Annotated in this window: 50 protein-coding genes and 1 pseudogene (1 of these 51 running past the window's edge); 31 read left to right on the top strand and 20 right to left on the bottom strand. The window is 63.3% G+C overall.

Annotated elements, in window-relative coordinates:
- The 4 genes and pseudogenes from BGI01S_RS13750 to BGI01S_RS13735 form a co-directional block, all read right to left on the bottom strand.
- A protein-coding gene (locus BGI01S_RS13750) for an alkaline phosphatase D family protein (protein ID WP_052400468.1) crosses the window boundary here: on the bottom strand, positions 1 to 472 show its beginning. Its footprint begins 1325 nt before the window's first position; only the first 472 of its 1797 coding nucleotides appear in the window; the start codon lies at positions 470 to 472; its stop codon lies beyond the left edge, outside the window.
- Between the two features lie 207 nt (positions 473 to 679).
- Entirely contained in the window at positions 680 to 2248 is a 1569-nt protein-coding gene (locus BGI01S_RS13745; RefSeq protein ID WP_042326315.1) for a tetratricopeptide repeat protein, read from the bottom strand.
- A gap of 191 nt (positions 2249 to 2439) precedes the next feature.
- A pseudogene (locus tag BGI01S_RS13740) lies at positions 2440 to 2646 on the bottom strand (ABC transporter substrate-binding protein); the annotation flags it as partial.
- A 92-nt stretch (positions 2647 to 2738) separates the two neighbouring features.
- Entirely contained in the window at positions 2739 to 3686 is a 948-nt protein-coding gene (locus BGI01S_RS13735) for a TauD/TfdA dioxygenase family protein (RefSeq protein WP_042326313.1), read from the bottom strand.
- 283 nt (positions 3687 to 3969) lie between these two features.
- Here BGI01S_RS13735 and BGI01S_RS13730 point away from each other — a divergent pair, with 283 nt between their 5' ends.
- The 6 genes from BGI01S_RS13730 to BGI01S_RS13705 all read left to right on the top strand — a co-directional run bounded on the left by BGI01S_RS13730 (position 3970) and on the right by BGI01S_RS13705 (position 10146).
- Positions 3970 to 5418: a SidA/IucD/PvdA family monooxygenase gene (locus BGI01S_RS13730; RefSeq protein WP_042326312.1), complete on the top strand. Its 1449-nt coding sequence runs from the start codon at positions 3970 to 3972 to the stop codon at positions 5416 to 5418.
- A 47-nt stretch (positions 5419 to 5465) separates the two neighbouring features.
- The gene (locus BGI01S_RS13725; RefSeq protein WP_042326311.1) at positions 5466 to 6536 is read left to right on the top strand and encodes an ABC transporter permease; all 1071 of its coding nucleotides are present in this window, start codon (positions 5466 to 5468) and stop codon (positions 6534 to 6536) included.
- A complete protein-coding gene (locus BGI01S_RS13720) occupies positions 6530 to 7360 on the top strand; it encodes an ABC transporter ATP-binding protein (protein ID WP_042326310.1) in 831 nt (276 codons plus the stop codon). Before BGI01S_RS13725 ends, BGI01S_RS13720 begins: the two co-directional genes overlap by 7 nt.
- Positions 7361 to 7400: 40 nt before the next feature.
- Positions 7401 to 8444: an ABC transporter substrate-binding protein gene (locus tag BGI01S_RS13715; RefSeq protein ID WP_042326309.1), complete on the top strand. Its 1044-nt coding sequence runs from the start codon at positions 7401 to 7403 to the stop codon at positions 8442 to 8444.
- Positions 8445 to 8537: 93 nt separating this feature from the next.
- The gene (locus tag BGI01S_RS13710; RefSeq protein WP_042326308.1) at positions 8538 to 9755 is read left to right on the top strand and encodes an acyl-CoA dehydrogenase family protein; all 1218 of its coding nucleotides are present in this window, start codon (positions 8538 to 8540) and stop codon (positions 9753 to 9755) included.
- Positions 9756 to 9798: 43 nt separating this feature from the next.
- Entirely contained in the window at positions 9799 to 10146 is a 348-nt protein-coding gene (locus BGI01S_RS13705) for a DUF3088 domain-containing protein (protein ID WP_042326307.1), read from the top strand.
- 53 nt (positions 10147 to 10199) lie between these two features.
- Here BGI01S_RS13705 and BGI01S_RS13700 read toward each other — a convergent pair whose 3' ends face one another.
- Positions 10200 to 11429, bottom strand: coding sequence for a porin (locus BGI01S_RS13700; RefSeq protein WP_042326305.1), 1230 nt, complete (start codon positions 11427 to 11429; stop codon positions 10200 to 10202).
- Between the two features lie 298 nt (positions 11430 to 11727).
- On the opposite strand from BGI01S_RS13700, the gene BGI01S_RS13695 reads away from it, so the two are divergent.
- The 5 genes from BGI01S_RS13695 (at position 11728) to BGI01S_RS13675 (ending at position 18914) form a co-directional block, all read left to right on the top strand.
- Entirely contained in the window at positions 11728 to 13362 is a 1635-nt protein-coding gene (locus BGI01S_RS13695) for an ABC transporter substrate-binding protein (RefSeq protein WP_084585364.1), read from the top strand.
- 198 nt (positions 13363 to 13560) lie between these two features.
- Positions 13561 to 15165: an ABC transporter substrate-binding protein gene (locus BGI01S_RS13690; protein WP_042326304.1), complete on the top strand. Its 1605-nt coding sequence runs from the start codon at positions 13561 to 13563 to the stop codon at positions 15163 to 15165.
- Positions 15166 to 15178: 13 nt separating this feature from the next.
- Positions 15179 to 16159, top strand: coding sequence for an ABC transporter permease (locus BGI01S_RS13685; RefSeq protein ID WP_042326301.1), 981 nt, complete (start codon positions 15179 to 15181; stop codon positions 16157 to 16159).
- A gap of 41 nt (positions 16160 to 16200) precedes the next feature.
- Positions 16201 to 17175, top strand: coding sequence for an ABC transporter permease (locus tag BGI01S_RS13680; protein ID WP_042326299.1), 975 nt, complete (start codon positions 16201 to 16203; stop codon positions 17173 to 17175).
- Between the two features lie 2 nt (positions 17176 to 17177).
- The gene (locus BGI01S_RS13675; RefSeq protein WP_042326297.1) at positions 17178 to 18914 is read left to right on the top strand and encodes an ABC transporter ATP-binding protein; all 1737 of its coding nucleotides are present in this window, start codon (positions 17178 to 17180) and stop codon (positions 18912 to 18914) included.
- A gap of 123 nt (positions 18915 to 19037) precedes the next feature.
- Here BGI01S_RS13675 and BGI01S_RS13670 read toward each other — a convergent pair whose 3' ends face one another.
- The 7 genes from BGI01S_RS13670 to BGI01S_RS13640 form a co-directional block, all read right to left on the bottom strand.
- The gene (locus tag BGI01S_RS13670; RefSeq protein ID WP_042326296.1) at positions 19038 to 19889 is read right to left on the bottom strand and encodes a MetQ/NlpA family ABC transporter substrate-binding protein; all 852 of its coding nucleotides are present in this window, start codon (positions 19887 to 19889) and stop codon (positions 19038 to 19040) included.
- 38 nt (positions 19890 to 19927) lie between these two features.
- Positions 19928 to 20977, bottom strand: a complete 1050-nt coding sequence (locus tag BGI01S_RS13665; protein WP_042326295.1) for an aldo/keto reductase — start codon at positions 20975 to 20977, stop codon at positions 19928 to 19930.
- A 46-nt stretch (positions 20978 to 21023) separates the two neighbouring features.
- Entirely contained in the window at positions 21024 to 22643 is a 1620-nt protein-coding gene (locus BGI01S_RS13660) for an ABC transporter substrate-binding protein (RefSeq protein WP_042326294.1), read from the bottom strand.
- Positions 22644 to 22682: 39 nt separating this feature from the next.
- Positions 22683 to 23744, bottom strand: a complete 1062-nt coding sequence (locus BGI01S_RS13655) for an ABC transporter substrate-binding protein (RefSeq protein ID WP_042326795.1) — start codon at positions 23742 to 23744, stop codon at positions 22683 to 22685.
- An 88-nt stretch (positions 23745 to 23832) separates the two neighbouring features.
- Positions 23833 to 25071 carry an LLM class flavin-dependent oxidoreductase gene (locus tag BGI01S_RS13650; RefSeq protein WP_157004169.1) on the bottom strand — a complete coding sequence of 413 codons (1239 nt, stop codon included), beginning with the start codon at positions 25069 to 25071 and terminating at the stop codon, positions 23833 to 23835.
- A gap of 222 nt (positions 25072 to 25293) precedes the next feature.
- Positions 25294 to 26247, bottom strand: coding sequence for an aliphatic sulfonate ABC transporter substrate-binding protein (locus BGI01S_RS13645; RefSeq protein ID WP_042326292.1), 954 nt, complete (start codon positions 26245 to 26247; stop codon positions 25294 to 25296).
- Between the two features lie 119 nt (positions 26248 to 26366).
- A complete protein-coding gene (locus BGI01S_RS13640; protein WP_042326291.1) occupies positions 26367 to 27605 on the bottom strand; it encodes an SfnB family sulfur acquisition oxidoreductase in 1239 nt (412 codons plus the stop codon).
- Between the two features lie 327 nt (positions 27606 to 27932).
- Here BGI01S_RS13640 and BGI01S_RS13635 point away from each other — a divergent pair, with 327 nt between their 5' ends.
- The 7 genes from BGI01S_RS13635 to BGI01S_RS13605 all read left to right on the top strand — a co-directional run bounded on the left by BGI01S_RS13635 (position 27933) and on the right by BGI01S_RS13605 (position 35318).
- Positions 27933 to 29270 carry an LLM class flavin-dependent oxidoreductase gene (locus tag BGI01S_RS13635; protein WP_042326289.1) on the top strand — a complete coding sequence of 446 codons (1338 nt, stop codon included), beginning with the start codon at positions 27933 to 27935 and terminating at the stop codon, positions 29268 to 29270.
- 167 nt (positions 29271 to 29437) lie between these two features.
- The gene (soxC, locus tag BGI01S_RS13630; protein ID WP_084585363.1) at positions 29438 to 30733 is read left to right on the top strand and encodes a sulfite dehydrogenase; all 1296 of its coding nucleotides are present in this window, start codon (positions 29438 to 29440) and stop codon (positions 30731 to 30733) included.
- Entirely contained in the window at positions 30726 to 31313 is a 588-nt protein-coding gene (locus BGI01S_RS13625; RefSeq protein WP_062857794.1) for a c-type cytochrome, read from the top strand. The genes soxC and BGI01S_RS13625 overlap by 8 nt, the downstream gene beginning before the upstream one ends.
- Positions 31314 to 31522: 209 nt before the next feature.
- Positions 31523 to 32437 carry a TauD/TfdA dioxygenase family protein gene (locus tag BGI01S_RS13620; protein WP_042326287.1) on the top strand — a complete coding sequence of 305 codons (915 nt, stop codon included), beginning with the start codon at positions 31523 to 31525 and terminating at the stop codon, positions 32435 to 32437.
- A 52-nt stretch (positions 32438 to 32489) separates the two neighbouring features.
- Positions 32490 to 33542: an ABC transporter substrate-binding protein gene (locus BGI01S_RS13615; RefSeq protein WP_042326284.1), complete on the top strand. Its 1053-nt coding sequence runs from the start codon at positions 32490 to 32492 to the stop codon at positions 33540 to 33542.
- Between the two features lie 70 nt (positions 33543 to 33612).
- Positions 33613 to 34443, top strand: a complete 831-nt coding sequence (locus BGI01S_RS13610) for an ABC transporter ATP-binding protein (protein WP_042326283.1) — start codon at positions 33613 to 33615, stop codon at positions 34441 to 34443.
- A complete protein-coding gene (locus tag BGI01S_RS13605) occupies positions 34440 to 35318 on the top strand; it encodes an ABC transporter permease (protein ID WP_042326280.1) in 879 nt (292 codons plus the stop codon). Before BGI01S_RS13610 ends, BGI01S_RS13605 begins: the two co-directional genes overlap by 4 nt.
- A 29-nt stretch (positions 35319 to 35347) precedes the next feature.
- Here the strand turns inward: BGI01S_RS13605 and BGI01S_RS13600 are convergent, their stop codons facing one another.
- The gene (locus tag BGI01S_RS13600) at positions 35348 to 35848 is read right to left on the bottom strand and encodes an MgtC/SapB family protein (RefSeq protein WP_042326278.1); all 501 of its coding nucleotides are present in this window, start codon (positions 35846 to 35848) and stop codon (positions 35348 to 35350) included.
- A gap of 117 nt (positions 35849 to 35965) precedes the next feature.
- Between BGI01S_RS13600 and BGI01S_RS13595 the strand changes: the two genes are divergently transcribed.
- Genes BGI01S_RS13595 through BGI01S_RS13585 form a run of 3 tightly spaced genes read left to right on the top strand, consistent with a single transcriptional unit; the run spans position 35966 to position 40394 of the window.
- Complete coding sequence (locus tag BGI01S_RS13595) at positions 35966 to 37972, top strand: OmpA family protein (RefSeq protein WP_084585362.1); 2007 nt, start codon at positions 35966 to 35968, stop codon at positions 37970 to 37972.
- Between the two features lie 19 nt (positions 37973 to 37991).
- Positions 37992 to 39530, top strand: a complete 1539-nt coding sequence (locus BGI01S_RS13590) for a hypothetical protein (RefSeq protein WP_042326274.1) — start codon at positions 37992 to 37994, stop codon at positions 39528 to 39530.
- 9 nt (positions 39531 to 39539) lie between these two features.
- Entirely contained in the window at positions 39540 to 40394 is an 855-nt protein-coding gene (locus BGI01S_RS13585) for a hypothetical protein (RefSeq protein WP_042326272.1), read from the top strand.
- A gap of 73 nt (positions 40395 to 40467) precedes the next feature.
- On the opposite strand, the gene BGI01S_RS13580 is transcribed toward BGI01S_RS13585, so the two are convergent.
- From BGI01S_RS13580 to BGI01S_RS13570, 3 genes are all read right to left on the bottom strand, one after another.
- Positions 40468 to 41781 (bottom strand): SUMF1/EgtB/PvdO family nonheme iron enzyme, encoded by a 1314-nt coding sequence (locus BGI01S_RS13580; protein WP_042326271.1) that lies wholly within the window; start codon positions 41779 to 41781, stop codon positions 40468 to 40470.
- Between the two features lie 119 nt (positions 41782 to 41900).
- A complete protein-coding gene (gene fnr, locus BGI01S_RS13575) occupies positions 41901 to 42695 on the bottom strand; it encodes a fumarate/nitrate reduction transcriptional regulator Fnr (RefSeq protein WP_157004168.1) in 795 nt (264 codons plus the stop codon).
- A gap of 245 nt (positions 42696 to 42940) precedes the next feature.
- Positions 42941 to 43408 (bottom strand): universal stress protein, encoded by a 468-nt coding sequence (locus BGI01S_RS13570; protein WP_042326267.1) that lies wholly within the window; start codon positions 43406 to 43408, stop codon positions 42941 to 42943.
- An 82-nt stretch (positions 43409 to 43490) separates the two neighbouring features.
- On the opposite strand from BGI01S_RS13570, the gene BGI01S_RS30175 reads away from it, so the two are divergent.
- Positions 43491 to 43643, top strand: a complete 153-nt coding sequence (locus BGI01S_RS30175; RefSeq protein WP_157004167.1) for a hypothetical protein — start codon at positions 43491 to 43493, stop codon at positions 43641 to 43643.
- Between the two features lie 51 nt (positions 43644 to 43694).
- On the top strand, positions 43695 to 44384 hold the full coding sequence (locus BGI01S_RS13565) for a FadR/GntR family transcriptional regulator (protein WP_042326266.1): 690 nt from the start codon (positions 43695 to 43697) through the stop codon (positions 44382 to 44384).
- Between the two features lie 108 nt (positions 44385 to 44492).
- On the opposite strand, the gene BGI01S_RS13560 is transcribed toward BGI01S_RS13565, so the two are convergent.
- Positions 44493 to 45086, bottom strand: coding sequence for an acyl-homoserine-lactone synthase (locus BGI01S_RS13560; RefSeq protein ID WP_042326264.1), 594 nt, complete (start codon positions 45084 to 45086; stop codon positions 44493 to 44495).
- Between the two features lie 151 nt (positions 45087 to 45237).
- Between BGI01S_RS13560 and BGI01S_RS13555 the strand changes: the two genes are divergently transcribed.
- A complete protein-coding gene (locus BGI01S_RS13555; protein WP_042326261.1) occupies positions 45238 to 45555 on the top strand; it encodes a helix-turn-helix domain-containing protein in 318 nt (105 codons plus the stop codon).
- Here BGI01S_RS13555 and BGI01S_RS13550 read toward each other — a convergent pair.
- On the bottom strand, positions 45539 to 46243 hold the full coding sequence (locus tag BGI01S_RS13550; RefSeq protein WP_042326260.1) for a helix-turn-helix transcriptional regulator: 705 nt from the start codon (positions 46241 to 46243) through the stop codon (positions 45539 to 45541). The two genes, BGI01S_RS13555 and BGI01S_RS13550, sit on opposite strands and share 17 nt — an antisense overlap.
- A gap of 643 nt (positions 46244 to 46886) precedes the next feature.
- Here BGI01S_RS13550 and BGI01S_RS13545 point away from each other — a divergent pair.
- The 6 genes from BGI01S_RS13545 (at position 46887) to araD (ending at position 54191) form a co-directional block, all read left to right on the top strand.
- Entirely contained in the window at positions 46887 to 47825 is a 939-nt protein-coding gene (locus BGI01S_RS13545) for an SMP-30/gluconolactonase/LRE family protein (RefSeq protein ID WP_042326258.1), read from the top strand.
- A 406-nt stretch (positions 47826 to 48231) separates the two neighbouring features.
- Positions 48232 to 49401: an extracellular solute-binding protein gene (locus BGI01S_RS13540; RefSeq protein WP_042326257.1), complete on the top strand. Its 1170-nt coding sequence runs from the start codon at positions 48232 to 48234 to the stop codon at positions 49399 to 49401.
- Positions 49402 to 49512: 111 nt separating this feature from the next.
- Positions 49513 to 50592: an ABC transporter ATP-binding protein gene (locus BGI01S_RS13535; protein ID WP_042326255.1), complete on the top strand. Its 1080-nt coding sequence runs from the start codon at positions 49513 to 49515 to the stop codon at positions 50590 to 50592.
- Positions 50589 to 51479, top strand: a complete 891-nt coding sequence (locus tag BGI01S_RS13530; RefSeq protein WP_042326253.1) for an ABC transporter permease — start codon at positions 50589 to 50591, stop codon at positions 51477 to 51479. Before BGI01S_RS13535 ends, BGI01S_RS13530 begins: the two co-directional genes overlap by 4 nt.
- Positions 51479 to 52408, top strand: a complete 930-nt coding sequence (locus BGI01S_RS13525; protein ID WP_042326252.1) for an ABC transporter permease — start codon at positions 51479 to 51481, stop codon at positions 52406 to 52408. Before BGI01S_RS13530 ends, BGI01S_RS13525 begins: the two co-directional genes overlap by 1 nt.
- 31 nt (positions 52409 to 52439) lie before the next feature.
- Positions 52440 to 54191, top strand: coding sequence for an L-arabinonate dehydratase (gene araD, locus BGI01S_RS13520; RefSeq protein WP_042326789.1), 1752 nt, complete (start codon positions 52440 to 52442; stop codon positions 54189 to 54191).
- A 189-nt stretch (positions 54192 to 54380) separates the two neighbouring features.
- On the opposite strand, the gene BGI01S_RS13515 is transcribed toward araD, so the two are convergent.
- Positions 54381 to 54986 carry a short chain dehydrogenase gene (locus tag BGI01S_RS13515; protein ID WP_042326250.1) on the bottom strand — a complete coding sequence of 202 codons (606 nt, stop codon included), beginning with the start codon at positions 54984 to 54986 and terminating at the stop codon, positions 54381 to 54383.
- A gap of 223 nt (positions 54987 to 55209) precedes the next feature.
- Entirely contained in the window at positions 55210 to 55662 is a 453-nt protein-coding gene (locus BGI01S_RS13510; RefSeq protein WP_042326248.1) for a DUF3005 domain-containing protein, read from the bottom strand.
- Between the two features lie 325 nt (positions 55663 to 55987).
- Between BGI01S_RS13510 and BGI01S_RS13505 the strand changes: the two genes are divergently transcribed.
- Positions 55988 to 56221 (top strand): hypothetical protein, encoded by a 234-nt coding sequence (locus tag BGI01S_RS13505; protein WP_042326247.1) that lies wholly within the window; start codon positions 55988 to 55990, stop codon positions 56219 to 56221.
- Positions 56222 to 56335 lie beyond the last annotated feature (114 nt).

Raw genomic sequence — 56335 nt, 5'->3', positions numbered from 1 at the left:
GATGCTCGTCCCAGTTGAGCTCATGGGCTTTGAGCAGCGCGGCGTCGTGATTCGTGATCAGATCGCCCCAGACGTTGCTCGCCTCATGCTTCAGATCCTTGATGACCTTCGCCGACGAAAACCCGTTGCACGACACGTACGTGAAGCGCGGCGTCTGACCGGCGGCGGGCACGACGAAGCGCCACTTCGCGTTGCCGCCGAACGAATACGTGATCACCTGTTCTTTAGCCGATTGCGTGATCGGCATGGCGTAGCGCAGCACCTGCGCGTCGGTCGTCTTGCGCAGCACGCGTGGTGCGGCGGGATTTGCGGTGCCGTCGACGGTGAGCGTAGGCGGCACGGCGTCCGCGCGAATCACGATCAGCGCGGTGACTCGCCACAGCGTCGGCGCATCCGCTGTCGCTGGCCGCAGGCCGAGCAACGGACCCATCAGCAGATCGTTCTGTGAGGACACCTTCTTTTTCATGGCCATGCTTCACCTCGTCGTATTGACGTCGCCGGCTTGCGCGCGTGATTCGATCGGTCGGACGGTGGGGCGGCGCGCGTGTCATCGGCGCAGTCCGCTGGTGAAGATTAGTGCAGCAGGCGAGCTTGCACGCATCGGGGCGAACCCTGGCGAATGCTTTTTTTGTGCAGTGCGCGTACGGCGATGACGTGTTTGCTGTACGCCGTGCGTGGTTCAGGCGCTGTGCAACGTGTCGAGCGCTGTGCGAAGCGCGGCCACAACGTCGCTCCAATCGCCTCGCGTCTTTTGCCGGAACAGGCGTGCGTTCGCGTACCACGGACTATCGCTTCGTTCGAGTTGCCATCTCCAGTCCGGCATGAACGGCAAAGCGATCCACACGGGTTTGCCGAGCGCACCCGCCAGATGCGCGACGGCCGTGTCCACGCTGATGACCACATCGAGCCGTGCGATCAGCTCGGCGGTCTCGGCGAACGTGGTGAGCCGCGCGGACACGTCGCGCAACTTCCCGCTCTGCTCGAATTGCACGAGGCACGCGCGATCGCCGTCGCGCACGTCCTGTTGCAGCGAGACAAAATCGGCGTCGGCATCCAGCAGCGGTTTCAATTGTCCGAGCGGTATCGAGCGATTGCGATCGTTCAGATGCGTCGTGCTGCCCGACCACACGATCCCCACTTTGGGCCGCCGGTCGGCATGCGCGAACAGATCGTCCCATTGACGAATCCGCGCGTCGTCCGCGTGCACGTAAGGCGCGGGCGCGGCGAGATCGGCTGCACGCAGCTTGAGCGCGAACGGCAGACTCATGATCGGGATGTGATAGTCGAACGGCGGCACTTGCGCCGTCTCGCCGATGATCTCGGCCGCACCGCGATAGTTCTGGAGCAGTGGCAGCAGCGCGTCCTGAACACGCAACACGACGCGAGCGCCGCCCTCGCTGAGCCGATCGACGAAGCGCACGAATTGCAGCGTGTCGCCGAATCCTTGCTCATGATGAACGAACACGGTCTTGCCGGCTATCGGCTGAGCGCCGGTCCACAGGGTGGTGTGCGGAAAACCGTGGCTGCCGGTGCCATCGCGCCAGCGCCATTCGTATTCGCGCCAACCGTGCTCGAATTCGCCGAGCAGCAGATTCGTCTGCGCCCGATTGGTGCGGGCGCCCGCATCGTTCGAATCGATGGAAAGCGCTTTCTTGAACTGGAGCAACGCTTCGTCGAAGCGCCACAGATCGCGCAACGCGACGCCGAGATTGACGTAGGCGCGAACGAAACGCGGTTTGAGGGCGATGGCTTGCCGGTACGCATCCAGTTCGTCCTCATAGCGTTCCATCCGGCCGAGCAGTGCGCCCCGGTTGTAATGCGCTTCGGCCGACAGAGGCTGAACCTTGCACAGATGCTCCAGCATCGCGAGCGCGCGCGGCAATTCACCAAGCTGGATTAGCGACATAGCGGCGCCATACAGCGAGGCAGCATGGCTCGGAAACTGAGCGAGGCAACGCTCGAACAGCGCGATCGCATCGTCGTGACGTTGCGCCGACTGACACACCTGCGCGGCGAAATTCAGCTGGTCCACGGACATGGACAGGTAAGCCGATGGTTGCGTCAGGTACTGCGCCGCGCGCGCGTGATCGCCCTGGTTGGCGGTGATGTAGCCGAGTCTCGCGAGCGCTTCGCCGTGATCGGGGGCGCTCGCCAGAATAGCGTGCAGCTGCGTGGCGGCCTCGTCGAGGCGACCGGCCATGAGGTGCTTTTGCGCGGCAGCGAGCGCGTGTTCAATGTCCTGACTCATTGGCGATGGGGTCGACGCAAAAGCGCGATCTGTCGACGAACTGGATGTCGGTCATTGTACGGGATCGCGTCGAGCGGGGCAGGCGCCCACGGCACTTCTATCCGGTCTCGAACCGCCACACGGAGAACAACGTGCGTCGAAGCCCGGCATCGATCACCAGGACGCGACGGCCCGCTCTCGCTCCCGCACGCTCACAGATCCGGCAGCCCCGGCGGATTCGTCGATGCCTTGCTGATCGCTTCCGAACCCAGATTCCATTTGTCCAGCACGTGCGTATAGGTGCCCGACTTGATCAGATCGTTCAGCGACGTGGTGAGCGCATCGGCGAGGCCGCTGCCCTTGCGCGTCGTGATCGCCACTTCCGCGGTGCGTGGCCAGCCGCCGCCCACCGTGCCGACCGGTATGCAGTCACGCATGAACATCGCGACGCGCGCGGCGGCCAGGCGAATCGAGTCCTGGCGCCGATAACCACGCGCCGCCTGCCTCGCCCTCAATTCAACGCGACCGCCGCCGCCGCGCTCACCGGCGAGCCCTCTATCGCCACCGACTGCCGTCCATCCGGGCCGACCGGCACGTCGCCGACGAGCGTCGTGCGAAACAACTGTCGATCGAAGTCGAGATCGAAGATATCCGTGGGCGCGAGATGGGCGGTCGCGCGGTTGTCCCAGAACGCGATGCTGCCCGCATCCCACTTGAAGCGCACGGTGAACTCCGGCCGCGTCACGTGCTCCCACAGCAATTCGAGCAGCGCCTGGCTTTCACGCGGCGTCACGTCGACAATCGACTTCAGAAAGCTCGGGCTCACATACAGCGCCCGTTCGCCGGTTTCCGGATGAACCCGGACGAGCGGATGTTCGGAGACGAGCGCGCGCTGCTCGACGGCTTTGACGAACTCCTGCGTGCCGCTCGCACCGGCCGGCGGCGTGAAGCGGTGAATGCCGCGCAAGCCGTCGACGAAAGCCCGCAACGGCGCCGACAGTTTGTTATACGCGCTCACCAGATCGGTCCATTGCGTATCGCCGCCGTACGGCGGAATCGTCACGCCGCGCAGAATCGACGCCCACGGCGGATTGATTGCGGCGGTCACATCCGTATGCCAGCCGGTCCACGGACGCAATAGCGCCTGGCCCTCGAAACGCGTCGCCTTGCGGTACTTCGAAATCGAATAGACCTCGGGATGACCTTCGACATGTCCGAACACCGGATGCCCCAACGTCAATTCGCCGAATTGAGCGGAGAACGCGACGTGCTGCTCGTGCGTCAGAAACTGCTCACGGAAGAACACGACCCGCCACTTCAGCAACGCCGCGCGAATCTGCGCGACCTCGCCCGGGTTCAGCTTGCGCGTCAGATCGACACCATGAACCTCGGCGCCGATATGCGCGGAGAGCGGCTTGACTTCAATCGACTGTGCTTCGTGCAATGCAGCGGCGCTCATGCAAGGCTCCTTACGAAAAGAAACGTATCCGGTCTCGGCTCACAGGCCGTCGGCTCTCACGTTAGATTCGTCGGTGCCTGAATCCAACCAATCATTGCACATAAGAAAATCAGCGCGACTGCGATCCTGCGCGCATCCAATGAAGCGCGCCGCACAAATAAGTAAAGCGAAATTTGTTGGTTTGGCCAATCCTTGCTCGCCGCGATACTTGATTCTCTGACGAGGGCGCGCTTCGCATTCATTGAGCCCGCCTGCCGTTCAACTTCCTGGCCGAGCCCGACACATGACGCAATCCATTCATCCCGATCAGCAGGCACTCGACACGTTGCGCCTGATTGGCCCGGCGCCGGATAACTGGGTGCCGCCGCGCGACGGCATCGACCATAACGTGGTGATCGTCGGTGGCGGACAGAGCGGCGCAGCGTTCGCGTTCGCATTGAGGCGCGCCGGCATCGGTCAGGTCAGCGTGATCGACGCAGCCGCCGATGAAGCTCACGCGGGCGTGTGGCTCAATCGCGCGCGCATGAACAAGCTGCGCACGCCGAAAACGCTGGTCGGTCCCGAGGCGGGTCTGCCGGGCCTGAGCTTTCAGGCCTGGTATGAAGCGCGCTTCGGCGCCGACTCGTATGCGGAGATCGACCGGATTCCGCGTACGCGCTGGGCGGAATATCTCGCGTGGTATCGGCATTTCCTCGACATTCCGATTCGCTACGGCACGCGCGTCACATTGATCGAACCAGCCGGCGAGCACTTCCGTTTACACCTGGAGATACGCGAGGGCGGCACGCTGCGCAACGTCGTCGAAACGGCGCGCAAGATCGTGCTCGGCAACGGCGTCGCCGGTAATGGCGCGCCGTTCGTTCCCGCTGTGCTGAAGAGTCTGCCGCCCAGCCATCTGGCGCACACCGCCGACGCGATCGATTTCGCGGCACTGCGCGGCAAGTCCGTCGCGGTGATCGGCGGTGCGGCGTCCGCCTTCGACGCGGCGGCGACGGCGCTCGAAGCAGGCGCCGCCAACGTCCATCTGTTCGCGCGTCGCGAGCGGATTGCAGCGGTGCCGGTTACGCGGGCCCGCGCGTACCCCGGCGCTTACGACAATTACTTCCATCGGCCCGACGCGATTCGTTGGGCCCAGGCACGGCGCTTTCGCCGTTCCGGTTCGACGCCGCCCATCGATGCGGTGGAACGCGTCACCCGCTTTGCGAACTTTCATTTGCATCCCGGCGTGTCGTGGACCGATGCGCGCATCAGGAACGATCGCGTCGAAACAAACGTGGCGGGCGAGCCGTTTGCGTTCGACTTCGTGATCGCGGGCACGGGCTACGCCGTCGATCCGGCGCTGCGGCCCGAGCTTGCGCACTTCGCCGCGCACATCCGTCTGTGGCGCGATCACTACGTGGCCGCCGCCGGCGAGAACGACGACGCGCTGGGCGCGCATCCGTATCTCGGCGCCGCGCTCGAATACCTGGAGAAGAGCGAGGGCGACGCGCCTTACGTGAAACACATCCACGTCTACAACCCGGGCGCGTTCGTCAGTTTCGGCTTGCCGGTGGGCGACGTGCCGAGCATGAAGCGCGATATTCCCGCGGTAATACAACGCATCAGCCGCGATCTGTTTCTCGCCGATCTGCCCGCGCACGAAGCCCGCATCAACGGCGACATCGCCGCCGACTTCGACGAGTCGCTCTACGCACACAGCGTCTGGCAACACGACAAGGCCGACGTCGCGTAACGGGCCGCGCTCACGCTAACTCAACCTGTCAGGAGGACGAAACCATCATGTCCACCCAGTTCGAATCGATCACGACGCACGCTCCGGCGAGCGGCGCGGACCCCGCCGACGCCACGCGTACGGTCGCGAGGCGCGGGCTGTCGCGCGAAGTGCTGATCGCGGGGCTCGCGGCGCTGGCCTGGCTCGCGAGCGCCGCACAGACCGCATGGTGGCCGAGTCTCGACGACTGGCCGTACACGCGAGAATTCATCGTGCTCAAGCTGGTGCTCGCGGCGTTCGCGATTGGCGTGGGCGTCGCGGGATCGCGTCACGCGGCGGGTCGGTCGCTGGCCTCCACCACCGCGCCCACGCGCACGCGTGCATGGCTGCGTGCGATGCCCTGGCTGCTGGCGCTCGCGTTCGTCGTCAGCGCGTGGGAGGCCGTCACCGCGCAACTGGAATGGCTACCGCGCCCGTTCTTTGCGCCGCCGCAAGCGCTGATCGGCGTATTCGCCGACGATTACCCGCGGCTCGGCACCAGTGTCGTGCATTCGTTCGGTCTCCTTGCTTACGGGTATGTACTCGGCGCGCTCGCAGGCTTCGTGACGGGCGTAAGCATTGGCTGGTCGCAGGCGGTGAGCTATTGGGTCCATCCGGTTCTGCGACTCATCGGGCCGCTGCCTGCCACCGCGTGGTTGCCGCTGGCGTTCTTCTTCTTTCCGTCGAGCTTCAGCGCGAGCGTGTTTCTGATCGCGCTGGCAACCGCGTTTCCGGTCGCCGTGCTGACGTGGTCCGGTGTCGCCGGCGTCAACCCGGCCTACTACGACATCGCCCGCACGCTCGGCGCGAGACCCGGCTTCCTGATTCTGCGCGTGGCGATTCCGGCGGCGTTGCCGTCGGTGTTCGTCGGCCTCTTCATGGGACTCGGCGCGTCGTTCTCGGTGCTGATCGTCGCGGAGATGATGGGCGTGAAAGCGGGCCTCGGCTGGTACCTGCAATGGGCACAGGGCTGGGCCGCGTATTCGAACATGTATGCCGCGTTGCTGGTGATGGCGCTGATGTGCTCGGGGCTCATCACCTTGCTGTTCCGCGTGCGTGACCGTCTGTTGGCCTGGCAAAAAGGATTGCTCAAATGGTAGCCGTACCCGAAGTGCTGAATCAGTCCGCCGCGCGAGCACCGGTTCGCGACGGCGCGCGCATCGACGTGCGCCACGTGAGCCATCGCTTCGCATTGCGCGGCGCCGCGTTGCCGGTGTTGCACGACGTGAGCTTCACGGTCGAGCCGGGCGAGTTCGTCGCGTTGCTCGGCCCGAGCGGTTGCGGCAAGTCCACCTTGCTGCGGCTCGTGGCGGGACTCGATGCGCCGACCGAAGGCAGCGTGAATGCGGATGGCGCTGCGATCGTGAGCCCCGATCCGTCGCGCGTGGTCGTGTTTCAGGACCCGACGCTGTATCCGTGGCGCACCGTGCGCGGCAACGTCGCGATCGGTCCGCAGGCGCAGCGCCGGCGTTTCGCGCGGCGCGATGCGGCGCACGAACAGTTGACGGAGAAAAGAATCGACGCGGCGCTCGAACTGGTCGGTCTCAGCGAATTCGCTGAAGCGTTTCCGCATCAGTTGTCGGGCGGCATGGCCCAGCGCGTCGCGTTGGCGCGCGCGCTCGTCAACGATCCCGCGCTGCTGGTGCTGGACGAACCGTTCGGCAAGCTCGACTCGCTCACGCGTATCCGTATGCAGGGCGAACTCGCGCGACTGTGGCAGGACGCGCGCTTTTCGGTGCTGCTGGTCACGCACGACGTGGAGGAAGCGTTGCTGCTCGCCAATCGCGTGATCGTGTTCAGCGAGCGCCCGGCGCGGGTCGTCGCCGAGGTGCGTAACGACGCGCCGTATCCGCGCCATCGCGACGACCCGAAACTGGTGGCGCTGCGCCGCGAGGTGCTCGCGCAACTCGGACTCGACACCTGAACCCATAGAACAACCATCGCGACCAGAGGAACACGCAACCATGAATCACATCGATGAAACTCCACTGAGCCCGGCCCGCCGTGCGTGGCTGCGCAAGACGGCCTGGAGCGCGGGCGCCGCCGCGCTCGGTGGAACCGTGCTGAGCCTGCCGGGCTCGCTCGCTTTCGCGCAAACGCCTTCGGCGCCTTTGAAGCAACTCAAGCTGTCGTGGAATGCAGGCTCGGTCTGCACTGCACCGGTCGCCGTCGCCGTGAAGCAGGGCTTTTTCGAGCGGCACGGCTTGCAGGTCGATCTCGTGAACTTCTCGGGATCGACCGATCAACTGCTCGAAGCGATCGCGACCGGCAAGTCCGACGCGGGCGTCGGCATGGCGCTACGCTGGATCAAACCGCTGGAGCAGGGTTTCGACGTCAAGCTGACCGCCGGCATTCATGGCGGCTGCATGCGTTTACTGGCGACGCGCGCGTCGGGCATCGTCGATGTGCAGGGATTGAAGGGACGCACGATCGGCGTCAGCGATATGGCGAGTCCCACCAAGAACTTCTTCGCGATCGTGTTGAAGAAGATCGGCGTCGATCCCGAGCGCGATGTGAACTGGCGTCAGTATCCGGCGAACCTGTTGGGCGAGGCGCTGAAGAAGGGCGAAGTGCAGGCAATCGCAGATGGCGACCCGACGATCTGGTCGATCCGCGAATCGGATCATCTGTACGAGGTGTCGAACAATCTGTGCGGCGAGTACCAGACGCGTTCCTGCTGCGTGCTCGGCGTGCGCGGTTCGCTGGTGCGCAAGGATCGCGCGACCGCGCAGAAGCTGACTCAGGCGCTGCTCGAAGCGACCGAGTGGACCGCCAATCATCCCACCGACGCGGCCGCGATCTTTTCGGCCTATACGCCTGCCGCCGATGTGAGCCAACTCGCCGCGATGCTCAGGAGTCACACCGATCATCACCATCCGGTTGGCGACGCATTCAAGAAAGAAATCTCGCTGTATGCCGACGATCTGAAGACGGTCGGCGTGCTCAACAGCGGGACCGATTCGAATCGTCTCGCGGATCGCGTGTTCTCGAACGTGCTGACTGCGTGAGGTTTCTCTCCGGCCACTCACGATCCGTCCAGCTTCATCCAGCTCAAACAGCCGGATCGCTCCGATCCGCGCGCATCTAAAAAGGAATGTGGCATGCAGGTATCTCTCGACATGGCGGCGCCCGCGACACTCGACGCAGCGCTGGCCGCGTTGCCGGCGCTCGCCGAAGCGATCGGCGAAGACGCCGCGCAACGCGAAACGCGACGTGAATTGCCGTTCGACCGCTTCGCGCTGTTTCGCGCCTCGGGGCTCGGACTATTGCGCTTTCCTGTCGAGTGGGGCGGCCTTGGCGGCTCGCTCGAAGATCTTTTTCACGTCGTCACGACGCTGGCTGCGCACGAGTCGAACGTCGCGCACGCTTTGCGGATTCACTACGACCTGACCGAGCAATTGCTGTTGTCGCCCCGCTCCGAATTCAACGACACGCAGATCGAGCGCGTGCGACAAGGCGCAATTTTCGGCGGGGCGTCGACGGAACTCGGCACTTTGCGGCCAGGGGAAATCGTCACGAAGCTCGTGCGCGACGGCGCGCACTTTCGCGTGTCCGGCAAGAAATACTATTCGACCGGCACCGCGTTTTCGGACTATGCGCGCATCAACGTGCAGGACGAAAACGACGAGAAGGTGTCGATCGTGATTCCGGTCGCGCGTGACGGCCTGCAAGTTATCGACGATTGGGACGGCATGGGTCAGCGCATGACGGCGAGCGGCAGTCTCGTACTCGACAACGTGCAGGTGTTCGCACACGAAGTCGCGACGCGCGGCTATACGAGTCTTGCCGGCCGCCATGGCAGCGCAGTGCGGCAGTTGCATCTGGTCGCGGTCGCGGCCGGTATCGTACGCAACATTCTCGCGGACGCGCGGCGCTACGTGGTGCAACACGGCCGCCCTGTATTGCATAGCCCCGCGCCGTCCGCGCGTGAAGACGGCTTCGTGCAACAGGTGGTGGGCGATCTCGCCGCGCATAGCCTCTCGATCGACGCGCTCGTGCAGCAGAATGCGCGAACCCTGGACCGTTCGGCGCAAGCGATTCGCCATGGTGCGACCAATGCGGAAGAGCGCGTGCTGGAAGGCGCGCTCGCCACCGCGAAGACGCAACTGGTGGTCAGCAAACTCGCGCTGCATGCGGGCGAGCGGTTGTTCGAGATCGGCGGCGCATCGGCGACTGCGCGTTCGCACAACTTCGATCGTCACTGGCGCAATCTGCGCACCATCTTCAGTCATAACCCGCTGTTGCATAAAGCGCGGGTGATCGGCGACTACGAATTGAACGGCGTGACCACGCATCTCACTGAAGGCCGCGTGTTCTGACGACCTGCGCCTGTCATTCACCCACAACCGTCAACGGAAAATCATGAGCCGACGAGATCTGCTGTTATTGCTGGAGCCGGGCTTCACTGACCCGAAACATCCGGGCGAGCGTTTCATCTGCCCGGACGGCGCACCCATCGAAGGTTTGCTGGCGAGCGACCCGGCGCTCAACGCGCGTCTGGACATTCGCCGCCTGCCGTTTGCGCGCCCGCGCGCGGTGGTCGTCGAAGCGCTCGATGCTGACCACCAGGGTCTGCCGGTGTTGATCTTCGGCGACGAACAACCGGCGCCCGCCGACGCGCAAGTGCTCGGCGACAGACGCTTCGTGACCGACACGCGCCGGATACTCGACCTGCTGGCGCAGCGTCACGGCTTTCCAAAGGTGCATTGAATCGACGCGCCCGTTGCGGGCGCGTTCCAAGCGAAGTTCCGTGTTCCGACGCATCAGAACAGATGCTTGACGCCCGCCGACACCGCGACCTGCTTGTCGGTCGTGGAAGGAGTCAGGTAGCCGATCGCGGCGACCGCCGGGCGACCCAGCGAGTCGGTGCCACTGGCGTGCTGATAGGCGCCTGTCACGTAGAGCTCAGTCGCTTTCGATAGCGAATAGCCGGCGCCGAGATTGACTTGCTCGTACTTTGCGCCATCCTTGCTGCCGACGCTACCACCTTCCGTATAGTCGAACGATGCGCCCAACCGCAGGAACGGCGTGGCCTGGTAGCGCAAGCTCGCGCCGACGGTGCTGAGTGTCGTCGAACCGCTGTAGTTGAATGTATTGAGCGGCCCGTTCGAGCCGAGTCCACGGAACTGGGTACTCGAATACGCGACGCCGAAGATCGCGCCGCCCGCCGTATACGTGCTTGCGACGGACACGGTCTGCTGCGTATGTGCCGACGCAAACCCGGCGATTATCGGATTCGACTCAGGCGTCGTTGCCGATCCCGCGGAACCGAGATTGTTGCCGGTCGCGCTCGCGTTCGCATTGGTGCCGTAGAGCGACGTGTTCGGATTGCGCGCATTGATGATCGACGCGGCAATCGCGAATGATCCACCGGTGTAACTGACGCCCGTCGACCAGAATTGATTCTGCGTGACGTTGCCCGCCACGCCCCCGAGACTATAGAGCCCGCCGAAACGGAATCCGTTGAACGAATCCGACAGGTATTTGATCGAGTTGTTGATGCGGTGCGTGAAGTTCAGGTTGTCGTAATCGGCCGGGTGGATCGCAAGATTGCCCCAATACCAGCCATAGATCAGCGCCGAGACGAACTCGACCGACGTGTCACCCTGACGTCCCAACGTCAACGTGCCGTAGCGGTTCGCATTGAAACCGACCCATGCGTGGCGGCCGAACTCCGTGCCGCCCTGGCCGATCGCGCCGTTATTCACACTGAAGCCGTTTTCGAGCTGGAAGATCGCCTTCAGTCCGCCGCCGAGATCTTCGGTGCCTTTCAGGCCCCAGCGGCTCGATGCGAGACCCGACGTGCCGCTATCGAATTGGGCGATCTGTGCGCCGCCTTTCGGCCTTCCGCCATTCGCGGTCGCGGCGGTTTGAACGTTGTTCGAATACGTGACGTTGCCGGTGACGATTCCGTATAACGTGACGCTGCTTTGCGCATTCGCAGCGACGGCGAGAAAAGGCGAAACGCCCAGAAAGATAACCAGTTTTTTCATGTTCTATTGAATCGGCTTGTTTGAAGGTGAGAGATAGCTTTGCCAGTGCGAAGAAGTGAAAGGCCTGTAAAGATAAGCAACCCGAAGTGAACCAACAAACAACCAAATTCGATATCGATATCGGCTATTTCAGCGGATAGACGTTGCATTGCGGATCCCAAAGTCATAGCGTCAAAGCGCCGTGATAGGGATATGCAATCCTTGATTTATTCGTTCTTGTTGCCGCCGCCGGTTGATATCTTGCGATGCTTCCGATAAACATCGCCCGCCGTGCCGGGCGGATTTAAAAGGAGCGGGTATGAGTCATCGCGGTGGGTTTCACTCAGGACGTCGCAATGCGTTGATCGGACTTGCAGGCGGTGCCGCCGGTCTCACGTTGGGCACGTTCGGATCGTTGGCGCGAGCGGCCGCGCAGAGTAGCGCGGTGGCGCCGCGTCACGGCGGCCGCTTGACTCTGCTCGTGAATCCCGAGCCCAACGTGCTGATCAATTTCGCCACTACGGCCGGCGCGGAACAGAAGATCAGCCCGAAGGTAACCGAAGGCTTATTGAGCTACGACTTCAACGTGCAGCCGCGCGCGCAACTCGCCACCGCGTGGTCGATCAGCGCGGACGGTTTGCAGTACACGTTCAGGTTGCGCGAAGGTGTGCGCTGGCACGACGGCCAGCCCTTTACGTCGAAAGACGTGGTGGTGTCGATCGGCTTGCTGAAGCAATATCACTCGCGTGGCCGTTCGACGTTCGCGAACGTGTCCGAGGTGCGCACGCCCGACACCCACACGGCAGTGCTGAAGTTATCGAAGCCCGCGCCGTATCTGATCTATGCGCTCGCAGCATCGGAGTCGCCGATCGTGCCCGCGCATCTCTACGGCAGCGGTGATCCGCTGAACAATCCTCACAACATCGATCCGATCGGCACCGGTCCTTATCGCTTCAAGAGTTGGGAGCGCGGCAGTCATGCGGTGTTCGTGCGCAACCCCGACTACTGGGATGCGCCGAAGCCGTATGTCGACGAACTGGTAGTGCGTTTCATCGGCGATGCGGCTGCCCGTGCGGTCGCGCTCGAAACCGGCGAACTGGATCTCGCGGGCGAGAACCCGGTGCCACTCGTCGACATCCAGCGCTTGCAGGCCTTGCCTCATCTTGCGCTGGAAACGCGCGGGTACAGCTATGACGCCGCGCAGACGCAGTTGCAGTTCAATCTCGACAATCGTTACCTGTCGCAACTGAAAGTGCGTCAGGCTATCGCGCACAGCATCGATCGGCAGGCGATTCTGCAATCGGTCTGGTATGGCTACGGCATCGTCGCGCCGTCGCCGATCAGTCCGTTGCTCACGCAGTTCTACGATCCGCACGCGCCGGCCGCGCCATTCGATCTCGCGCAGGCCGGCCGTCTGCTGGACGAAGCCGGTTTGCCCCGTCAGTCCAACGGCTTTCGTTTTCCGCTGACGATCGACTACAACCCGTACGACCCGACGTTCGCGCGGCTCGCCGAATATCTGCGGCAAACGCTGCGCCGCGTGGGGATCGAGTCGACCGTGCGTTCGCAGGATTTCGGCGCGTACGTAAAGCGGATTTACACCGATCGCGATTTCGCTCTCGATGCGAACTTCCTCGGCAATACGTTCGATCCCACGGTGGGCGTGCAGCGGCTTTACTGGTCGCGCAACTTCAGGAAGGGCGTGCCGTTCTCCAACGCCGCGCATTACGACAATCCCGAGGTCGACCGTCTGCTCGAAGCGGCGGCGGTCGAGAACGATCCGGCGACGCGCGTCAAATACTTCCGCCAGTTCCAGCAGGTAGTGGGACGCGATCTGCCGATCATCGATCTCGTCACGCTGAAGCAGGTCACGCTGTACAACCGGCGCGTGCACAACCACACGGTCACGGCCGACGGTCTGGACGGCAATCTCGCCGACGTATTCATCGCGTGATGTCGCGTTTTCCGGCGTGCCGGCGGGTCTTTCGTCCGTGTCGTGCTTTGCATATGCGGAACCATTGGTTCTTTTGGCGCCGCAGCGGCTTTATCGTGAGCGTTGCGGCAGCAGTACCGCCGAAGAAACGATCACGACATCACGATGACACTACGACGAGCCGCGAGCGGACCCGTCGGCAACCAGGATCTGGATCACATGGCAGGACTGAATCGACGCGACTTTCTGATTTCATCGGGCGCAGCGCTCGCCGCGGCCGGCATGCCGACATTGGCTTTCGCGCAGGGCGAGGCCGCCGCGCCGAAGCGGGGCGGCACCTTGAACATGCTGATCAACCCGGAGCCGCCGGTACTCGTGTCGATCTTCCAGACCACCGGGCCCGCGCTAGTCGCCAGTTCTAAAGTGCTCGAGGGGCTGCTGGCCTATGACTTCGATTTGCGGCCGAAGCCGCAATTGGCCACCGCGTGGGTGGTCAGCCCCGACGGTTTGAAATACACGTTCACGCTGCGCGATAACGTCAAGTGGCACGACGGTCAGCCGTTCACGTCGGCGGACGTCGCATTCTCGGTCGATTTGCTCAAAGCGGTGCATCCGCGCGGACGCAGCACGTTCGCCAACGTGACGCGCGTCGCCACGCCGGACGCACGCACCGCGATCATCGAATTGACGAAGCCCGCGCCGTATCTGTTGAAGGCGTTGTCCGCCGGCGAATCGCCCATTGTGCCGAAGCACCTGTACGCATCCGGCGATCCGCTGACGAACCCGCACAACAACGCGCCGATCGGCACGGGTCCGTTCCGCTTCAAGTCATGGACGCGCGGCGCGAATATCGTCTACGAACGCAACCCGGACTACTGGGATGCGGGCAAACCGTATATCGACGCGCTGGTATTCAAGGTGATCCCGGACGCGGCCGCTCGCTCGGCGGCCTTCGAAACCGGCGCGCTCGATCTCGGCGGCGAAAATCCGGTGCCGTTGACCGACCTGCCACGTCTCACGCAATTGCCGCAACTGGCTGTCGAAACGCGCGGCTACCGCTTTCTCGAACCGCTGTCCGAGATCGATTTCAACCTCGATCATCCAATCCTCAAAGACTTGCGAGTACGCCAGGCGATTGCTCACGCGATCAATCCGCAGGTCGTGCAGCGCACGATCGCATACGGCTACGCGGACCTGTCGCCCACGCCGATCACACCGGGCTCGCCGTATCACGACGCAAAGCTCGCGGCGTATGCGTTCGATCCCGCAAGCGCGGAGAAACTGCTCGACGCGGCCGGCTATCCGCGCAAGGACGGCGGCGTGCGCTTCCGGCTCACGCACGATTTTCTGCCCTATGGCGATCTGTACCGCCGCCAGGCCGACTACGTGAAGTCCGCGCTGGCGCGCGTGGGCATCGACGTCACCGTGCGCTCGCAAGATTTGCCGGCGTTTCTGAAGCGTGTCTATGCGGACCGTCAGTTCGATTTCACGAGCATCGGCGTGAACACGCTGTTCGATCCGAGCGTCGGCGTTCAGCGTTTGTACTGGTCGAAGAACATTCGCCCGGGCGTGCCGTTTTCGAATGCGCCGCACTACAGCAATGCCGAAGTCGACCGCCTGCTCGAAAGCGCGGCCGTGGAAACCGACGAAAGCAAACGCGTCGCGCTGTATCAGCAGTTCCAGCAGGTCGTGTATCGCGATCTGCCGATTCTCAATCTCGTCGCGCCGCGCATGGTCACGCTCGCGAACCGGCGCGTGCACAACCACACCGTCTCCGCGCAGGGCCTCGAAGGCAATCTCGCGGATGTCTATCTGAGCGCCTGACAGGAGACCGACGATGAGTCGCAGTTTGCGTTTCGGCGCTTTAGCACGACGCACGGCATGGCAGGTCTTGCCGACGGTGGTCGGCATCGTGATCCTGAACTTCTTCCTGCTGAAACTGATGCCGGGCGATGCCGCCGATGTGCTGGCCGGCGAATCCGGTTCGGCGACGGCGGAAACGATGCAGGTGCTGCGCGCGAAGTTCGGCCTCGACCAGCCGGTGCTGCATCAACTGTGGTCGTACCTGACGCATCTCGCGCACTTCAGCCTCGGCTATTCGCCGCGATACGACATGCCGGTGATGCAGCTGATCCTGTCGCGCTTGCCCAATACGTTGCTGCTGATGGGCGTGGCGTTGTCGATGGCGATCGTGATCGGCGTCACGCTCGGCGCGGTGATGGCGCATTGGGCGGGCAAGTGGCCGGACCGTGTGCTGTCGGTGCTCGCGTTGCTGTTCTATTCGACGCCGGGCTTCTGGATCGGCCTGCTCGCGATCGTGCTGTTCTCGGTGCACCTCGGCTGGCTGCCGAGCGGCGGCAACGTCACGCTCGGCGTGCAACTGCACGGCTTCGCGTTGTTCGCGGACGCGGCGAAGCATGTGCTGCTGCCCGCCGCGACGCTCGCGACGTTCTTCATCGCGATCTATGCGCGGCTCACGCGCGCCGCGATGCTCGAAGTGCAACGCCAGGACTTCGTGCGAACCGCGCAGGCCAAGGGGCTGCATCCGTGGCGCGTGACCGTGCGGCATGTGCTGCGCAATGCGCTGATGCCGTTGACCACGATGGTCGGCATTCATTTCGGCACGCTGCTCGGCGGCGCGGCGGTGACGGAGACCGTGTTCAGTTGGCCAGGCCTCGGGCGCCTCGCGCTCGACGCGGTGATGGCCCGCGATTTCAGCGTGCTGCTCGGCGTGCTGCTGCTGTCGTCGCTGCTCGTGATCGTCGCGAACGTGCTGGTCGATCTGTTGCAGGCCTGGCTCGATCCGTGCATCGCGTGACTTCGCGCTTGCGCCGACCCGTTGTTCACCAGAGAGACGCAATGGCTTCTGACTCTTCGAATCTGATTTCCACTTCGCCTGAACCGGCCGCTGTTTCATCGTGGCGTGGTCAACTGGCAGGCGCGTTATTCGGTCAAAAACGCGCTGGCACGGCGCCCACTTCTGATGCGCCGAAACGCGGCCGTGGCGTATGGCGCGCGCTGCTGCGCAATCCGTCGGCGCTCACGGGCCTCGTGCTGCTCGCCGCGTTCATCGCGCTCGCGCTCGGTGCGGGGCATCTGTTTCCCGGCGATCCGCTCGATATGGTCGCCGCACCGTTCGAATGGCCGGGCACCGATCCGCAATATCGTCTCGGCACCGATTCGCTCGGCCGCGATGTCGCCGCCGGCATCGCGCACGGCACGCGTGTGTCGTTGCTGATCGGCGCGGCCGCTGCGGGAATCGGTCTCGTGATCGGCACGCTGGTGGGCGCGGCGGGCGGCTTCTTCGGCGGTGTCGTCGATAACGTGCTGGTGCGCGTGACCGAACTCTTTCAGACCATCCCGTCGTTTCTGCTGGTCATCGTGATCGTCGCGATTGGCCGGCCGAGCGTCACGGTGATCGCACTGGCGATCGGCATAGCGTCGTGGCCGACGGTCGCGCGAATCGTGCGCGCCGAATTTCGCACGCTGCGCGAGGCGGACTTCGTGCTCGCGGCCCGCAGCCAGGGCTTCAGCAACGCACGCATCATCTTCGGCGAGATTTTGCCGAATGCGTTGCCGCCGGTGATCGTCACCGCCTCGGTGATGGTGGCGAGCGCGATTCTGATCGAGTCGTCGCTGTCGTTTCTCGGCATGGGCGATCCGAACGTCGTCAGTTGGGGCGGCATGATCGGCGCGGGGCGCGATTCGCTGCGCACCGCCTGGTATCTGACCGCGATTCCCGGCGCGGCGATCGTCGTTGCGGTGCTGGCGCTGAACCTGCTGGGCGACGGCCTGAATGACGCACTCAATCCGCGTCTGCGCGAACGCAACTGATCATGAAATCGAGGACGCACGAAGTGAATAAAGCGGCAAACCTGCTTGAAGTACGCGATCTGCGCGTGAGTTTCGGCGCGCACGACGCGGTGCGCGGCCTCAATTTCGACGTCGCGCAAGGCGAGACGCTGGCGCTGGTCGGCGAGTCGGGCTGCGGAAAGTCTGCAACCGCGCTGTCGTTGATGCGGCTCGTGCCGACGCCGGGACGCGTGAGCGGCAGCTTGCGTTTCGACGGCCGCGAGCTGCTCGATCTGTCCGCGCCGGACATGCGCGCGGTGCGTGGCCGGCAGATTTCGATGATCTTCCAGGAGCCGATGACTTCGCTGAATCCGGTGCTGTCGATCGGCGCGCAGATCGTCGAGACGTTGCGCCAGCACGAGAGCCTGTCGAAAGCCGCTGCGTGTAAGCGGGCGATCGAATTGCTGGACTTGGTGAGGATTCCAGAACCGCAGCGGCGCGTGTTCGATTATCCGCATGAGCTCTCCGGCGGTCAGCGGCAACGCGTGATGATCGCAATGGCGGTGGCGTGCCGGCCGCGTCTGTTGATTGCGGACGAGCCGACCACGGCGCTCGACGTCACGATCCAGGCGCGCATTCTCGAGTTGCTCGACGGCCTGCGTCGTGAGTTGTCGATGTCGCTGCTGCTGATCACGCACGATCTCGGCGTGGTTGCACAACACGCGGATCGCGTCGCGGTCATGCTGGCGGGCGAGATGGTGGAACAGGCGCCGGTGGCGCAACTCTTCTCGCAGCCGCAACATGGGTACACGCGCGGCCTGCTCGGCGCGTCGCTGAATGTCGCCGACGATCTGCACTATCGGGGCTGGAAGTTGCCGGAGATTCGCCACGGCATCGCCGACGACGGCAAGCCGACTTTCGCGGTCGTGCCGCGTTCGGCGCGCGGCGGCCAGCACGACGAGCCGGCCGCGCAAAACCGTGCGAACGACGACGCGCCGCTGCTCGCATTGCACGACGTGCGGATCGACTATCCGCATCGGCATGGCAAGACGACGTTGCGCGCGGTGGATGGCGTGTCGTTGCGGATTGCGCGTGGCGAAACGGTCGGCCTGGTCGGGGAATCCGGCTGCGGGAAATCGACGTTATCGAAAGCGATCCTGCGGCTCGTGCCGGCGGCCGCCGGTGAGATCCGCTTGCGCGGCACTGACCTCGTGCCGTTGCGCGAGCGCGAATTGCGGCCGTTGCGTCGTCATGTGCAGATGGTCTTTCAGGACCCGTATGCGTCGCTGAATCCGCGCCGCACTGTCGGTGAGATTCTGGAGACGGTGCTGGTGGTCAACGGCGTGGACGACGCGCGGCAACGCCGCTCACGCATTGCCGCGATACTCGATCGGGTCGGCTTGCCGAGCGGCACGCCGCAGCGCTTTCCGCATGAATTCTCGGGCGGGCAACGGCAACGCATCGGCATCGCGCGGGCATTGGTGCTGGAACCTGATCTGCTGATTTGCGACGAACCGGTGTCCGCGCTCGACGTATCGATTCAGGCGCAAATCCTCAACTTGCTGGTGGAGCTGAAGCGCGATCTCGGGCTCGCCTATCTGTTCATCTCGCACGATCTCTCGGTGGTGCGCTATATCGCGGACCGTGTGCATGTGATGCAGGCGGGGCGCATCGTCGAAAGCGGCGATCATCGCGAGATCTGGCGCGCGCCGCAGCATGCGTACACGCGCACGCTGCTCGACGCGCATCCCGGCCGGCGCTTCGATGCGCAAGCGGCCTAGTTGTTAGCTCGGTTGGCCGCATGAGCGGCTGATCGCGCGATCAAAAGAAAATGGCGAGGTCAACGCATGTTGTCCTCGCCATTTTCATACGCGCATTGCACGCATAGCATGCATCACCTCGGCTCACTCGCTGCCGAAATACGCGGGCAACCGGAAGCCGTCATAGAAACGATTGCCGCGAATCGCCCGCTGGAAATCCGCGGACTGATATGCCTGCACGATATCCTGCGTCGCGCGCGCATTGCGGTTGGCCGCCTTCACGACGACCTGGTTGATATACGGCGGCGTCATCTGTTCGAGCGCGAGCGCATCGGTCAGCTTGTGGCCGCTGAAGATCGCGAAGTTGCCCTGAATCGCCGCGTAATCGACGTCGTCAAGCGCGCGTGGCGCCTGCGCCGATTCCAGCGGGACGATCCTGATGCCGGCCGGATTGGCGATTACGTCGCGCTCGGTGACGTCGACAGGATTCGGATTCGCCTTGATCCTGATCCAGCCGATGCGCTGCAGGATCTTCAGCGCGCGTTCCAGATTGACCGGGTCGTTAGGCACCGCGACACGCGCGCCGGGCTTCACGTCCGCGAGTGAACGATGTTTCGTCGAGTAGAAGCCCATCGGCGGCGTAGGCACTTGCACGACACCGACGAGATCGGTGCCGTTGCGATCGTTATACGACTTCAGATAAACCTCGTGCTGCATCACGTCGGCGACGATCTCACCGCGATACACCGCCTGGTTCGCTTCGAGCCCTGTGCTGAACTCGACGTACTGGATCGCGTAGCCTTTCTTGCGCAACTGCGGTTCGACGCCGGCCTTGAACTCGTCCGCGTAAGGGCCGGGCACGAAGCCGATACGCAACGGCGGTGCCGCGCCGCTATCGGCCGCGTGGGCAGCGAGCGGCACGAGCGCGGCCAGCGCGATGAACGCGCCGGCAAAGCGCAGGCGAAAAGCCGGGAACAGCGGGTTTCGATGAGACATGATGGCGATGACCGGATGAAGTGAAGGGCGTGCAGCGCCTAGCGTCGTTGCGCGTTGTCCGACTCGTCCTGCGGCGCACCGTGACGCGCGATGCGCCCGAAGAACGGATGGCCCGGATCGTTGAAGCCCGGCGTCGACGGATGACCGCTCGTGACGAGTGAATCGACGAATGCTTCGTCTTCGGCCGTGAGGCGATAGTGCAGAGCCGGCAGATAGTCGCGCCATTGCGCCTCGGTGCGCGGCCCCGCGATAGTCGAGCTGATATAGCGGCTATTGAGCACCCATGCGAGCGCGAATTGCCCGGCGGACAGGCCACGCGCTTCGGCATGCTCACGCACGCGCCGCGCCAGTTCCAGCGACTCGGGCCGCCATTCGGTCTGCTGCAAGCGCCTGTCGCTGCGGCCCGCGCGCGTGTCGGCGGCGGGCGTCGCGCCCGGCTCGTACTTGCCGGTCAGCACGCCGCGCGCAAGCGGGCTGTACGAAATCACACCGAGCCCATAACGGTGCGCCGCCGTCAGTTGCTCGGCCTCGGCCTGGCGATTGGCGATGTTGTAGAGCGGCTGGCTCGCCACCGGCGCATCGAGCCCAAGCGCCTGCGCGGTGTGAGTAAACTCGGCGATCTTCCACGCGCGATGATTCGACAGCCCGTAATAGCGCAGTTTGCCGGCTTGGATCAGATCGTTCAGCGCGCGCACGGTCTCTTCGACCGGCGTCAGATGATCTTCACGATGAATGTAGAGCAGATCGATGTAGTCGGTGTTCAGGCGCTTCAGGCTCGCATCGACCGCGCGCACGATGTGCTTGCGCGACGCGCCGCTCGCATTCACGTCGCCTTCATGGAGCGGATTGGCGAACTTGGTTGCGAGCACCCAGCGCTCGCGTTGCGCGGCGATGCTGCGGCCCACCACGCGTTCCGATTCGCCTTTGACGTAGACGTCGGCGGTGTCGATCGAATTGATGCCCTGTTCCTGAGCGAGGTCGATGATGCGGGCCGCGGTGGCTTCGTCGGTGGGGCCGCCGAACATCATCGTACCGAGCGTCAACGTCGAGACCTGAATGCCGCTGCGGCCGAGCTGTCTGTATTCCATGATTGCGAATTCCGTGAAGTGAAGAAAGTGATGCGGATGAGGCGGTTCAACGTTGCAGCCAGAGATCGGCGAAACTCGCGGATACGCCGTCGGGCGAAGTCGTATGGTTGTGCACCGCGCGCGAGTACACCGTGACGTATTGCGGCGACACCAGATTGATATCCGGCAGATCACGTTCGAGAATCCGCTGGATTTGCGAGAACAGTTGCTTGCGTTTGGTTTCATCGGTTTCTTCGGCCACGCGCGAGAACAACTGGTCGATCTCCGGATTGCTGTAGTGCGAGCCGTTGGTGAACGGCACGCCGCGCCGGAAGTTACCGCTCGTATAGAGCCGCGCGACGCCGACCACCGGATCGAACAGATTGCTCATGCCGTTCACGCTGAAATCGAAATCGCGGTCGGTGTAGATACGTTTCAGATACGCCGGCAAATCCTGGCTGCGGACCGTCACCGCAATGCCGACTCGTGCGAGCGCGGACTTCACATAGGCGGCGGTGCGTGCGGGCAGATCGCCGATCGGCAGCGGATCGACCGTCAGTGCGAAGCGGGTGCCGTCGGCTTTGCGTGGATAGCCGGCTTCGTCGAGCAGCGCGTTCGCGCGGTCGACGTTGAACGGATAGGGCGTGGGCACCGGATCGTGATAGGGGCTCGCCGGAATGATCGGACTCGCAAGCGGCGTCGCGTAACCGTAGTAGATGACTTTACGGATCACTTCGCGATCCAGTGCGGACGCGATGGCCTGACGTACTTTTGGATTCTTCAGCACCGGGTTGTCGAGGTTGAACTCGATGCGCGCAACGCCCGCCTGGAACTCGTAGCCGCGCGTTTCGATCGCGAGTTTCGGGTTGTCTTTCAGACGCGCGAGATCGGACAAGGGCACCGGCGTATCGCCGCTCAGGTCGACCGAGCCGTCTTCGAAGGCGACGGTGCGCGCGGCCGGATCGTTGATGACCTTGACGACAATCTTGTCGAGTCCGGGCTTGCCGGCGTCCCAGTAGTCGTTATTGCGCGCGTATTCGATGTAGCTCCCGCGCACCCATTTGACGAAGCGAAACGGGCCCGTACCGATCGGCGCATTGTTGGCCGGATTCGCGAGCACGTCGGTGCCGTCGTAGATGTGCTTCGGCACGATCGGCGTTTCCGACGACGAAAACGCCTTGATCAACCACGGCGCGGGCCGGGACAGCGTGATGACGACAGTATAGGGATCGGGCGTCGCGATGTCGGTGACGTTGGCGAACGTGGTCTTCGCGCGTGGATGAACTTGCCGGAGCGCCTGGATCGAGTACGCGACGTCCGCCGACGTGAAGGGTTTGCCGTCATGCCATTTCACGCCGTGACGCAAATGGAAAACGTATTTGCGGCTGTCGTCGCTGATCTCCCACGAGGTCGCGAGCGATGGCTTCGGCTCCAGCTTGAAGTCGTATTCCAGCAGACCTTCGGTGACTTTCGCGCTGACCTTCAGCACGTTGGTTGCGGTCGTGGCCAGATCGACGAGCGCAGTCGGCTCCGGCGTGACGATGAAGTTGAGCGTGCCACCGCGTGTCTGAGCGTGCGATGCCGGGCCGCCGAGCGCGACGGCCAGCGTCAGCGCGAAGCCGAGCGCTCCGCTAAAAACCCGCGTGCCGTAGCGACGCAGCGCGGCCGGCGTGGTGATGTCTGCCATCTTTTGTTATCGAAGAAGAGAAGAGGGAAGCGGCTTGATTCAGGCACTCGATGCAACGTGCGCGTTGCGTCGTTCGAGCGCGGCGGCGAGCGGCGCCGGATCGACCCACGCGTCGAAATCGAAATCCGTCGCGATGAAACCCCACTTGAACAGGAACCGCTTGAAGTCGGCGAGCGCGGCGAGCGCTTGCGGATCGAGGCCCATCGTCAATTGCCGGTGCAGGCCGCCCGGGTACGCGCGTTCGACCCAATGCTCGGCGCTGCGCACTTCGCGGCCGACATAACTCGCGACTTCGGTAGCGTGCGCGCTGGCCCAGTCGCCGGCGTCGAGCGTGCGGACCAGCACGCGTTCGACCAGATCGGGACGTTCGCGCAACAGTTGCGCGTCGACGGTCAATGGGCGCGGCGTGCCGTTGTTCGCGTGCAGCACGCGATTCGGTTGCGCGCCGATCTCGACCAGAATTTTCGCGCCGAGCAGATTCGCAATGTCGAGGCCGGTCGCGCCCTTGACGAACACGACGTCGGCCTCGCCGCGCAGCAGCGCCTCGGCTTCGCGGGCGAACTCGTGCGAACGTTGTGCGTCGAGCCACTCGCCGAGCGACGCATCGGCAGCGGGCTTCGCGTCTTCGAGTCCGCGCGGCGTGTGCGGCAGTTCGACCAGATCGATGTCTTCGAACTGCACGCCAATCGCGTTGAGTAGCGACGAAAATCCGCGCAGCGCGGTGGCACGATGAAAATCGACCACGCTCGCGCGGGTGCTGCGCGGAAATCCGAAGCGGCGTCCCGCGAGCGCGTGCGGCGTGGCGTCGAGTTGCCGGTCGAGCGTAATCAACGCCTGGAATTCGTCGACCCAACTCAGGCCGATCAACCGCGTGTCGCTGCCTTGCGCTCGCGCCCACAGCGGCGGAATATTGCCGCCCTGTCGAAATGACCACGGCTGGCTGTGCGTGAAATGCGAACGGCGGATCAGCACGTCATCGGCATCCTGCAATGCCTTGACGTCGATGCCATCGGCGGCGAACTCCTGTTGCAGCCAGCCTTTTTGTGCCGCGATGCCGAACGGTGTCGGGGCCGGGCAACGCGTGTACCAGATTCGGCTCATGCGGATCACCTGCGAAGTGGGTTGGAACGTCGATTGATGGCGGCCGCGTTCGTCGAACGCGGCGCGGGTTGCGATCAATAGCGCAAGGTCAATAGCGCAGGCCGGCTTCGCGCAACAACGGCAGCACGCGCTCGCCGAAGAATTCAAGGTCGGGCTTGAAATCGAAGAAGCTCAGCTGCACGCCGTCGACGCCGGCCCGATGCAGGCGCACGATGTAATCGGCGATCTGCTGCGGCGAGCCGACAATCGAAACGTTGCCGCCCACCGCGCGCGACGCCGCCGAATTGCGCTGTTCCGCACCGCCGCGCCATGCGTGCGCGTCGCTGTCGAAGCGATGGAAACTGCCTTCATCGCCGTGCGCGACGATCGCGTCGTGATACGCGCGCGCTTCGGCGGGCGTTTCGCGGCAGATCACCATCGGATTGAGCAGCGTGCGAATCTTGCGGCCGTGCGCCGCGGCTGCGGCTTTCACGCGAGCGGTGTGCGCGGGCAGCGCGGCGAGCGCGGCTTCGATCTCCGAACCCGCCGGACTCGTGATGAACACCACGTCCGAATAGCGCGCGGCGAAGTCGATGCCCGCGTCCGAACCGGTCGCGTTGACGAGCAGCGGGCGGCCATAGCGCGGCTTCGGCGTGACGAAGGCCTTGTCCAGTTTCCAGCTCGACAGTTCGGGAGCGAAGCTGAAGTTATCCGGCTGTGTCCACAGTTGCTGGACGGCGTCGAGAAATTCGGCGGCCAGTTGATAGCGCCGGTCGTGATCGATCCGATGCCAACCGAACATCTCGTGTTCGATTGCGCGATGACCGGTGACGACGTTGATGCCCCAGCGTCCCTTCGAGATGTGATCGAGTGTCGCCGTGAATTTGGCGAAATGCAGCGGATGCCACGGCCCATACAACACATGACTCGTGGCGACGAGGATGATGCGTTCGGTGCGCGCGGTCATCGCCGCAAGCGACATGAACGAATCGAGCGCTTCGCCATTGAATACGCCGCCATAGCCGCCTTTCGGCAACCATTGCGACAGCGCGAACACCAGATCGAAGCCGAACGCCTCGGCCTTCTGCACGAGATCGAGGTTGTAGTCGAAGTTCCAGTCTGTCGTGCGCGGCAACGTGGATGCGCTCCAGCCGCCCGCCTGAATCGGCAGGAACAGGCCGAGCAGCAACGGCTGTTCGAACGCGCGTGAGACGGGGCTGTCGGTAAAGGTGGCAGGCGAGCGCACGGGAACGAAAGGCGACGCATCGCGCGCAGCGTCGGCATGGGGCGCCGCTGCGCGCAATGGTGGAGTAGCGATTGATTCGGGCACAGTGAATGTCCTTGCCATGCAAGTAGAAACGTACGTGTGGTTCGCGAAGCGGGCCGGCACCGTGTCGGGAGCGAACACGAAAGACGCGTGCGGCGCCGTGACGGAACTCGAGTGCAAACAGTAAAGCACGGCGTTGTTCGGACTCCAAACAACGAAATCTGCTTTTTATCTGATGTGCCAGGCTGTGCGTGAAAGTGCTGTTCTAGCGGCCTGTTTCCACGTTTGAACGTGGATTCCGGACTACGCTTTCCACACGATATCGCGCACGTCGACCTTCTTCGGAATCAGCCCGAGTGCGAACAGACGATCCGCCGTCGCTTGCTGGTTGTCGAGCAGACGTGCGTTCAGCGCGGTCACGTCGAAGCTCGCGTTGCGATTCACTGCCGCCATCACGTCGGGCGCAATGCCGGTGGCGGCGCAGAGCACATCGGTCACGTCCGCCGGATGCGCTTTGGCCCACTCCGCTGCCTGCTTCGATCCTTCGATGTATTCGTTGACGAGATCAGGATGCGCGGCTGCAAACGTGCTGTTAGCCAGCAGAAATCCGGCGCTCGTGTGGACTTCGCCGCTATAGGCCAGTACGCGCGATGGCGTGTGTTTCTGCGCAAGCGTGAAGTAGGGGTCCCAGATCACCCACGCGTCGATGTTGCCGCCTTCGTACGCGAACGCGGCATCCGCCGCGCCGAGCGAGAAGGTTTCTATCTCCGATAATTTCACGCCGGCCTTTTCCAGCGCGGCGGCGATCAGGTCGTGCGAACTGGAGCCCTTCGCATAGCCCACTTTCTTGCCGCGCAGATCGGCGAGCGTATGGATGTTGGAGTCCGCCTTGACCAGAATGCCTTCGCTTTTCGGGCCTGTCGGTTGCGCGGCGATGTAGTTGACGTGGCCGCCCGACGCCTGCAGGAAAATACAACCGACATTGCCGGAGTTGCCGAATGCGATCACGCCCATATCGAGCGCCTGCAACAGCGTCAGGCCGGAAGGGAATTCGATCCATTTGACGCGAATGCCGCGCGGCTCGAAGCGCTTTTCGAATACCTTGAGTTGGCGCGCGACGAGCGGAATACCGGTCTTCTGAAAGCCGAGGCTGATCGTGTCGGGCGTCGCCGCCCACGCGCGGCGCGTCGAGGTGGCGAAGGCCGCGCCCGCGAGTGCCGCCGCGCCGGCGGCAAGAAATTGTCGACGTCCTGGCATGCAGGCATCTCCTGAAGGGTGAGGGGATAGTGAAGGCGTGGATGTACGCACCGCTAACAAGCGACAGACGGCAGAAGCCCGGGGGCGCGCGCCCGCCAGAGGCGCGCGCTGACGACCGTTCAGGTTTGTCCGCTGGTTGGAGGCCGCTCGCCGTTCAGATAGAAGTTGCCGACCGCCGCGTATTTCCAGCGCGCGGCATCGTGCAGCGTGTGCACGCGCGCGTTGCGCCAATACCGGTCGAGATTGAACGACGGATGCGTGGAGCGCGTACCGGCCAACTCGAACAGCTTGTTGCTGGCGTCGATCGCGATTTCGGTCGTCAATGCCTTGGCTTCGGCCACTGCGATCGACGCCTCCGCAATGGTGTCCGCGCGCGGGTCGGCGAGGCAGGTGTCGATCGCGTGGCCCGCCCGATCCATCATCGCTTCGGCCGCGTGCAGGCGCGTTTTCAGTTCGCCGAGCTGGTAGATCACATACGGGTCGGCGCCGAGCGGCGTGATGGAGGGCGCGGCATCCGCGTCACGTTGCCGGATGAACGCGATCGTCGCGTCGATCGCGCCGCGCGCGATGCCCGCGTCGATGCCGACGTGACTGATCTGCGAAATTGCGTTTTGCGGCCACTCTTCATAGCTGCGATAGATCGGCAACACGTTCAGCGCGGGGACCCACACGTTGTCGAAGATCACCGTGCCGCTCGCGGTGGTTTTCTGGCCGAAGCTGTCCCAGTCGTCGACGATCTTCATGCCGGGATGACCGGCGGGCACGATCGCGACCACGCGGCGCGCTTGCGTGTCGTGGCCGATGGTCGAGACGTAGTCCGCAAACAACGCGCCGGTTGAATAAAGCTTGCGGCCGGACAGTCGGAAGCCGTCGTCGTCGGCCGCGATGGGCATGGCCGAGCCGGTCGGTGGTCGGCCGCCCACATCGACGTTGGCGTTGCCGAAGCGCGCGCCGCGCAGAATCTCGCCGAGGAAGAACGCGCGCTGCTGCTCGGTGCCTGTTTTCCACAGCCAGAATACGGCGCTGTTGTGATTCTGCTGGATTTGCGCAATCGACGGGTCCGCAGCGGCGAGGATCGCGAACACGCGCCCCACCGTCACATACGAAACCTGTGGGCCGCCGTAAGCCTTGGGCACGGTCATCGCCCACAGGCCGGCGCTCGACGCGGCGTCGAGTTCTTCGTGCGGCAAGCTGCGGTCGCGATCGCGACGCGCCGCATCGACGGCGAAGCGGCCGGCGAGCTGCCGTGCGATGGCAATGGCTTCGGCGTCGGACGTGATGACATGAGCCGGCTTGCTCGAACGACGCACAGGCAGCGCGGGATCGGCGAACGCGGCGTTCGACGTTTGAGTGGGCATGGAGAACTCCGGAGCGATCCGCGCGGGATCGTATCGAGCAGCGACGGCGCGCATGAAAGCGTGACGCGCTGCGTCGAGTTGTCTGAAACGTCGAAAACTATCTGAAGGAGACGGAGACGGACAACCAACAATAATTGCTTTCCTTAGCTGATTCATGCTGCAATCCATTCGGCGCGGCGAAGCTCATAACGTTATGAGTTTCGCTTCGTTGCCATTCGCCACGCGCGCCGTTACCGTCGACTCCTTAGCTATCCCGATCACCTGATCGATCATCGCTCGCGTGCGCAGCCGCACGAATCTGTCGTCAATCCTTCATCGCGGACCTTCATGAGCAGACGTAACGGGCATTTGCGCCTCGGCGCCTTTCTTTATCCGTCGGGGCATCACATTGCGGCATGGCGGCATCCCGAGGCGCAGGCCGATGCCGGCGTCGATTTCCGCCATTACGTGCAGCTTGCCCAGGCGGCCGAAGCGGCGAAGTTCGATCTGGTGTTTCTCGCCGATGGCGTGGGCACGCGCGGCGACAACGTCGATTTTCTGAGCCGCACCGCGCATAGCTATGTCGCGCAGTTCGAACCGATCACGCTGCTGTCGGCGCTGGCGGCGGTGACCGGGCGCATCGGCCTGGTCGGCACGGCATCGACGAGCTTCAACGAGCCGTATCACATCGCGCGCAAATTCGCGTCGCTCGATCACATCAGCGGCGGACGCGCGGGCTGGAATCTGGTCACGTCGTCGAGCGAACATGAGGCGAAGAACTTCAATCGCGACAAACATTTCGATCACGCCGAGCGTTATGAGCGCGCGACCGAATTCGCGCAGGTCACACAGGGACTTTGGGACAGTTGGGAAGACGACGCGTTTGTTCGCGACAAAGCCAACGGGCGTTTCTTCGATCCGCACAAACGGCATGTACTCGAACACAAGGGCCGCTTCTTTCAGGTGAAGGGGCCGCTGAACGTCGCGCGTTCTCCGCAAGGGCATCCGGTGGTCGTGCAGGCGGGGTCGTCGGAAGCGGGCAGGGAGCTGGCGGCCAGCACCGCCGAGGTGATCTTTACCGCGCAGCAAACGCTGGAGGACGCGGTCGCGTTCTACGCGGACGTGAAGGGTCGCATGCGGGGCTATGGCCGCGAGCCGGACGATCTGAAGATCATGCCGGGCGTGTTCCCGATTGTCGGACGCACCGAGAGCGAGGCGAACGAGAAGTTCGAACAATTGCAGTCGCTCGTCGATCCGAAGGTCGGTCTCGCGCTGGTATCGGGATTGACGGGCGGTTTCGATCTGTCGGACTATCCGCTCGACGGCCCGATTCCCGAACTGCCCGAAACGAATGCGAGCAAGAGCCGGCAGTCGTTGACGATCGAATTGGCGCGCCGCGAGAATCTGACGATACGTCAGCTGTATTTGCGGGTTGCCGGCGCGCGCGGTCACTGGCAACTCGTCGGTACGCCGGAGCAGATCGTCGATCGACTCGAAGAGCGCTTCGTGAACTACGGCGCGGACGGTTTCAACGTGATGCCGCCGGTGCTGCCGAACGGCCTCACCGATTTCGTCGAACTGGTGCTGCCCGAGTTGCGCCGCCGCGGTTTGTTCCGCAGCGAGTACGAAGGGCGCACGTTGCGGGAGAACCTGGGGCTGCGGCGGCCCGCGCATCGCGCGCGCTGAGCGGGGCGTATACCGGCGTGACGCCGCCACATCAGCGGCGCTGCGATCGATATCAGGATTGATCGTTTGGCGGGCACGCGCGCCGTTGCTAGCATCACAGGCTTGCTTACGAGATCCCTGCCCGCCAGCCCATCAGCCCACGAGCGCTACGACGCGCCGCCGCCATCATGAACGCCCGCACTCCGCCGCCGCAATCGCCGTCATCGCCCTCGTTGCCGTCACCCTCGCGTACTCGCCGCCGCCTGCTCGGGCGTCTCGCCGCGGGCGGCCTCGTTGCGTCGCACGCGGCCGCCGCCGCCGAACTGCTCAAGCCGCTCGACATCGCGCCGTCGAGCCGCGTGCCAGGCGCGCCGGTACTCGAGCATCCGTACGGCGTGCCGTCGCCGCGCGAAGCGAACGTCGTGCGTCGCAGCGCGCGGGCGTGGCCGTTGCCCGGCGCGGCTTCGTCGATGACACCGCTTGCTGATCTGCACGGCACGCTCACGCCGAACGGGTTGGTCTACGAACGTCACCATGGCGGCGTGCCCGACATCGATCCCGATCAGCATCGGCTGGCGATTCACGGACTGGTGCGCACGCCGAAGCTGTTCACGATGGACGACCTGCTGCGTCTGCCGTCCGAATCGCGCATCCATTTTCTCGAATGCTCGGGCAATACCGGCAACGAGTGGAACGGGCCGAGCGGCATGCCCGTGCAACTGACGCATGGTCTGCTGTCGTGCTGCGAATGGACCGGCGTGCGCTTGTCGACGTTGCTCGAAGAAGTGGGCGGCCTGTCGACCCCGATCGATGCGACGCGTGGCTGGCTGCTCGCAGAAGGCGCCGACGCCGCGGTGATGACGCGCAGTTTGCCGCTCGAGCGGATACTCGATCGGGCGCTCGTCGTGTACGCGCAAAACGGCGAGCGTCTGCGGCCGGAAAACGGTTATCCGTTACGCCTGATCGTGCCCGGCTTCGAGGGCAATACGAATGTGAAATGGCTGCGCCGTCTGAAGGTGGTCGATGCGCCATTGCAAACGCGCGAGGAAACCTCGAAGTACACCAGCCTGCTCGCGAATGGCACCGCGCGTCAGTTCGCGTTCGAGATGGATGCGAAGTCGGTCATCACGCGGCCGTCGCCGGGGCATCGGCTCACCACGCACGGCTATTACCCGATTACCGGGCTGGCATGGTCCGGGCGGGGCACTGTTCGCAAAGTCGAGGTGTCGACCGACGGCGGCGCGACGTGGCGCCTCGCGCGTCTGGACGGCGCGATTCACGATCGCGCGCTCACGCGCTTTCAGGCCGATTGGCGTTGGGATGGCGGCCCCGCCGCGATTCTGTCGCGCGCGACCGATTCGACCGGTTACGTGCAACCGACCCGTGCCGAACTGGTGGCCGCGCGCGGGCTGAATTCGCAGTACCACTACAACGCGATCCAGCAATGGCGGGTCGACGCGAGCGGCGAGGTGCGCAATGCGTGACGTTCATTCGAAGCGCGTGCGTTGGCGGATGACGTTGGCCGCGTGGTTCTCGCTGATGGCGTTGGCGTCCTGTTCTTCCCTCGGGCCGGATGCGTCCAACGGTCAGAACGCCACGGCCGGTCACGGCATCGGCACACCGCTCGACGAGCGGGCGCTCGCCGCGTGGAACATAGACGTCGCCCCGGATGGCCGTGGCTTGCCGGCTGGCAGCGGCGACGTCGCGACGGGCGCGCATCTGTTCGCCGCGAAGTGCGCGGCGTGCCACGGCGCGCAAGGCGAGGGCGGCCTCGGCGATCCGCTGATCGGCGGGCTCGGCACGCTGACCAGCGCGAAGCCGAAGCGCACCGTGGGCAGCTACTGGCCGTATGCGACGACGCTGTTCGACTATATCCGCCGCGCGATGCCCTACAACGCGCCCGAATCCCTTTCCGCCGACGAGGTCTATGCGCTGAGCGCGTTCCTGCTGAACCAGAACGGCATCGTTCCCGCCGATACGCGGCTCGACGCGGCTTCGTTACCCCGCGTCGTGATGCCCAATCGTCAGGGTTTCGTAATCGATCCGCGCCCTGGACGGCTATGACGCGCAGGCCTGCACGTGCGTTCGGGGCGGTGGTGGCGCATCCAGACTCAATGCTTGCACCGCCCGGGATGCGTTAAAGCATCGGGTTTATCACTCCAGCAGATAAACGTATCGGATTTGCTTCGTTGTCGCCGCGCGTGCGCGCCGGTACATTCATCGGACTGCGCCCTCGACGGCGTCCTCCGAACAGATTCAACGAAGAGTTTCCTGTGACGACTGCCTTTGCACCCACCGCCACCGCCACCAGCCAGGCTGGCCAGGACATCGAAGCCCAGCCCATCGAGATTCGCGCGTTCGACGGTCCCGTCGGCGCGGAAGTCCTCGGGCTCGATCTCGGCAAGCCGCTGAACCAGACCGATTTCGCGCGCATTCATCGCGCTCACCTCGATCACCATGTGCTGGTGTTCCGCGATCAGCGCATCACGCCGGATCAGCAGATCGCGTTCAGCCGCCGTTTCGGCCCGCTGCAGATTCACGTGCTGCATCAATTCCAGTTGCCGGGTTATCCGGAAGTGCTGGTGGTATCGAACATCGTCGAAAACGGCAAACCGATCGGTCTCGGCGACGCCGGTCACTACTGGCACTCCGATCTGTCGTACAAGGAAAAGCCGAGCCTCGGTTCGCTGCTGCATGCGCAGGAACTGCCCGCCGAAGGCGGCGACACGCTGTTCGCCAACATGCACCTCGCGTGGGACACGTTGCCCGCGCATCTGCGCACTGCCGTGGAGGGGCGCTCGGCGGAACACACGTACCTCGCCAAATACGAGGAACTGCAAAAACGCAGTCCGTGGCGGCCGAATCTCTCTGCCGAGCAGATCGCGTCGGTGAAGCCGGTCGTGCAGCCGATCGTCCGCACGCATCCGGAAACCGGCCGCAAGGCGCTGTTCGTCAGCGAGCATTTCACCACCCGCGTGATCGGCTTGCCGGAAGACGAGAGCCGTGCGTTGCTCGAGGAAATCTTCGCGCATAGCGTGCGCCCCGAGCATCTGTACCGGCATCAGTGGGTGGAGCACGACATGGTGTTCTGGGACAACCGCTCGCTGATGCACCTCGCGGCCGGCACGCCGGATCATCTGCGCCGCAAGCTCTATCGCACGACGATCGAAGGCGACGTGCCGTTTTAACGGCACCGTTGCCCGCTTTCACCACACTACACGCTGACCGACCGGAGTTCCAATGTTTGCCAGGTTTCGCCCGACCGCCGCGCGGCCGTCGTTTGCCCGCCGTTTTACCGCGACTCTGCTGACCGTCTCGATGGGCGTCGCGGGCTTCGCGGCTACCGCGCCCGCGCATGCCGAAGGGCAGATTCGTATCGCCGAGCAGTTCGGCATTGTCTATCTGCTGCTGAACGTGGCGCGCGATCAGCAGTTCGTCGAGAAGGAAGGACGTAAGCAGGGGCTCGATATCAAGGTCGACTGGGTGAAGCTCTCGGGCGGCGCGGCGGTCAACGACGCGCTGCTGTCCGGCGCGATCGACGTCGCGGGTGCCGGCGTCGGCCCGCTGCTGACGATCTGGGACCGCACGCACGGCAAGCAGAATGTGAAGGGCGTCGCGTCACTCGGCAATCTGCCGTATTACCTCGTCAGCAATGACCCCAACGTGAAGACGATTGCCGACTTCACCGAGAAGGACCGCATCGCGGTGCCGGCCGTCAACGTGTCGGTGCAATCGCGCGTGCTGCAATACGCGGCGGCCAAGCGCTGGGGCGACAAGGATTACAACTGCCTCGACAAGTACACGCAGGCGCTGCCGCATCCCGACGCGGCCGCCGCGATCATCGCGGGCGGCACGGAAATCACCGGGCATTTCGGCAATCCGCCGTTCCAGGAGCAGGAGCTGGCGGGCAATCCGAAGGCGCATATCGTGCTGAATTCGTACGACGTGCTGGGCGGACCGAGTTCGGCGACGGTGCTGTACGCGACCGAAAAATTCCGCGACAACAACCCGAAGACATACCGTGCATTCGTCGATGCACTCGCTGACGCCGCGCGTTTCGTCACCGCCAATCCGGATGCCGCTGCCGATATCTATATCCGCACGAACCAGTCGAAGATCGACCGCAATCTGCTCGTGAAGGTCATCAAGAATCCGCAGGTGCAATTCAAGGTCGCGCCGCAGAACACGCTGGGGCTCGCGCAGTTCATGTATCGCGTCGGCGTGATCAGGAATGAGCCGAAGTCGTGGAAGGACTACTTCTTCGACGACCCGGCCACGGCGACGGGGAGCTGAGCATGTTCATCGTCGCGCGACATTTGTCGGCCCGTTTAGTCCGTTTAGTCCGTACACAGGGAGCGATCTGATGGTGGCCAATCCCACGCTTCTATTCGCAGACCGCGACGGCCAGGCCGCCACGGCAACCAGTGAGAGACTGCTTGCGGTCGAAAACGTCAACCTCGAATACCGCACGCGCGAGCGCATCGTGCGCGCGACGCATGACGTCAGCTTCGACGTCTACGGCGGCGATCGCTTCGTGCTGCTCGGCCCGTCCGGTTGCGGCAAGTCGACGTTGCTGAAGGCCGTGGCCGGTTTCATCCAGCCGACTTCGGGCAGCATCTCGCTCGACGGCCAGATTGTGCGCGGTCCCGGTGCCGATCGCATCGTCGTGTTCCAGGAGTTCGACCAGTTGCCGCCGTGGAAAACGGTGCTGCAGAACGTCGCGTTTCCGCTGCGTGTCGCGAAGAAACTGTCGCGCGCCGAAGCGAATGAACGGGCGCTTCACTATCTCGAGAAGGTGGGGCTGGCTTCGTTTGCGAATGCCTATCCGCATACGTTGTCGGGCGGCATGAAGCAGCGGGTCGCGATTGCCCGCGCGCTGGCGATGCAGCCGCGCGTGCTGCTGATGGACGAACCGTTTGCCGCGCTCGACGCGCTCACGCGCCGCAAGATGCAGGAGGAACTGCTGCGGTTGTGGGAAGAGGTGAACTTCACGCTGCTGTTCGTCACGCATTCGATCGAAGAGGCGCTGGTGGTCGGCAATCGCATTCTGTTGCTGTCGCCGCATCCTGGCCGCGTGCGTGCCGAGCTCAACAGCCATCAGTATTCGCAGGACAGTTTTGGACGCAGCGATTTTCAACGCAGCGTCGCGCGTATTCATCACCTGTTATTCGAGCAGACGGAGACCGTTCAATGAGTTCGCCTGTCACGTTGCTGCCGCCGGTTCGCGAGGAGTATGAGCGCCCGCTCGAACCGCTCGGCGAACTCGTTCTCGAAGCACCGTTGCCGCTCGGCAAGCGCCTCTTTGGGCAGGCCTGGTTGCGCAAGACGCTGATTGCGCTGGTGCTGATCGCGGGTTGGGAGATCGCCGCGCGTGCGGTCGACAACGATTTGCTGCTGCCGACGTTCGGTGCGACCTTCAGCGCGTTCGTGCAAGGCATCTGGTCCGGCGAATTGCTGCAGAAGACCGCGGTGTCGATGTCGGTGCTGCTGCGCGGCTATCTGCTCGGCGCGGCGCTCGCGTTCGTGCTGACCTCGCTTGCCGTGTCGACGCGAGCGGGCCGCGATTTCCTGTCGATGCTGACCGCGATGTTCAACCCGCTGCCGTCGATCGCATTGCTTCCGCTCGCATTGCTGTGGTTCGGTCTCGGCACCGGCAGCCTGTTGTTCGTGCTCGTGCATGCGGTGCTGTGGCCGCTCGCGCTCAACACGTACTCCGGTTTTCAGTCGGTACCGGCGACGCTGCGGATGACCGGGCGCAACTATGGCCTGACAGGCATGCGCCATGTGCTGCTGATTCTGGTGCCCGCGGCGCTGCCGTCGATTCTGGCCGGCCTGCGAGTGGGCTGGGCATTTGCGTGGCGCACGCTGATCGCGGCCGAGCTGGTGTTCGGTGCGAGCTCGGGCAACGGCGGCCTTGGCTGGTATATCTTCCAGAATCGTAACGAGCTGTATACGGATCGCGTGTTTGCCGGGCTGGCTGCGGTGATCGTGATCGGTCTGCTGATCGAGCATCTGGTGTTCGATACGCTGGAGCGCGTTACCGTGCGGCGCTGGGGCGTGCAGCAGTAAAGTCTGATTTGAGCCTCGGGTGGGCCGCGTCAGCTCGACTTGTCCTCATCGGGCGGCGCGTTCTTTCTGAACAGGCGGGCGCCGGAGAGAATCAGCAGCGCAATCGCCAGGCTGAGAATCGCCGTGGTTTCGCGCCCCATGCCGGCCGCCATCCCGAGGCCGGCCGCGACCCACAGACTGGCCGCCGTCGTCAGCCCGCGCACTTCCCGCTCGGCACTGAGCTTCATGATCGCGCCCGCGCCGAGAAAGCCGATGCCGGACACCAGCCCTTGCAGCACGCGACTCAGATTGTCCTGCGAGAAGCCGGCCTGTAGCGGCACCAGCACGAACAGCGCAGAGCCGACCGAGACCATCATATGCGTGCGCATACCCGCATCGCGGCCCGCCATCTCCCGCTCGAAACCCAGCACGCCGCCGAGCACCAACGCCACCACGAGCCGGATGAATAGCTGGGTCAGATTTGCCGCGTCGTCCAGATCCGCAAACTCGCCTTGCACTTTTTGCCATACCTCGTGCCACCAGGCATTCATGGTCATCTCCGTGAACACGCTCTTCGCGTAACCAGCACGACTGTAACGGAAATGAAGGGTTGCGGATGAAACGCCGCTGCGTTTTTGCGCCGGTCATCAAGGTGGCGCGGGGAACGGATGGCAGACGGCAAACGTTTGCCATGCGTGATGCAGAACATTGATGGGCGCACGACGCGCAAAAACCAATATCGTTGGAATGAATGTCGCGGCCGACACGCGCTAGCGTTTGGGCCATTACCCTCGGTCAACTGGGAAATATCTTTAAAGTTCGCCAACCCCCTGCCGTTATCGTTACCGTGCGCTTGTTTCGATTGCGTCACGGCAATGCGTTTGCCCGTGCACGCGCCGGCGCAACTAAAAATATATCGACTGAGAGGGTTCCCAGTGAGAGGAATAGGAAAAGCGAGACCGCTTTGGCTCGCTACGATCACCGTTTTCGCATTGACCGGGTGTGCCAATCCTGGCGGGTTCCAGCAGAGCGGTGGGGCCGCTGCGGATCCGGAGAAAACCGCCGACCTGAATGTGTTCGAGAGCACATTCGCCAACCCCGATCCCTGCGCGAATAGCAGCCGGAATATCGGCATCGCAGTGGGCGTGGGGCTGGGCGCAGTGCTAGGCGCAGTGATCGCCAAGAACAACAAGGTTGCGGCAGCGGCGATCGCCGCTGCGGCAGGTGGCCTGGCCGGCGGCCTGATTGGACATGCGGTCGATAGCCGACGCTGTGCACTGTCGAAAATCGCCGCGAAGCATGACCTCACCTACACGGCGACCGCGCTCGAAGCGCGTGCTCCCGATACCGGCAAGACCGAGCAGGTCGGTAGTTCGTTCACGATTGTCGATACCGCGCGACACACCCAATTCGAAACGGGGTCGGCCGAATTGACGCCCGAGGCCTCAACCTATTTCGCCGAGATCGCCGAGCAATATCGCACATCCAGTCGCGTGGCCGAGGCGTCGAGCGCGGCCGACAAAGCCGCTGCGGCTCAAACAAAAATCCTGCTCATCGGCCATACCGACGACACGGGCAGTTCGGAATTGAACGCCGACCTATCGGAGCGCCGCGCTCGAGCCGTCGCGCGTCTGTTCGCGGAGCACGGCATTGCGCCGGAGAATGTGTTCTACCAGGGCGCTGGCGAAACCTTGCCGATTGCCGATAACCACACGGCGGAGGGGCGCTCGGCTAACCGTCGGGTTGAGATCGTCGATCTGAGCGGCGCCAGGCCCGACATTCTGCAAAGCTACGCAAGCAGCCGCGTGCCGAGGTACCAGTACTACCGGGCGGTGACCGCTCAGACCGCTCAGACCGCTCAGACCGCTCAGACCGCTCAGACCGCTCAGGCCGCCACGGCAGCGGTGCCTGGAACATCCGGCAGTCCGACGGCCAAAGCGGCGCGTCGCGCAGCGACGAAGGATCGCGCGGCGACGGACATCGCAGTCGCCGCAGCCTCGCCCACGCACGGGGCGTCCGCACCCGTGTCGACGAACGCGGCAGCCGCATCGAACGCCGCGCCCGCTACATCTGCGGCGTCCGCTCGTTCCACGCTATCCGACGGCATCGATTTCGGCTGGCATGAAGCGCTGCCCGCAACACTTGGCCTCCAGTTCGCAGCGCTCCCTGCAGCGAGCTCGACGTTCGCGTTCCTCTCTTCGGCGGTAGCCGACGAGGCGCCCGTGGCGAAAAGCTGCGTGAACGACCGGCCGCGCGTTTCGCGGGCGATGAAGTCCGTCGCTGATGACCGGGCGGTGCCCGTGCGCGATCACTTGCCGAACCTGTACGGAAGCAGTTGGGGCGCTGCACTGAACGGACAGTATCTCGCGCTCAAGGATGTCTCCGTCCTTCGCAACGGCGCCACTGCGGGTGCAAAACCGAAGCTGCTCGTATGGAAAGACTACGACCGTAACGCCGGCCTGAACGGCTCGCCGCAAGTGACGTTGTCTCCCGACGTGAACGCTTACGCGGTGAAGGGCGGGGTCCTGTACCGGGTCTTCGTCAACAACAGCGGCGTGTTCGACTGCGCCGACATCATCTTTTCCAATGGCAAGGCGACATCCGGCGAACTCGTTCGTCGCAGGAGCAGTCAGTACTTCACGGTGAATTACGTGCCGGTCATCGCACGCACCTAATAAGAGGGTAAAAACAATCATGATGGACTTTATTCAGGCCAATCTGGGTCCGGCAATTTGGTGCGTCGTCGTGTTGCTGCTTGCAGTGGGCGCATTTGCTTTTCGCTCGACGCTCGAGTTCTGGCTGAATCATTGGAAGTACACGTTCCCGGTGCTCGGGAAGACCGCGCGTCTGTCGCGCCATGGCATTCATGGCAAGGACGGTTGGACAGATTCCGAACGCACTCTGTGCGGCGACTACAACAAGTTCATCTCCTATCTGTCGAAAGCCGAGTTCAGCAAACGCAATGAATATCTCGCGAAGTCGGACGACAGCGGGCGCTCACCGACTCCGTTATGGCTTCTCACGCTGCTGACCGTACTGGTGATCGCAGAGGGTCTTGGCTTTTCGTATCTGCTCGGAAGCTGGATGGCGCGCGATGGCAGCGCGAATACGCACACGTTGTTGATGGTCGCCATCGTGCTGGTGCTGTGCGTGATCATGGTGTTTCTGACGCACGTCGCTGGGCATCAGCTCTATCGCTCGAATCTCGTTGCGCGATGCCGGAAGCAATGGAAGCAGGACAAATCGCAAGAGCGCTTTTCGAGCCGCAAGGTCAAACTCGATGACGACCAGTCCGTCGACGATGACGAACCCGACTACACGCAGGTTGCCAATCGCGTCGGCACGAGCCACAGCTATTTCATGGTGGTATTGACGGTCGCCGTTATTCTGGTGATCGCGGGAACGTCGACGTGGATGCGCTGGAGCAACCTCAACGCGGAGCAGACGCGTGAAGCGATGGGCGTCAGTCAGAGCGCTGACGCCGGCAATCCGTTCGCGACCGCAAACTCGATGCCGGCGGAACTCGTCGCCAGCCAGAAGGCCGCGGATGCCCGCGCCAAAGCGGAAGAGTCGTCGTCGACCCGAAGCGAAGGCGCGGCAGCGTTTATCACGCTCGCCGTGATCTTCGTGGTCACGCAGATCGTCGGCATTTTCGGGGGCTTCGCGTGGGGCTTCGGCGGCCGCGAAAGTTTCGCGGCGTGGAAGACGACGAAAGGCTTCAAGACGTTTGAGGACTACAACAATTACTATGCGCCGCTCCGGGCCATCGCGCAGTCGCAGCTGGAGAACCTTCAGAAGCGGATGGCCGAGAACGCGGATATCTCCGGCAAAACGTTCTCGAAGACCTTCAGGGACTATGTGATCGAGCAGCGCAATTTCTCGGACCTGGAAAGTGGGCTGGTTCGCTCCACGTCCGAAGCGACGGCTGTCGATGCAGCAGAACCTCGGGGGGCTCAGCAAGCCACAGCGGCGCGTGTCGCAGCCGATACGTCCGCAAAGGTAGTCGCGCCACCGGTAGCTGTGTCCGGTGAAGTGTCGACGACCGCGACCATCGACGCGCTAGTCGCGAAGATCGAAGCCGAGTCTGACGTGGCTCACAAGAAGGAACTGATTTACGGCCTCGATGAAACCGTTCGCGCGGAAGTGGTCAATGCGATCAAGCTTCGCAAAGAGCGTGCAGAGAAAGCGAAACTCGCACTCGAGTCGGAACTCGATGATCTTTTCAAGGCATGATTCGACTCGATGATTAAACCCCTCACCATCACCCTCGCAGTCGCGGCCGCATGCCTGAGCGCGATTGCCGTGTCGGCCCATGCTGGCGTCACGAACGATATTCCGAGCTGCTACGCCGCCAATCACATCAAGCCGGTAGCGGGCGGCGCCGACCACGAGCTTTTCATTGCCATCGACCAGACGACGATCTTCGACGACAAGTTGCAGGCGCAGATTGCGGAGATGGCCGGGAAGGCCATCAGACCCGCAGGCGCATATACATTGTTCGATTTCTCGGCTTTCTCGCAAGGGCATTACACGGAGGTCGTGACGCGCGGCGTTATCGAGTCGCCGATTCCTGAGAAGTTGCGGGACGATATCAGTGAACGTGCGTTGCGTAGCTTCGATGCCTGTATGACGGGACAATCTGCCTACGCGAAGAAGGCGTTGCTGACATCGATCGTGCGTGTCGAGTCGATGGCCACGAACGATCTCGCGAAGTCGGACATTCTGGCGGCGTTGAAGGATATCAGCGATAAGGTTCGGGCTTCGCCTGCATCCGATAAGGTCGTGTTGCTCGCGTCGGATATGCTTGAGAACAGTTCGGTGTCCAGTTTCTATTCACACAATGCCGTGCGCCGTATCGATCCTAAGGCGGAGATGATGAAGGCGACGGCTGCGGGTTTGATTGGCGATTTCGGCGGCGCGCGCGTTTACGTGATCGGCGCGGGTTTGCTGGCCGGGGATGCGAAAGTGAAGAATGCCTATCGCGATCCGCAGACGATGAGCGCGTTGAAAGAGTTCTGGACGCTTTATTTCCAGAAGTCGAACGCGTCGATTGGGGAGTTTGGGGCGCCGGCTTTGTTGGGGGCGGTGGGATATTGAGGGGCGAACGCGGCGCGGTCGATTAGCGCCGCGTTCGTTATGCGAAGTTTTCGGTCACCCTATGCTCGATCGGTCAAGCCTTTACACACCGAAACCCCGCATACACATACTGGTAATGCGGCTGAAACCAGTTGCGAAACGCCGGCCGCAACATGCACTGTGCCGTCCGTGCCGAACCGCCCTTGAGCACGTAGTGCTGCCCATCGAAAAAATTGGCCGAGTAGCCGAGGTAAAACGGAAACGCTTCGAAGCCGGGTAGCGCGTCGAATATCGTCGACGTCCATTCCCAGCCATTGCCGAACTGACCTTCCACGCCGAACGCGCTGACGTTCTCCGGATACGCGTCGACCGGCTTCGGGTCCCAGCTGCGAAAATCGAAATTGCCCGACGCGGCGAGCGGCGCGCCGTGTGCCGCGCGTTGCCATTGCGCCTCGGTGGGGAGCGACTTGCCGGCCCAACGCGCATAGGCGCTGGCTTCCGCGTGGCTCACGTACGCGGGCCAGTCGAGCGGGAGCGGCACTTCGTCGAACATCGTGCGCAGCATCCATGCACCAGCTTCACCGCTCGCTTCACGTCGCGACCAGCAGGCAGGATGTTCGATATGCTCGGTCTCCTTCCACGCCCAATCTTTCTCCGACCACCACTTCGATTCCCGGTAGCCACCGGCCTCGATGAACTCGCAAAACGCGCCGTTCGTCACCATATGGCGGTCGATCTCGAAGGCGGGCACGTCGATGCGTATCTCGCCGAACTCGTTGTCCCAACCGAATTGGCCAGCATCGCGCGACATGCCGAGCACCGTCGAGCCCGCCGGCACGCTGACCATCGACGACAACGCATCCCGATGTTCGGGACGTGTCACCACCGTCTCGCGCAATTCGGTGACCTTCTGGCCAAGCGGCAATTGATGGAGCATGTACGCCAGCGTTTCGGCGTGCATCAACCGATGCTCGATCGCGACGTTCAACAGCTGCTCGGCCGCGTCGGTCCGCGCGCTGTCACGGCCGAACTGCGCTGCGTCGGCGAGACCGGCGAGCGCTTCGTCGATCTGCTTGCGGGCTTGCGATGCATAGTCGCGCACCGTGTCGAGCGACGGCCAGTCTGCCGGTTGATCGGTCGGAAAGCCGCCGTCGACCGGGTCGATGCCGAAAGCAAAAAGCTGGTCCAGTTCCGGGGCAAAGGCGGGCAGGTCGCACACGCGCTGATCGAACAGGTTGCGATCGAACGCTTCCAGATGGCCAATGTAAAACACGATCCGGTGACGTTCACGGATCGGCCGTTCATACAGAAATTCGGGTTTGACGATGGCAAACAGTGCGTCAGTGACGTGACGCGCGTCGATCAGACGCTGCACGAGCGGGTGACGTGGGGCGGGGTCGCGATTCATTTCGCCGGGTCTCCTTGCGGGGGACGGACTAAAGACTGTACCCGCTCGCAGGAGCCATGCCAAGACGAAAGCGCGCTAAATAAGAATGGGCCGGGCGCCAGTCAGCCCCGGCTTGCGGCTCAGACTTGCCGCAGGCCTTCCAGATCGACGATCCGGATGTGTTTGCCTTGTGTGTCGATCAGACCGCGCTTTTGAAATCTTGACAGGGTGCGGCTCACGGTTTCGAGCGTCATGCCGAGGTAGCTGCCCATGTCCTCGCGCGTCATGCGCAAGTTAAATTCGGCCGATGAATAGCCCCGTTGCGCGTTGCGGTCCGATACGTCGAGCAGGAAAGCGGCGACCCGTTCGTCCGCAGACAGCGAGCCGAGCATCATCATCTGCGCGGTTTCGCGAACGATCTGCGAGCCCAGCAATTTGTGCATGCGTTCCTGCATCGAACTGATTTCGCGGCACAGCAGCTTGAGCGCGCTATAGGGGACGATGCAGACGGTGCTGTCTTCAAGAGCGACCGCGCTGCACGCATGCACGTCCTCGCTGATGCCGTCGAGCCCGAGCGCCTCGCCGGCGAGGCGCAGTCCGGTGACCTGCTCGCGGCCGTCGCGATGTGCCATGACGGTTTTCATCGAACCGGAGCGCACGGCGTAAATGCTGTCGAAATGGTCCCCGCTGCGATACAAGGCTTCGCCCCGCTGCACCGAGCGCGCCGAACAGATCAGCGTTTCCAGCTTTGCGAGTTCTTCGGGTGACAGGCCCTGGGGCATACAGAGTTGCCGCATCGAACAGCTCGAGCAGCGGGCGGCGGTGCGCGCGGTTGCACGCACCGGGGCTGCGCGGCGGCCGCTGCGCGCCGGCGGCGAACTGGCTGCAGAACCGGCGATGCCGGAGGAGCGGGTTACAGCGGAAGGAGTAAGCATGTTCTGCAGGCGATTATCAGAGTAGTGGCGATTGTCCCACCCGCCACACGCCCCGTTTGGTGACAAAGTGACGCGCTCAATCGGTTAGGCATCTTGATCGATGTCGCACCGTCGTGGGTGAAATGGGCTTATGTACTGCGACGTATTTTGTGAAGTCTCGAAGCGGCTCGAGTGGCAGAAGGAATCGCATTGCGACTGCCCGCTTCGTATGGCAAGCGGCGGTCGCAATGCGCGTGCTTGCCGCGTCAGGCGGGTCCCTTTTTCTGGCTCGCGGCGGAGGGAATCAGCAGCACGGGAATGGTCGCCTGGCGCACGCAGCCCTCGGCGACGCTGCCCAGAATCAGCCGTTGAACACCGCGACGGCCGTGCGTGCCCATGACCAGCAGATCCGCATTGAATTCGGCGGCGGCCTTCAGCACGATGTCCGACACGTCGCCGAGCGACGAGGCCTCGCTGACCGCGGGGTCGCCCTTCACGCCTTGCTCGGCCATCTCCTTCGCGAACTCCGCGCGAAGTTCCTTGCCTTCCTCGATCAGACGGTTGCGCAATATGGACGGGTCGTAGCCCGGCGCTTCGAAGTACATGGGCGTGTTTTCGACGACGTAAAACGGCCGCAGAACAGCGCCGTGGGACTTGGCGAGCGCGAGGGCTGCTTCGAAGGCCCGGCGTGAAGTATTGCTGCCGTCGACCGCTACTAGGATGCGTGTGTACATAGCGACTCCGCGTCTGAAGAATCCGTATGCCGGGCCATTTTCGGGGTCCAGCTCATTGATCTTTTATACCAACGAAGCTTAGATGATTGCCGAAAAAGATGCACTCAACCAGGATGTAAATCAAAGACTTGTCAAATTAATCGGAATGGCGGCGTTCTGGCCAGCAAGCCCGGCTGGGGCGGACGTCGGAGATTTCGCCGTGCATTCACAGCGCATATTTCGCAATAAAAGGTGAAAGTTGGCCTTACAATTAAGACATATTCAGACAAGCTGCCGTAGCCCGCCGATGACCGAGCGCAAAACCACGGGCTTACCCGACAAGATCTACGGCGACATTCTCAGTCGCATTCTCGAGGGCGAATACAAGGAAGGTGAGCGCTTGCCCACCGAGCATGCGCTGGCCGAACGCTTTGCGACCTCGCGGCCGACGGTGCGCGAGGCGCTGGCGCGCCTGCGGGCGGACGGCATCATCATGACGCGGCACGGTTCGGGCACCACGGTCGCGCGGCGGCCCGACCCGGACGTCCGCCGCTTCGCGCCGCTCGAGACGCTGTCCGATATTCGCCGCTGCTACGAATTTCGCATCGTGACCGAGGCCGGCGCGGCTGCGCACGCGGCGCTCAAAGCCGATTCCGACGACATCGCCGCGATTCAGTTCGCTTGGGACGAGTTGGAGCGCATCATCGAAACCCGCGGGATCGGCGCGCGTGACGACTTTCTGTTCCACCTGGCGGTGGCGCGCGCATCGAAGAATCCGTTCTTCATTACGGTTATGTCGTTCATCGAGGAGCAGATTCTGTTCAGCATGAACCTTTCGCGCAATCTGTCGCTCGTCAAAACGGTGGAGCGGCAGCGGCTCGTGCAGGCCGAGCACATGGCCGTGTTGGACGCAATTCGCCGCAAGGACGCCGCGGCCGCCGGCGCGGCGATGCGCGTGCATCTCGAAAATGCGCTCGAACGGATGTTCGGTTCCTGAACTTTGCGCCTCGATCCGCCGCCGTTCCCTGGCAAGCGGCCATCTCTCGCCACGCGCGTGTCTCGCAATCAGTCCACCAGCCCCCGCCCTCGTCACTGCGCGCCCAGCTTAAGCCGCGACTGCGATCGGCCCGAACAACGCCGTCAGCGTCTTCGGGCTCACCGCGACATTCAGCGCGACCGCCCGTTCGACGCCGATCTGCACCGGCGCGCCGAGCCGGCTGATGTCGATGCCGGTCCTGCGTAGCAGCCGCTCGATCGGTGTAGTCGTCACGGTGACGTAGCGCGTGATGCCCATGCGCTGCGCGAATTTCATGACCTCCTGGATCGCCTGGATCGTCATGTCCGTGAAGCCGAACGACTGTTCCTCGCCGCCGGTTTCGATCGCAAACCGGCTCAGTTCCCAGATGTGTCGGCCGACCGGCGCCTGCTCGCCGTGCAACAGTTGGGGGAAGGTGTCCTTCAGCATGTTGGGACCTTCGGTCGGCATCAGGCGCCAACAGCCGCGTAACTTTTGATCTTCTCCCTGAATCAGCATGTAGTGCGGCCCAAGAGCGTCATACCCGTCGATCTCCATGCCCGCTATGGTCGGGACATCCCACCCGAGCCGCCCGTGAAACACCCGCGCCCGCAAGCGGTACATCTCGTTGATGTCCGAGTTGTCGAAATCCTGCCGCATTCCAATCCGGATCGCTGTTTGCATGCCGTTCTCCTGAACGAGTTGGGAAACCAATACCAGGAAAACTTATGCATATTGAATTGTTCTGCCACCTACCTACCTGGATAGGTGTGCATGCTTATCGGGTAACGCAGAATTCGAGACACGTATCCGCACCCAACCGACAAGGCACAAAATGGAACTTCTCGAAAATCACTGGCAACCGCCCACCGGCCTCCAAACGCGCCCGGCGGAGGTCTCCTCGACGGTGGATCGCGTGCTGATCATTGCTTACCGCAAGAAGAAAAAAGAGAGCCAGCGCCGCTTCTGGGCACGGTTCGGCGTCACTCAGTCGCGCGGCAGCCGGTTCGAATCCGGCGCCGAAATCCCGGCGCCGGTGTCGATTCTGCTGGGCCTGTATTTCACCAAGACCGTTTCCGACGCCGATCTGGGCCGCGCCGAACGGGTGCTGTATAGCCGCGACGCGGCCGCATTGCTCAACCCGGGTCAATAAGCCCCAGTTGCGCCGCGATCACGGCTGCCGCACGCCGCGAATTCACACCGAATTTCGTCCGAATGTTCTTCATGTGGAAGTTCACCACGGCTTCCGAACAATTCAGGATGTGGGAGATCTCCCAGGTGGATTTGCCGCGTGCGGTCCATTTCAGGCACTCGCGTTCGCGTGGCGTGAGCTTGGGCAATAAGGTCTTGGCATGTGTATCCAGATGACGCTGGCTGGTATCGATAACCAGATCGCGCAATAGCACCAGATTCGGCAGCGCTACATTGACATGGCGCTGAAAATCCTCGATCGAACTGCTGTCGTTCACAAAGCACATCATGCCGGCTTCCTGATTCGGCCCATGAATCGGCACCGTTACGCCGGCGCGCAACCCGTATGAACGGGCTTCCTCGTACATAGATTGCTGGGCCGTGGTCGAGAAGATGGTCGGCGACCAGATTAGCGGTGCGGCGCGCGCCATGCAGTGTTCGACGGTCGGGTCGATATGAACCAACCCCTGCTTGTCATACGTCTGGCGCCATGCCGACGCGTAAGTGCTGCGTATGTATGCATCTTCCAGTCGCATCGTCGGACGCGGCAGCATGGCGATCAGAATTCTGTCGAAGCCCCATGTCTCGGCGAGGCCCGCGATCGCGCCGAACCATTCCGCTTCGTCGGCGGCGTCCAGTAGCGGGGCCATCTGCTCGATAAAATGTAGCGGCAATTTCTTAACTCTCTCAGGCTCGCAAACATCCCGTTGCGGTTAATCGCGGTACGGTATTCCGTCCGGCTGTTTTTTATCGACGTAATCTAGCACTAAAAATTAATTCGCAACGCCGGGCATATTCAAAAAAAGCCAAGATACGGTGCCTCTATGGGGAAAACGCGGTGAATCGTATCGGTATCCGCTTTTAGCCTGCTTAAGATTCGCAGGCTAATAAAATAGATAATTCTGCCGTCGTCGCCATTTTGATGCATTTCATCGGCAACATTATTGCCAAATAATTTTAATTAACCACCATACCGGATGGTCTCGCAGAACCATGCCGATTGCCAATCTCGATGTGGTCCGGTCCACAATGTGGGGATTTTCCGGCAGCCGGCTTGTCAGGCGCTATTGTCATATAAAAATGACAATTTGCCGCCAGTTCCCGACTTCGGCGCCGCATTTCGGTGGACCGGGGCGTCGACCGAGTTGATTGACAACAAATCGCCGACATGGGGCCGCGCCCGCCGCTGCTCAGTTCGACGCCGCGCGAACATCGTGCGAAGATCGCCGCTGCCGCGCGAGTGCGCGCACACCCATCCATCGAATCCACCCGTCTCCGGACCAAAGCACCAGAATGACCGACCACAGCCGACGCTATCCCGATCCCTCCATCCGCGTGTTCGATCCGCGCTTCCGGTCGCTGATCCTTGCCTCCGCTTCCGTCGAGTGTCTGTATCAGGGCGCGCGCTGGTCGGAAGGGCCGGTCTGGTTCGGCGACGGCCGTTATCTGCTGTGGAGCGACATCCCCAACGACCGCATCCTGCGTTGGGACGAACCGAGCGGCACGGTCAGCACGTTCCGGCAGTCGTCGAACAATGCGAACGGCCACACGCGCGATCGCCAGGGACGCCTCGTCAGTTGCGAGCATCTGACGCGCCGCGTCACGCGCACCGAATACGACGGCTCGATCACCGTGCTCGCCGACCGCTATCGCGGCAAGCGCTTCAATTCGCCGAACGATGTGATCGTGAAGTCCGACGGCTCCATCTGGTTCACTGACCCGACCTTCGGCATCGACAGCTTTTACGAAGGCGAGCGCCAGGAATCGGAATTGCCCGCGTGCGTGTATCGCATCGACGGACAATCGGGCGAGGTGTCGATGGTCGCCGACGACGTGCTCGGCCCCAACGGTCTCGCGTTCTCGCCGGACGAGTCGGTGTTGTACATCGTCGAATCGCGTGGCGAGCCGCGCAAGATTCGCGCGTTCGATGTCGTCGGCAATGGCGCGGTGCTGTCGAACAACCGCGTGCTGATCGACGCGGGCCCGGGCACACCGGACGGTTTTCGCGTCGACGTCCACGGCAATTTGTGGTGCGGCTGGGGCATGGGCACCGACGAGCTCGACGGCGTGCGTGTCTTCACCGCGCAAGGCGAGCCGCTCGGCCACATTGCGTTGCCGGAGCGCTGTGCCAACGTGTGCTTCGGCGGACGTCATCGCAACCGGCTGTTCATGGCCGCGAGCCATGGGCTGTACTCGCTCTATGTGAACACGCAAGGCGTGCAGGGCGGCTGATCCGCGAGCGGGTGTTAGCGCGTGCGCGAGTGAGGGCGCCCAAAGCGCGTAGTGCATTCGCCAACGCGAGCCACTCGCGTCCGCAGGCCGGCATGATCTGCGACGACCGCAATCGCGGATCGCTGCAGCGTGCGCGCCGTCAGCGCGACGCGCATCCGCTTGCCCCGTTGCCTGACAACGACTCGTCCGACCTCGTCGCCGGCTCCGGGTTTGCCCTCGGATGCAACGCGCTAGCCATTGAGCGACAAGCTTTGCGCGCAAAAGCCCGGCATTCCACACGTCGCGCTCAGTCGCGAGTATTTGCTTGACATCGGCTGTTCCGCTTCGCTATGTTCCATTGGTAGAAAGACACCGCCCGCAACGCATCTGACTGGCGGACTTCCATACCAAGAAGCGAGGAGACGCAATGACTGTTTCGCACAGGTTGTCGCTCAAGCTGGTGTCCGTATGTCTCGCGGCAAGTGCCGCTTTCACATCCGCCGCGCACGCGGCCGATCCGGTCACGATCAACATCGTCGACGTGGCCGGCGATCTCCAACTCACGCAAAAGGGCTTTGAGGCCTTCAAGGCGAAGTATCCAAACCTCGTCGCCAATCTCACGTTCACCAACGCGCCCGCTCCGCAATTGCCCGGCAAGATCAAGGCGATGCAGGGCGCGGGCCGCTCCGACATCGATCTCGTGCTGACCGGCACCGACGCGCTCGCGGCCGGCATCGAACAGAATCTGTGGATCAAGCTGCTGCCCGACAACGCGGCGCAGTTCCCCGGCGTACTCGACAAATACGCGCCGGGTCCGCGCAAGATGCAGGATCTCGCGCAAGGCTACGGCCTCACGGTCGCGTATATGCCGGCCGGTCCGCTGCTCGAATACAACCCGGCGAAAGTCAGCGATCCGCCGAAAACGCCCGAGCAACTGCTGCAATGGTGCAAGGCGCATCCGGACAAGCTGATCTACGCGCGGCCGGCCAACTCCGGTCCTGGCCGCACATTCCTGATGGGCCTGCCGTATGTACTCGGCGACAAGGACCCGCAGGACCCGATTCACGGCTGGGACAAGACGTGGGCCTTCCTCAAGCAATTGAACGATTGCATTCCTTATTATCCTGGCGGCACGTCGGCGGTGATGAAAGAACTCGGCGAGGGCACGCGCGACATGACCGTCACGGTGACAGGCTGGGACATCAATCCGCGCGCACTCGGCATCGTACCGGCCGAATTCCGCGTGCAGGCCTTCGACAACATGACGTGGGTGAACGACGCGCACTACATGGTGATCCCGAAGGGCGTGCCGAAGGAAAAGCTCGACGTGCTCTACAAGATGATCAACTTCATGCTCGAACCGGCGCAACAGGCGCTGACCTACGACGACGGCTATTTCTATCCGGGCCCCGCGATCAAGGGCGTGACTGTCGAGCAGGCGCCCGCGCATAGCCAGGAAGTGCTGAAGAAGTACGGTCGCCCGGAGTACGCGAAGCTGCTGGCGGATCGTCCGCATGCGTTGCCGTTGAATGCGTCCGCGATGGTTGCGGCTTTCAGGAAGTGGGACACCGAAATCGGCGCGCAGAAGACCAAGTAGTCCGCGCAAAAGCAACGCACACGCAACGCATCAGCCACGCATGCCGTCGCGATTCGCGCGCGACACGCCGACATTGGCAGTCGGCACCGTCGCGCGTATCAGGAAACCGCCATGAAGCATCACTTTGAACAGTTGCGGCTCGATTCGGTGAGCCGTAGTTTCACGAATGCGCAAGGCCAGGCGATCGCGGCGCTGCAGGAACTCGATCTGACGATCCAGCGCGGCGAATTCATCGCGCTGCTCGGGCCGTCCGGTTGCGGCAAATCGACGGCGCTCAATTGCATTGCCGGCTTGCAGCCGCTGACCGGCGGCGGCATCTGGCTCGACGACAAACGCATCGACGTGCTGCCGCCGGAAAAGCGCGGCTTCGGCATGGTCTTTCAGAACTACGCGCTGTTTCCGCACATGAGCGTGCTCGACAACGTCGGCTTCGGCCTGAAGATGCGCGGTGTCGCGCGGAGCGAAACGACGCGCCGCGTGCGCGAGGCGTTGCAGCTCGTGCAACTGGTCGGTCACGAGCACAAGCTGCCCGGCCAACTGTCCGGTGGTCAGCAACAGCGCGTGGCGATTGCGCGCGCGATCGTGATCGAGCCGCCGCTGATTCTGATGGACGAACCGTTGTCGAATCTCGACACCAAACTGCGCATCGAAATGCGCGCTGAAATACGGCGCATCCATAGCCAGCTCGAACGCGCGACACTGTACGTCACGCACGATCAGGACGAAGCACTGTCGATGGCGGACCGCATCGTCGTGATGAAAGAGGGCGTGGTGCAGCAGGTCGCTACGCCGAAAGAGGTTTATACGCGGCCACACAATCTGCATGTCGCGCGTTTCATGGGCTATCGGAATGTGGCCGAATTCACGCTCGAAGGCCCGCAAGGCGAGGGCGTCGCGGTGAGCGTGAACGGCGTGCGTCTGATCGGCACGCCGATGGCGGGCTTCAATAGCAAACGTGTGAGTGTCGCGCTGCGTCCCGAAGATATGGAACGCGCTACGCCCGGCGCGGACAATGCGTTCGACGCGCTGGTGGATGCGGTCGAATACGGCGGCCACGATTCTCTGCTGCGTGTGCAGACCGCATTCGGCTCGGTGTGGGCGCGCATCGTGGGCGAGTTCACGCAGGGCGAGCGCATCAGCCTGCGCGTGCCGCCGTCGCGTGTGCTGGTCTACGACGCCGAGGCCGCATGAACACGCCCACGCTGTCGCCGCCGCGCTCCCCCACGCTCACGCAGCGCGACGCCAAGGCATGGCTCGTCACGCCGGCGTTGCTGTTCATCGTCGCGATGTTCATCTATCCGTTCGCGTACGGTCTGGTGCTGTCGTTCCGGCCGATGAACGGCGGCAGTGTGTGGGCCAACTATCTGACGTTCTTCACCGACACGTCGATGTGGCCGACGATCCTCGTCACCCTGAAGCTCGCGGTGCCCGCGACGCTGATCAACGTCGGCGTGTCGGTGCCGGTGGCGTTCGCACTGCGCCGCTATTCGCGCTATCAGAAGATCGTCACGACACTGCTGGTGATTCCGGTGACGCTCGGCACGGTGCTGATCGCCGACGGCATGCTGACCTACTTCGGCCCGAACGGCTGGTTTCCTCAAGCGCTGCAAGGCCTGCATCTGTACACGCGCGAAGTGCGCCTCACGCACAACTTCTGGGGTGTGCTGATCTCGCTGATCGTGTCGGGCTTTCCGTTCGCATTTCTGTTGACGCTGTCGTACGTGACCGGCATCGATCCGACGCTCGCGAGCGCGGCGGCGACGCTCGGCGCGAGTCCGTGGCAGCAGTTTCGCCGCATCTATCTGCCGCTGCTGGTGCCGGGGCTGACGATGGCCGCGTGTCTGTCGTTCGTGCAGGCGTTCTCGGTGTTTCCGTCGGCGGTGCTGCTCGGCGCGCCCGCGGGTCCGACGCGCGTGATGTCGATCGCCGCCGCCGAGGCCGCGTTCGAAAGCTACGACTATTCGCTCGCGTCCGCGATCGCGATGGTGATGGGCTTCGTGCAGTTGCTGGTGGTCGCCGCGCTGCTTGGCGCGCGCCGTTTCTTCTACAGCGGTCCGGCAACCGGAGGCAAAGGCTGATGACGAGCGAGCGTCGAGCGGCACAGCCCGCGTGGGCCGGGTCCGCTTCCGGGAAACAGGGCGATGGCGCGCGCGAGCCCGTCAAGCGCGAGACGCAGCGCGCCGGCTTGCCGGGTCGTGTGTGGCGGGTGCTGGTGTGGGCCGTGATGGTGTTCTTCCTGCTCAACGTGGTGCTGTTGATAGCGACCGTCGCGGTCAATTCGGTGGCCACGCGCTGGTTCGGCACCTTGTTGCCGCAAGGCTTCACGCTGCACTGGTATGCGCAGGCATGGAGCGATTTCCAGCTCGCGAGCGTGCTGTGGGTCACCGTCGAGGTGGTCGGCGCGGTCGTGCTGCTGTCGGTGCTGCTCGGCGTGCCGGCGGCGTATGCGCTCGCGCGCGTGCAGTTTCGCGGCAAGCGTCTCGCGATGCTGATCTTCCTGCTGCCGTTGATGGTGCCGCCCGTCACCTACGGCATTCCGATGGCGACCGTGATGTACAAGATCGGCCTCGCGGGCACGCTGAGCGGCGTGATCCTCGCAAACCTGGTGCCGGCGCTGCCGTTCGTGATTCTGGTGATGACGCCGTTCATCGAACAGATCGATCCCAATCTCGAAGCCGCGGCGCGCATTTTCGGCGCGAACACGTTCCGCTATTTCCGCTACGTGCTGCTGCCGTTGCTGGTGCCCGGCATGCTCGCGGCGGGGCTGCTTGTGCTGGTGCGCACCATCGGCATGTTCGAGCTGACTTTCTTCACCGCGGGTCCGGCGACGCAGACGCTCGTGGTCGCGTTGTACTACGCTGTATTTTCGACTGGCGTGCGCGCGCCACAATCGATCGATGCAATGGCGATGATCTACATGGCGATCACACTGATCTGGGTGCTGATCGCGCTGCAATTCGTGAGTCCGACGCAGATCGTGTCGCGCGTGAAGGAGCAGAAGCGCTGAAGCCCGTCCGACGACACTCGTGGAGCCGACGTTGACGAAGAAAAAGAGCCCGGAAGAACTGCGCAGCCATCGCTGGTACGGCGCGAACGATCTGCGCTCGTTCGGTCACCGCTCGCGAACCGCGCAGATGGGGTACAACCGCGACGAATACGCGGGCAAACCGGTCATCGCGATTCTGAATACATGGAGCGAGATCAACGCGTGCCACACGCATTTCAAGCAACGCGTCGAGGAAGTGAAGCGCGGCATCTGGCAGGCCGGCGGCTTTCCGATCGAGCTGCCGGTGCAGACGCTCTCCGAGCCGTTCCAGAAGCCCACCACGATGCTGTACCGCAACTTCCTCGCGATGGAAGCCGAGGAAACGCTGCGCTCCTATCCCGCCGACGGCGTCGTGCTGATGGGCGGCTGCGACAAGACCACGCCCGCGTTGCTGATGGGCGCGATTTCGATGGACCTGCCCGCGATCTTTTTGCCCGCCGGCCCGATGCTGCGCGGTAACTGGCATGGTGTGACGCTCGGCTCCGGCTCAGACGCATGGAAGTACTGGGCCGAACTGCGCGCGGAAACGATCACGCAGGAGGACTGGCAAGGCATCGAGGGCGGCATCGCGCGCTCGCCGGGGCACTGCATGACCATGGGCACCGCATCGACGATGACGAGCGCGGCCGAAGCGCTCGGCTTCACGCTGCCCGGCTTCGCGTCGATTCCCGCGGCGGATTCGCGTCATGCGCAGATGGCGGTGAAGACCGGCATGCGCATCGTCGACATGGTGTGGGACGACCTCAAGCCATCGGACATCGTCACTGCCGCTTCGATCGACAACGCCGTGACTACCTGTCTCGCGCTGTCCGGTTCGACCAATGCGATCGTTCACATGATTGCGCTCGCGCGTCGCGCGGGCATCGCGTTGACGCTCGATCGGTACGACCACATCGCGCGCCGCACGCCGGTGCTGGCGAACGTCCGTCCGACTGGTGCGTATCTGATGGAAGATTTTTTCTATGCGGGCGGTTTGCCCGCGCTGCTCGCCGAATTGGGCGACCTGCTCGACCTTTCGCAGCGGACTGTCAACGGCCGCACGCTCGGCGAGAACCTCGAAGGCGCGCGGATTTTCAACGACGAAGTGATTCGCCGTCGCGACAATCCGTTGCTGCCCCACAGCGGGCTCGCGGTGCTACGCGGCAATATCGCGCCCGACGGCGCGGTGATCAAGCCCGGCGCGGCCGAGCCGCATCTGCTTGTGCATACGGGCCGCGCGGTGGTGTTCAGGGACTACAACGACATGGCCGCGCGTATCGACGACGACTCGCTCGACATCGACGAGAACTGCGTGATCGTGCTTCAGCATGCGGGGCCGGTGGGTGCTCCGGGTATGCCCGAATGGGGACAATTGCCGATACCGCGCAAGTTGCTGCAAAAAGGTGTGCGCGATATGGTGCGTATCTCGGATGCACGCATGAGCGGCACGAGTTACGGCGCGTGCGTGTTGCACGTCGCGCCTGAGTCGTTCGTCGGCGGGCCGTTTGCGCTGGTGGAGAGCGGCGACATGATCGAACTCGACGTGCCGGGGCGCAAGCTGAACCTGCTGGTGCCGGACGAACAGCTCGCGCGCCGCAAGGCCGCGTGGGTCAAGCCGGCGCCGCGTTTCACGCGTGGCTACGGCGCTCTGCATCAGGTGCATGTGACGCAGGCGAACGAGGGCTGCGATTTCGATTTCCTGCAACGCGGCGGCGCGCAGGCGGCGCCGGAGGCGGACACGCCGGGCGAGCCGGAGATTCACTGAACGGGTTTAGCGATCAGCCATCGGCATTGGGCATTCCGCAGGTGAGAGACAGAGGTGTCATCGAGGGCCGTCGGCAGGCGCAGTGCAGCCGCCGTAGAGCGGCGACACATATCAAGGGAGGGGGACGCGATGCGGCGAGACCGCATCGCGTGATACCCGCGCGGCTCCCGCGTGACCGCCCTCTGCGCATCAATACCCCACGCGATACACCCGGCCCGTCTGCGCGCCTTCCACGCTGCGCACAAAAGCGAGCGCAGCACGCTGCGCGGTCACCGGTTCGAAGCCGCGGAAGTAGGGCGCATAGGCGCCCATCGCTTCGGTCAGCACCGTCGGACTCACCACGTTGATGCGCAGGCCGCGCGGCAACTCGATCGCCGCGCCGCGCACGAAACCTTCGAGTGCCATATTGACCGTGGTCGCGCTCGCACCGAGACGAATCGGCTCGTCGGCGATGATGCCGCTCGTCAGCGTGAACGAGCCGCCGTCGTTCACGTATTGCTGTGCGGTCAGCACCACGTTGATCTGGCCCATCAGCTTGTCGCGCAGACCGACCCAGAACTGCTCGACGCTCATCTCGGGCAGCGGCCCGAAATGCACCTTGCCGGTCGCGGTCACTACGCCGTCCACTTTGCCGATCTCGCGAAAGAGCTGCTCGACGCTCGCCGGGTCGGTGATGTCCGCGCGATAGGACCCACGCGTCGCACCCACTTCGATGACTTCATGGCGCTCCTGCAACTGGGCGCTGACGGCCTGGCCCAGCGTGCCGGTGGCGCCGATCACGACGATTTTTTTCATGTGCTGCTCCGTTGAGCGTGGTTGACGTGTGCTCGATTGTGTCGAGGATCGACGCGCGGAAAAAGGCGCGCTCGCGCCCAGGTGATGCAACCCAGAGTTTCGAATCGACGCAAAGCAAGGCGCGCACCATTATTCAAACGGTGCGCGCTTTGATATTCACTGATTAATAGGAATAAGCGCGGAAATTCAAACGCGAGCGCAAACCAGGTACGCGCCCGCCTGCTTATTTCACCCGACGTATTTCGATCACGCGCGTGGGCCGCAAATGATTCAGCGCGTAATGGATGCGGCCGCGGTCTTTGCGACTGCCCACCGGGCGCGGGTCGTCGAACTGATGATCGGCCGAATACGCGCCTTGCGGTTCGATCATGCCTTTGTCGATCACCGTGTAGCCCGGTTCGAGCGCAAGCAGCAGATGATTGCCGCCCACCCGGCTGTCGAAGCCGGCCATGCCGTCGAGCGTCTCGGGCACGCTGTTGCTGTGCGACGCGTTGCTGGTGGTGATCTCGTCGGCCGCTATCGGGCTGTGGCCCGCGATGCGCGCGGCTTCGAGGTTCTTGCCGTCGGTGTCGACGGTGCTGTCGTGCGTGCGGTCGTTGTGCAGTTCCGTCGAGTTCGGGCCTCGGGTGTTCGCTTGCGTCGTGACGTCTGCCGGCTTGTCGATATCGCTGTTCATCCTGCGTGCTCCTTGAAGAGGACATGGTTGAAGATCAGCAAAACCCGTTCCGCCTGGCACGACGCGTGGGTGCGTGCCACTTGCATTGCGCTTGCGTCATGCTTGCAACGCCATGCGGCGACGGGCATTTCAACTGGCGATTGCGTCGAGCATTCTTTTCGTTTTTTTTAATGGACGCGTATTTTCTACAGAGTATGATCTTACTCCGACGAGCGAAGCACGGTTAAATTGACGACACGGTCCCGACTCATCATCATGGTCGGAAACAACGAACGAACAGCCGCGCTACTCAAAACATTTACGGGGCCGTCAGGGCGGGTGACACATGCACTTCGATGCTGCATTCACACATCGCGGCTATTTGTTGAATTGCGCGCCAGCGCGTGCCGGCGACGGCACTTGGCAACCTTATGTGGTGATCTCGCGTTCGAGCGACGGCGAGCTGGTCGCCAACCGTTTCTTCCCCACCGAGTTGCGCTTCCCTGACGAAGCCGCCGCCATCGCCCATGCGCGCGATTGGGCGGTACGCTGGATCGACGCGAGCAGCGTGACCATCTGAAGAACCTGCGCGGTACAGTGCAAGCGACTGCGAGCGGCGTGCCAGGCGTGTGCCGGCGAGCAGGCCGCTCTACGCGAGCCGCGGCAAAACGCGGTAATCTCTCGGCATAATCCA

Origin of the sequence: Paraburkholderia ginsengisoli NBRC 100965 (assembly GCF_000739735.1) — a bacterium.
Classification (GTDB): Bacteria; Pseudomonadota; Gammaproteobacteria; order Burkholderiales; family Burkholderiaceae; genus Paraburkholderia; species Paraburkholderia ginsengisoli.
The sequence above is the reverse complement of the archived record's forward strand: the minus strand, read 5'-3'. Positions and strand labels throughout refer to the sequence as shown.

What these genes read in the sequence shown, in the direction of transcription:
- BGI01S_RS30175 (WP_157004167.1), top strand. Translation starts at nt 43,491, where the DNA reads ATGATTGCCGAAAAAGATGCACTCAACCAGGATGTAAATCAAAGACTT.
- BGI01S_RS13535 (WP_042326255.1), top strand. Translation starts at nt 49,513, where the DNA reads ATGAAGCATCACTTTGAACAGTTGCGGCTCGATTCGGTGAGCCGTAGT.
- soxC (WP_084585363.1), top strand. Translation starts at nt 29,438, where the DNA reads ATGAACGCCCGCACTCCGCCGCCGCAATCGCCGTCATCGCCCTCGTTG.
- BGI01S_RS13555 (WP_042326261.1), top strand. Translation starts at nt 45,238, where the DNA reads ATGGAACTTCTCGAAAATCACTGGCAACCGCCCACCGGCCTCCAAACG.
- BGI01S_RS13580 (WP_042326271.1), bottom strand. Translation starts at nt 41,781, where the DNA reads ATGAATCGCGACCCCGCCCCACGTCACCCGCTCGTGCAGCGTCTGATC.
- BGI01S_RS13680 (WP_042326299.1), top strand. Translation starts at nt 16,201, where the DNA reads ATGGCTTCTGACTCTTCGAATCTGATTTCCACTTCGCCTGAACCGGCC.
- BGI01S_RS13715 (WP_042326309.1), top strand. Translation starts at nt 7,401, where the DNA reads ATGAATCACATCGATGAAACTCCACTGAGCCCGGCCCGCCGTGCGTGG.
- BGI01S_RS13735 (WP_042326313.1), bottom strand. Translation starts at nt 3,686, where the DNA reads ATGAGCGCCGCTGCATTGCACGAAGCACAGTCGATTGAAGTCAAGCCG.
- BGI01S_RS13660 (WP_042326294.1), bottom strand. Translation starts at nt 22,643, where the DNA reads ATGGCAGACATCACCACGCCGGCCGCGCTGCGTCGCTACGGCACGCGG.
- BGI01S_RS13505 (WP_042326247.1), top strand. Translation starts at nt 55,988, where the DNA reads ATGCACTTCGATGCTGCATTCACACATCGCGGCTATTTGTTGAATTGC.
- BGI01S_RS13650 (WP_157004169.1), bottom strand. Translation starts at nt 25,071, where the DNA reads ATGGCAAGGACATTCACTGTGCCCGAATCAATCGCTACTCCACCATTG.
- BGI01S_RS13590 (WP_042326274.1), top strand. Translation starts at nt 37,992, where the DNA reads ATGATGGACTTTATTCAGGCCAATCTGGGTCCGGCAATTTGGTGCGTC.
- BGI01S_RS13600 (WP_042326278.1), bottom strand. Translation starts at nt 35,848, where the DNA reads ATGAATGCCTGGTGGCACGAGGTATGGCAAAAAGTGCAAGGCGAGTTT.
- BGI01S_RS13695 (WP_084585364.1), top strand. Translation starts at nt 11,728, where the DNA reads ATGAGTCATCGCGGTGGGTTTCACTCAGGACGTCGCAATGCGTTGATC.
- BGI01S_RS13615 (WP_042326284.1), top strand. Translation starts at nt 32,490, where the DNA reads ATGTTTGCCAGGTTTCGCCCGACCGCCGCGCGGCCGTCGTTTGCCCGC.
- BGI01S_RS13605 (WP_042326280.1), top strand. Translation starts at nt 34,440, where the DNA reads ATGAGTTCGCCTGTCACGTTGCTGCCGCCGGTTCGCGAGGAGTATGAG.
- BGI01S_RS13545 (WP_042326258.1), top strand. Translation starts at nt 46,887, where the DNA reads ATGACCGACCACAGCCGACGCTATCCCGATCCCTCCATCCGCGTGTTC.
- BGI01S_RS13550 (WP_042326260.1), bottom strand. Translation starts at nt 46,243, where the DNA reads ATGGCCCCGCTACTGGACGCCGCCGACGAAGCGGAATGGTTCGGCGCG.
- BGI01S_RS13700 (WP_042326305.1), bottom strand. Translation starts at nt 11,429, where the DNA reads ATGAAAAAACTGGTTATCTTTCTGGGCGTTTCGCCTTTTCTCGCCGTC.
- BGI01S_RS13645 (WP_042326292.1), bottom strand. Translation starts at nt 26,247, where the DNA reads ATGCCAGGACGTCGACAATTTCTTGCCGCCGGCGCGGCGGCACTCGCG.
- BGI01S_RS13640 (WP_042326291.1), bottom strand. Translation starts at nt 27,605, where the DNA reads ATGCCCACTCAAACGTCGAACGCCGCGTTCGCCGATCCCGCGCTGCCT.
- BGI01S_RS13540 (WP_042326257.1), top strand. Translation starts at nt 48,232, where the DNA reads ATGACTGTTTCGCACAGGTTGTCGCTCAAGCTGGTGTCCGTATGTCTC.
- BGI01S_RS13570 (WP_042326267.1), bottom strand. Translation starts at nt 43,408, where the DNA reads ATGTACACACGCATCCTAGTAGCGGTCGACGGCAGCAATACTTCACGC.
- BGI01S_RS13720 (WP_042326310.1), top strand. Translation starts at nt 6,530, where the DNA reads ATGGTAGCCGTACCCGAAGTGCTGAATCAGTCCGCCGCGCGAGCACCG.
- BGI01S_RS13525 (WP_042326252.1), top strand. Translation starts at nt 51,479, where the DNA reads ATGACGAGCGAGCGTCGAGCGGCACAGCCCGCGTGGGCCGGGTCCGCT.
- BGI01S_RS13675 (WP_042326297.1), top strand. Translation starts at nt 17,178, where the DNA reads ATGAAATCGAGGACGCACGAAGTGAATAAAGCGGCAAACCTGCTTGAA.
- BGI01S_RS13725 (WP_042326311.1), top strand. Translation starts at nt 5,466, where the DNA reads ATGTCCACCCAGTTCGAATCGATCACGACGCACGCTCCGGCGAGCGGC.
- BGI01S_RS13560 (WP_042326264.1), bottom strand. Translation starts at nt 45,086, where the DNA reads ATGCAAACAGCGATCCGGATTGGAATGCGGCAGGATTTCGACAACTCG.
- BGI01S_RS13705 (WP_042326307.1), top strand. Translation starts at nt 9,799, where the DNA reads ATGAGCCGACGAGATCTGCTGTTATTGCTGGAGCCGGGCTTCACTGAC.
- BGI01S_RS13745 (WP_042326315.1), bottom strand. Translation starts at nt 2,248, where the DNA reads ATGAGTCAGGACATTGAACACGCGCTCGCTGCCGCGCAAAAGCACCTC.
- BGI01S_RS13685 (WP_042326301.1), top strand. Translation starts at nt 15,179, where the DNA reads ATGAGTCGCAGTTTGCGTTTCGGCGCTTTAGCACGACGCACGGCATGG.
- BGI01S_RS13670 (WP_042326296.1), bottom strand. Translation starts at nt 19,889, where the DNA reads ATGTCTCATCGAAACCCGCTGTTCCCGGCTTTTCGCCTGCGCTTTGCC.
- BGI01S_RS13585 (WP_042326272.1), top strand. Translation starts at nt 39,540, where the DNA reads ATGATTAAACCCCTCACCATCACCCTCGCAGTCGCGGCCGCATGCCTG.
- fnr (WP_157004168.1), bottom strand. Translation starts at nt 42,695, where the DNA reads ATGCTTACTCCTTCCGCTGTAACCCGCTCCTCCGGCATCGCCGGTTCT.
- BGI01S_RS13655 (WP_042326795.1), bottom strand. Translation starts at nt 23,744, where the DNA reads ATGAGCCGAATCTGGTACACGCGTTGCCCGGCCCCGACACCGTTCGGC.
- BGI01S_RS13665 (WP_042326295.1), bottom strand. Translation starts at nt 20,977, where the DNA reads ATGGAATACAGACAGCTCGGCCGCAGCGGCATTCAGGTCTCGACGTTG.
- BGI01S_RS13625 (WP_062857794.1), top strand. Translation starts at nt 30,726, where the DNA reads ATGCGTGACGTTCATTCGAAGCGCGTGCGTTGGCGGATGACGTTGGCC.
- BGI01S_RS13595 (WP_084585362.1), top strand. Translation starts at nt 35,966, where the DNA reads ATGGCAGACGGCAAACGTTTGCCATGCGTGATGCAGAACATTGATGGG.
- BGI01S_RS13530 (WP_042326253.1), top strand. Translation starts at nt 50,589, where the DNA reads ATGAACACGCCCACGCTGTCGCCGCCGCGCTCCCCCACGCTCACGCAG.
- BGI01S_RS13690 (WP_042326304.1), top strand. Translation starts at nt 13,561, where the DNA reads ATGGCAGGACTGAATCGACGCGACTTTCTGATTTCATCGGGCGCAGCG.
- BGI01S_RS13730 (WP_042326312.1), top strand. Translation starts at nt 3,970, where the DNA reads ATGACGCAATCCATTCATCCCGATCAGCAGGCACTCGACACGTTGCGC.
- BGI01S_RS13635 (WP_042326289.1), top strand. Translation starts at nt 27,933, where the DNA reads ATGAGCAGACGTAACGGGCATTTGCGCCTCGGCGCCTTTCTTTATCCG.
- BGI01S_RS13510 (WP_042326248.1), bottom strand. Translation starts at nt 55,662, where the DNA reads ATGAACAGCGATATCGACAAGCCGGCAGACGTCACGACGCAAGCGAAC.
- BGI01S_RS13610 (WP_042326283.1), top strand. Translation starts at nt 33,613, where the DNA reads ATGGTGGCCAATCCCACGCTTCTATTCGCAGACCGCGACGGCCAGGCC.
- BGI01S_RS13565 (WP_042326266.1), top strand. Translation starts at nt 43,695, where the DNA reads ATGACCGAGCGCAAAACCACGGGCTTACCCGACAAGATCTACGGCGAC.
- BGI01S_RS13710 (WP_042326308.1), top strand. Translation starts at nt 8,538, where the DNA reads ATGCAGGTATCTCTCGACATGGCGGCGCCCGCGACACTCGACGCAGCG.
- BGI01S_RS13515 (WP_042326250.1), bottom strand. Translation starts at nt 54,986, where the DNA reads ATGAAAAAAATCGTCGTGATCGGCGCCACCGGCACGCTGGGCCAGGCC.